The 57,671-nt window shown below is 42.4% G+C and carries 58 protein-coding genes, 2 tRNA genes and 1 pseudogene (2 of these 61 only partly in view); 46 read left to right on the plus strand and 15 right to left on the minus strand.

What is annotated here, in order from left to right; genetic code table 11:
- From NA23_RS00785 to gndA, 9 genes are all read left to right on the plus strand, one after another.
- Positions 1–775, plus strand: partial view of a D-isomer specific 2-hydroxyacid dehydrogenase family protein gene (locus tag NA23_RS00785; protein ID WP_145974431.1) — the 3' portion only. The gene continues 245 nt to the left of window position 1, outside the view; the window shows 775 of its 1,020 coding nt (coding positions 246–1,020); its start codon lies off the left edge, out of view; it ends in the stop codon at positions 773–775.
- Positions 760–2,220 carry a gluconokinase gene (locus NA23_RS00790; RefSeq protein ID WP_052107113.1) on the plus strand — a complete coding sequence of 487 codons (1,461 nt, stop codon included), beginning with the start codon at positions 760–762 and terminating at the stop codon, positions 2,218–2,220. The genes NA23_RS00785 and NA23_RS00790 overlap by 16 nt, the downstream gene beginning before the upstream one ends.
- A 12-nt stretch (positions 2,221–2,232) precedes the next feature.
- A complete protein-coding gene (locus NA23_RS00795) occupies positions 2,233–2,988 on the plus strand; it encodes a FadR/GntR family transcriptional regulator (RefSeq protein WP_014450758.1) in 756 nt (251 codons plus the stop codon).
- A gap of 13 nt (positions 2,989–3,001) precedes the next feature.
- Positions 3,002–3,622, plus strand: a complete 621-nt coding sequence (locus NA23_RS00800) for a bifunctional 4-hydroxy-2-oxoglutarate aldolase/2-dehydro-3-deoxy-phosphogluconate aldolase (protein WP_014450759.1) — start codon at positions 3,002–3,004, stop codon at positions 3,620–3,622.
- 33 nt (positions 3,623–3,655) lie between these two features.
- Entirely contained in the window at positions 3,656–5,206 is a 1,551-nt protein-coding gene (locus NA23_RS00805) for a gluconokinase (RefSeq protein WP_014450760.1), read from the plus strand.
- Positions 5,207–5,224: 18 nt separating this feature from the next.
- Positions 5,225–6,739: a tripartite tricarboxylate transporter permease gene (locus NA23_RS00810; protein WP_033191460.1), complete on the plus strand. Its 1,515-nt coding sequence runs from the start codon at positions 5,225–5,227 to the stop codon at positions 6,737–6,739.
- Positions 6,740–6,771: 32 nt separating this feature from the next.
- Positions 6,772–7,725: a tripartite tricarboxylate transporter substrate binding protein gene (locus NA23_RS00815; protein ID WP_033191459.1), complete on the plus strand. Its 954-nt coding sequence runs from the start codon at positions 6,772–6,774 to the stop codon at positions 7,723–7,725.
- Positions 7,726–7,793: 68 nt separating this feature from the next.
- Positions 7,794–8,291 carry a tripartite tricarboxylate transporter TctB family protein gene (locus tag NA23_RS00820; protein ID WP_033191458.1) on the plus strand — a complete coding sequence of 166 codons (498 nt, stop codon included), beginning with the start codon at positions 7,794–7,796 and terminating at the stop codon, positions 8,289–8,291.
- A 46-nt stretch (positions 8,292–8,337) separates the two neighbouring features.
- Positions 8,338–9,762, plus strand: coding sequence for an NADP-dependent phosphogluconate dehydrogenase (gene gndA, locus NA23_RS00825; protein ID WP_033191457.1), 1,425 nt, complete (start codon positions 8,338–8,340; stop codon positions 9,760–9,762).
- Positions 9,763–10,046: 284 nt separating this feature from the next.
- Here gndA and NA23_RS00830 read toward each other — a convergent pair whose 3' ends face one another.
- Complete coding sequence (locus NA23_RS00830; protein ID WP_249477100.1) at positions 10,047–10,682, minus strand: glycosyltransferase family protein; 636 nt, start codon at positions 10,680–10,682, stop codon at positions 10,047–10,049.
- On the opposite strand from NA23_RS00830, the pseudogene NA23_RS00835 reads away from it, so the two are divergent.
- Positions 10,635–11,291, plus strand: a pseudogene (locus NA23_RS00835) (UDP-N-acetyl glucosamine 2-epimerase); the annotation flags it as partial. The gene NA23_RS00830 and the pseudogene NA23_RS00835 sit on opposite strands and share 48 nt — an antisense overlap.
- Before the next feature lie 258 nt (positions 11,292–11,549).
- Here NA23_RS00835 and NA23_RS00840 read toward each other — a convergent pair.
- From NA23_RS00840 to NA23_RS00860, 5 genes are all read right to left on the minus strand, one after another.
- On the minus strand, positions 11,550–12,647 hold the full coding sequence (locus NA23_RS00840; protein ID WP_033191456.1) for an ABC transporter ATP-binding protein: 1,098 nt from the start codon (positions 12,645–12,647) through the stop codon (positions 11,550–11,552).
- A gap of 4 nt (positions 12,648–12,651) precedes the next feature.
- Entirely contained in the window at positions 12,652–14,343 is a 1,692-nt protein-coding gene (locus NA23_RS00845; protein ID WP_033191455.1) for an ABC transporter permease, read from the minus strand.
- A gap of 85 nt (positions 14,344–14,428) precedes the next feature.
- Positions 14,429–15,421: an ABC transporter substrate-binding protein gene (locus NA23_RS00850; RefSeq protein WP_203225724.1), complete on the minus strand. Its 993-nt coding sequence runs from the start codon at positions 15,419–15,421 to the stop codon at positions 14,429–14,431.
- A gap of 164 nt (positions 15,422–15,585) precedes the next feature.
- Positions 15,586–16,557 (minus strand): LCP family protein, encoded by a 972-nt coding sequence (locus NA23_RS00855; protein WP_052107112.1) that lies wholly within the window; start codon positions 16,555–16,557, stop codon positions 15,586–15,588.
- A gap of 17 nt (positions 16,558–16,574) precedes the next feature.
- Positions 16,575–17,579 carry a glycosyltransferase family 2 protein gene (locus NA23_RS00860; protein WP_033191454.1) on the minus strand — a complete coding sequence of 335 codons (1,005 nt, stop codon included), beginning with the start codon at positions 17,577–17,579 and terminating at the stop codon, positions 16,575–16,577.
- A gap of 110 nt (positions 17,580–17,689) precedes the next feature.
- Here NA23_RS00860 and NA23_RS00865 point away from each other — a divergent pair, with 110 nt between their 5' ends.
- Genes NA23_RS00865 through NA23_RS00875 form a run of 3 tightly spaced genes read left to right on the plus strand, consistent with a single transcriptional unit; the run spans position 17,690 to position 20,130 of the window.
- On the plus strand, positions 17,690–18,376 hold the full coding sequence (locus NA23_RS00865; RefSeq protein ID WP_249477103.1) for an HAD family hydrolase: 687 nt from the start codon (positions 17,690–17,692) through the stop codon (positions 18,374–18,376).
- Positions 18,377–18,414: 38 nt separating this feature from the next.
- Positions 18,415–19,338, plus strand: coding sequence for an acetamidase/formamidase family protein (locus NA23_RS00870; RefSeq protein WP_033191452.1), 924 nt, complete (start codon positions 18,415–18,417; stop codon positions 19,336–19,338).
- 42 nt (positions 19,339–19,380) lie between these two features.
- A complete protein-coding gene (locus tag NA23_RS00875) occupies positions 19,381–20,130 on the plus strand; it encodes an acyltransferase (RefSeq protein WP_033191451.1) in 750 nt (249 codons plus the stop codon).
- On the opposite strand, the gene rbsK is transcribed toward NA23_RS00875, so the two are convergent.
- The 6 genes from rbsK to rbsD all read right to left on the minus strand — a co-directional run bounded on the left by rbsK (position 20,118) and on the right by rbsD (position 25,784).
- On the minus strand, positions 20,118–21,032 hold the full coding sequence (gene rbsK / locus NA23_RS00880; RefSeq protein ID WP_033191450.1) for a ribokinase: 915 nt from the start codon (positions 21,030–21,032) through the stop codon (positions 20,118–20,120). The two genes, NA23_RS00875 and rbsK, sit on opposite strands and share 13 nt — an antisense overlap.
- A gap of 3 nt (positions 21,033–21,035) precedes the next feature.
- On the minus strand, positions 21,036–22,031 hold the full coding sequence (locus tag NA23_RS00885) for a LacI family DNA-binding transcriptional regulator (RefSeq protein WP_033191449.1): 996 nt from the start codon (positions 22,029–22,031) through the stop codon (positions 21,036–21,038).
- A gap of 68 nt (positions 22,032–22,099) precedes the next feature.
- Positions 22,100–22,966, minus strand: a complete 867-nt coding sequence (locus NA23_RS00890; RefSeq protein WP_033191448.1) for a D-ribose ABC transporter substrate-binding protein — start codon at positions 22,964–22,966, stop codon at positions 22,100–22,102.
- Between the two features lie 23 nt (positions 22,967–22,989).
- Positions 22,990–23,919: an ABC transporter permease gene (locus NA23_RS00895; protein WP_033191447.1), complete on the minus strand. Its 930-nt coding sequence runs from the start codon at positions 23,917–23,919 to the stop codon at positions 22,990–22,992.
- Complete coding sequence (locus tag NA23_RS00900) at positions 23,919–25,397, minus strand: sugar ABC transporter ATP-binding protein (protein ID WP_033191446.1); 1,479 nt, start codon at positions 25,395–25,397, stop codon at positions 23,919–23,921. The genes NA23_RS00895 and NA23_RS00900 overlap by 1 nt, the downstream gene beginning before the upstream one ends.
- Complete coding sequence (gene rbsD, locus NA23_RS00905) at positions 25,398–25,784, minus strand: D-ribose pyranase (RefSeq protein WP_033191445.1); 387 nt, start codon at positions 25,782–25,784, stop codon at positions 25,398–25,400.
- A gap of 396 nt (positions 25,785–26,180) precedes the next feature.
- On the opposite strand from rbsD, the gene NA23_RS00910 reads away from it, so the two are divergent.
- The 3 genes from NA23_RS00910 (at position 26,181) to NA23_RS00920 (ending at position 29,545) form a co-directional block, all read left to right on the plus strand.
- A complete protein-coding gene (locus NA23_RS00910) occupies positions 26,181–27,086 on the plus strand; it encodes a radical SAM protein (protein WP_033191444.1) in 906 nt (301 codons plus the stop codon).
- 59 nt (positions 27,087–27,145) lie between these two features.
- Positions 27,146–28,384: an ATPase gene (locus NA23_RS00915; protein WP_236938419.1), complete on the plus strand. Its 1,239-nt coding sequence runs from the start codon at positions 27,146–27,148 to the stop codon at positions 28,382–28,384.
- Between the two features lie 90 nt (positions 28,385–28,474).
- Positions 28,475–29,545: a transglutaminase domain-containing protein gene (locus NA23_RS00920; RefSeq protein ID WP_033191443.1), complete on the plus strand. Its 1,071-nt coding sequence runs from the start codon at positions 28,475–28,477 to the stop codon at positions 29,543–29,545.
- A 74-nt stretch (positions 29,546–29,619) separates the two neighbouring features.
- On the opposite strand, the gene NA23_RS00925 is transcribed toward NA23_RS00920, so the two are convergent.
- Positions 29,620–30,003, minus strand: coding sequence for a hypothetical protein (locus NA23_RS00925; protein WP_236938423.1), 384 nt, complete (start codon positions 30,001–30,003; stop codon positions 29,620–29,622).
- Between the two features lie 75 nt (positions 30,004–30,078).
- Positions 30,079–30,477, minus strand: a complete 399-nt coding sequence (locus NA23_RS00930) for an AAA family ATPase (RefSeq protein ID WP_052107109.1) — start codon at positions 30,475–30,477, stop codon at positions 30,079–30,081.
- A 549-nt stretch (positions 30,478–31,026) separates the two neighbouring features.
- Between NA23_RS00930 and NA23_RS00935 the strand changes: the two genes are divergently transcribed.
- The 18 genes from NA23_RS00935 (at position 31,027) to NA23_RS01020 (ending at position 48,267) form a co-directional block, all read left to right on the plus strand.
- The gene (locus tag NA23_RS00935; protein ID WP_052107108.1) at positions 31,027–31,758 is read left to right on the plus strand and encodes a M48 family metallopeptidase; all 732 of its coding nucleotides are present in this window, start codon (positions 31,027–31,029) and stop codon (positions 31,756–31,758) included.
- Between the two features lie 42 nt (positions 31,759–31,800).
- Positions 31,801–31,876: transfer RNA gene (locus tag NA23_RS00940), tRNA-Met, on the plus strand.
- 25 nt (positions 31,877–31,901) lie between these two features.
- Positions 31,902–31,977: transfer RNA gene (locus NA23_RS00945), tRNA-Thr, on the plus strand.
- 116 nt (positions 31,978–32,093) lie between these two features.
- Positions 32,094–33,410 (plus strand): GTPase ObgE, encoded by a 1,317-nt coding sequence (gene obgE, locus NA23_RS00950; RefSeq protein ID WP_033191442.1) that lies wholly within the window; start codon positions 32,094–32,096, stop codon positions 33,408–33,410.
- Positions 33,379–34,017: a nicotinate (nicotinamide) nucleotide adenylyltransferase gene (nadD, locus tag NA23_RS00955; protein WP_249477105.1), complete on the plus strand. Its 639-nt coding sequence runs from the start codon at positions 33,379–33,381 to the stop codon at positions 34,015–34,017. Before obgE ends, nadD begins: the two co-directional genes overlap by 32 nt.
- Positions 34,018–34,947: a tRNA dihydrouridine synthase gene (locus tag NA23_RS00960; RefSeq protein ID WP_033191440.1), complete on the plus strand. Its 930-nt coding sequence runs from the start codon at positions 34,018–34,020 to the stop codon at positions 34,945–34,947.
- Between the two features lie 31 nt (positions 34,948–34,978).
- Positions 34,979–35,593, plus strand: coding sequence for a histidine phosphatase family protein (locus NA23_RS00965; RefSeq protein ID WP_033191439.1), 615 nt, complete (start codon positions 34,979–34,981; stop codon positions 35,591–35,593).
- 23 nt (positions 35,594–35,616) lie between these two features.
- Positions 35,617–35,832 (plus strand): hypothetical protein, encoded by a 216-nt coding sequence (locus NA23_RS00970; protein ID WP_033191438.1) that lies wholly within the window; start codon positions 35,617–35,619, stop codon positions 35,830–35,832.
- Between the two features lie 34 nt (positions 35,833–35,866).
- The gene (locus NA23_RS00975; RefSeq protein WP_033191437.1) at positions 35,867–36,982 is read left to right on the plus strand and encodes an ABC transporter ATP-binding protein; all 1,116 of its coding nucleotides are present in this window, start codon (positions 35,867–35,869) and stop codon (positions 36,980–36,982) included.
- A gap of 56 nt (positions 36,983–37,038) precedes the next feature.
- Positions 37,039–37,869, plus strand: a complete 831-nt coding sequence (locus tag NA23_RS00980) for an ABC transporter permease (RefSeq protein ID WP_033192521.1) — start codon at positions 37,039–37,041, stop codon at positions 37,867–37,869.
- Positions 37,856–38,626 (plus strand): ABC transporter permease, encoded by a 771-nt coding sequence (locus tag NA23_RS00985; protein ID WP_033191436.1) that lies wholly within the window; start codon positions 37,856–37,858, stop codon positions 38,624–38,626. The genes NA23_RS00980 and NA23_RS00985 overlap by 14 nt, the downstream gene beginning before the upstream one ends.
- A 55-nt stretch (positions 38,627–38,681) precedes the next feature.
- Positions 38,682–39,515, plus strand: a complete 834-nt coding sequence (locus NA23_RS00990; RefSeq protein ID WP_033191435.1) for a purine-nucleoside phosphorylase — start codon at positions 38,682–38,684, stop codon at positions 39,513–39,515.
- A gap of 25 nt (positions 39,516–39,540) precedes the next feature.
- Positions 39,541–41,829, plus strand: coding sequence for a methyl-accepting chemotaxis protein (locus NA23_RS00995; protein WP_033191434.1), 2,289 nt, complete (start codon positions 39,541–39,543; stop codon positions 41,827–41,829).
- A gap of 155 nt (positions 41,830–41,984) precedes the next feature.
- A complete protein-coding gene (gene mnmE, locus NA23_RS01000; RefSeq protein ID WP_033192520.1) occupies positions 41,985–43,346 on the plus strand; it encodes a tRNA uridine-5-carboxymethylaminomethyl(34) synthesis GTPase MnmE in 1,362 nt (453 codons plus the stop codon).
- Between the two features lie 419 nt (positions 43,347–43,765).
- Positions 43,766–45,781 carry a flagellar biosynthesis protein FlhA gene (flhA, locus tag NA23_RS01005; protein ID WP_052107265.1) on the plus strand — a complete coding sequence of 672 codons (2,016 nt, stop codon included), beginning with the start codon at positions 43,766–43,768 and terminating at the stop codon, positions 45,779–45,781.
- On the plus strand, positions 45,778–46,896 hold the full coding sequence (flhF, locus tag NA23_RS01010) for a flagellar biosynthesis GTPase FlhF (protein WP_033191431.1): 1,119 nt from the start codon (positions 45,778–45,780) through the stop codon (positions 46,894–46,896). Before flhA ends, flhF begins: the two co-directional genes overlap by 4 nt.
- Positions 46,877–47,713 (plus strand): P-loop NTPase, encoded by an 837-nt coding sequence (locus NA23_RS01015; protein WP_033191430.1) that lies wholly within the window; start codon positions 46,877–46,879, stop codon positions 47,711–47,713. The genes flhF and NA23_RS01015 overlap by 20 nt, the downstream gene beginning before the upstream one ends.
- Complete coding sequence (locus NA23_RS01020; RefSeq protein WP_033191429.1) at positions 47,710–48,267, plus strand: PilZ domain-containing protein; 558 nt, start codon at positions 47,710–47,712, stop codon at positions 48,265–48,267. The genes NA23_RS01015 and NA23_RS01020 overlap by 4 nt, the downstream gene beginning before the upstream one ends.
- Here NA23_RS01020 and NA23_RS01025 read toward each other — a convergent pair.
- Positions 48,257–49,186 (minus strand): DDE-type integrase/transposase/recombinase, encoded by a 930-nt coding sequence (locus NA23_RS01025; RefSeq protein ID WP_033191365.1) that lies wholly within the window; start codon positions 49,184–49,186, stop codon positions 48,257–48,259. The genes NA23_RS01020 and NA23_RS01025 overlap by 11 nt on opposite strands.
- 129 nt (positions 49,187–49,315) lie before the next feature.
- Here NA23_RS01025 and NA23_RS01030 point away from each other — a divergent pair, with 129 nt between their 5' ends.
- The 12 genes from NA23_RS01030 to NA23_RS01085 all read left to right on the plus strand — a co-directional run.
- The gene (locus tag NA23_RS01030) at positions 49,316–49,984 is read left to right on the plus strand and encodes a flagellar brake protein (protein WP_033191428.1); all 669 of its coding nucleotides are present in this window, start codon (positions 49,316–49,318) and stop codon (positions 49,982–49,984) included.
- Positions 49,985–50,012: 28 nt separating this feature from the next.
- On the plus strand, positions 50,013–50,627 hold the full coding sequence (gene cheC / locus NA23_RS01035; protein ID WP_033191427.1) for a CheY-P phosphatase CheC: 615 nt from the start codon (positions 50,013–50,015) through the stop codon (positions 50,625–50,627).
- A gap of 4 nt (positions 50,628–50,631) precedes the next feature.
- Complete coding sequence (gene cheD / locus NA23_RS01040) at positions 50,632–51,111, plus strand: chemoreceptor glutamine deamidase/glutamate methylesterase CheD (RefSeq protein WP_033191426.1); 480 nt, start codon at positions 50,632–50,634, stop codon at positions 51,109–51,111.
- Positions 51,108–51,854: a FliA/WhiG family RNA polymerase sigma factor gene (locus NA23_RS01045; RefSeq protein ID WP_236938428.1), complete on the plus strand. Its 747-nt coding sequence runs from the start codon at positions 51,108–51,110 to the stop codon at positions 51,852–51,854. The genes cheD and NA23_RS01045 overlap by 4 nt, the downstream gene beginning before the upstream one ends.
- A 33-nt stretch (positions 51,855–51,887) precedes the next feature.
- Positions 51,888–52,208 carry a hypothetical protein gene (locus tag NA23_RS01050; protein WP_033191425.1) on the plus strand — a complete coding sequence of 107 codons (321 nt, stop codon included), beginning with the start codon at positions 51,888–51,890 and terminating at the stop codon, positions 52,206–52,208.
- Positions 52,205–52,693: a hypothetical protein gene (locus NA23_RS01055; protein ID WP_052107106.1), complete on the plus strand. Its 489-nt coding sequence runs from the start codon at positions 52,205–52,207 to the stop codon at positions 52,691–52,693. The genes NA23_RS01050 and NA23_RS01055 overlap by 4 nt, the downstream gene beginning before the upstream one ends.
- Positions 52,672–53,493: a hypothetical protein gene (locus tag NA23_RS01060; protein WP_033191424.1), complete on the plus strand. Its 822-nt coding sequence runs from the start codon at positions 52,672–52,674 to the stop codon at positions 53,491–53,493. Before NA23_RS01055 ends, NA23_RS01060 begins: the two co-directional genes overlap by 22 nt.
- Positions 53,494–53,663: 170 nt before the next feature.
- On the plus strand, positions 53,664–54,971 hold the full coding sequence (rsxC, locus tag NA23_RS01065) for an electron transport complex subunit RsxC (RefSeq protein ID WP_033191423.1): 1,308 nt from the start codon (positions 53,664–53,666) through the stop codon (positions 54,969–54,971).
- The gene (locus tag NA23_RS01070; protein ID WP_033191422.1) at positions 54,968–55,951 is read left to right on the plus strand and encodes an RnfABCDGE type electron transport complex subunit D; all 984 of its coding nucleotides are present in this window, start codon (positions 54,968–54,970) and stop codon (positions 55,949–55,951) included. Before rsxC ends, NA23_RS01070 begins: the two co-directional genes overlap by 4 nt.
- On the plus strand, positions 55,948–56,649 hold the full coding sequence (locus NA23_RS01075) for an RnfABCDGE type electron transport complex subunit G (protein ID WP_033191421.1): 702 nt from the start codon (positions 55,948–55,950) through the stop codon (positions 56,647–56,649). The genes NA23_RS01070 and NA23_RS01075 overlap by 4 nt, the downstream gene beginning before the upstream one ends.
- Positions 56,649–57,305, plus strand: coding sequence for an electron transport complex subunit RsxE (rsxE, locus tag NA23_RS01080; RefSeq protein ID WP_145974433.1), 657 nt, complete (start codon positions 56,649–56,651; stop codon positions 57,303–57,305). Before NA23_RS01075 ends, rsxE begins: the two co-directional genes overlap by 1 nt.
- Positions 57,302–57,671, plus strand: partial view of an electron transport complex protein RnfA gene (locus NA23_RS01085; RefSeq protein ID WP_033191420.1) — the 5' portion only. It continues 203 nt past the right edge of the window; only the first 370 of its 573 coding nucleotides appear in the window; its start codon is at positions 57,302–57,304; its stop codon lies beyond the right edge, outside the window. Before rsxE ends, NA23_RS01085 begins: the two co-directional genes overlap by 4 nt.

The raw sequence follows: 57,671 nt of genomic DNA on the forward strand, positions 1-57,671 counted from the left end.
GTATGACAACATCGATATAGGTAAAGCAACGGAGAAGGGAGTTATAGTAACCAAGGTTCGTGGAGGTGCTGAACGCGAGGCGGTTGCAGAACATGCTATAGCCCTCTGTATGTCAGTTTTGAGGAAAGTTCCTCAGTCGTATAGCAAGGTGTTGCAATCAAAGTGGTCGGAACGACAAAAGTTCTTCGGAATTGAGTTGAAAGGTAAGACAGTGGGAATAATTGGATTTGGGAATATTGGAAGCCGTGTTGCAGAAATCGTGCACTTTGGTTTCAATGCAGATGTTGTTGTATATGACCCATTTGTGGCTGAAGAAAATATGAGTTACGTTAATGCAAGAAAAGTAGAACTTAACGAGCTCGTTAAGTTGTCCGATGTAATATTTATCTGCGCGAAGTACACAAAGGAAAATTACCATATTCTGTCTACAAACGAATTCGAGATGATGAAAGAAGGCGTGTACATAGTAAATACTTCGAGAGGGGAACTAATTGATCAAGAAGCGCTTATTCAAGCGTTAGAATCCGGCAAGGTTGCTGGTGTAGGGCTCGACGTTGTTGAGGGTGAGCCGATAAACGGGGAGCATCCTCTTTTGAGATTTGATAATGTCGTGGTCACACCTCATATTGCGGCGTACACTTTTGAAAGTATAAAGGCTATGGGTGACAAAGTGGTCAGTGACGTTCTTCGAGCTGAAGAAAGAATAATACCGGAGGAAGTAGTGAATGTTGCAGTAATAAAGAAACTGGAGGAAGAAGGATGGAAAAAGATTTGATTCTTGCTGTGGACGTTGGAACGACTTACTTGAAAGCGGGATTGGTTGATGCAGAAGGTAATATCCTGAGGTCTTGTAGAAACAAGATTAGGATGGATGTTGACCCGTCCGGAAAAGCTGAACATAATGTTAAAGACCTCTCAAGACTTTTGCAGAAAACGATGAAGAAAGTAGTTGATGGATTTGAAAAGCGTGTAGCCGCTATTGTTCCATCCACATATATTTTTGGTTTGATGTTGCTTGATTCGAATAATGTTCCACATTCGAATATGATTACCTTAGCAGATACACGAATCAGAGAAGTTATGTGCGACTTTAAGAGCTATTTCGATAGAGACTTCATTTACTCAAGAACAGGTATGCCTCCAACGTTTCATACCGCGCTTGCAAAGGTTTTTTGGAGCCTAAGAAGGCTTCAAATTGAGGATCTAAGGAAAGTGAAGTTCGTGTCGTGTAAGGATTACATCGTTCTTCTTTTGACCTCCAAGCTTGCGACTGAACCAAGTACGGCTTCGTCAACAGGGTACTTCAATACGTTTACCTTGGACTGGGATGATGATATTTTAAGCTTTTTGGGAATAAGTAGAAATAACCTGCCTGAGATACTTTCACCTTACACGGTGATTCCGTTGAAAAAGGAAATTTCTGAGTATCTCGAGTTGCCAAGAGATGTTGGAGTGGTAATGGGTTTGTACGACGGTGGGGCTGTAGCTCTTGCTAGTGGTGTTTTTGGGAATAAAAGAAGAGCTGTAGTAAACCTCGGAACCACAGGGATGGTTCGAGTTATCTCAGAGCGGCCTTTCATATCTTCCACCCCCATGCTTAAGACTCAGACTTTGTATCTGTGCAACGGTAGATGGTTCCCTGGAGGTTCCGTGAATAACGCAGGTTCTGTAATTGAATGGCTGAGCAAAGTTTTAAGGATAAACCTTGATAAATTTCGTTCACATGAAGTTAAACCGGTCAAAGGATTGCTATTCCATCCTTACATAACTGGTGAGAGGGGACTGGAGTTCGGTAGCGAAGCAAAAGGGATGATTCAAGGGCTTGAATATAACATTTCTGCTGAAGATATACTCACAGCAGCTTTGGAAGGTATTTCATTCACGTTGCGAATGATGGTAGAACCCCTTATAGAAAAAGGCATTGGTTTTGAGAGAGTGACTGTGTCTGGTGGAGGAACAAAGTTGAAGCAATGGCTTTACATACTTGCGAATGTTCTTAAGAAGGAAGTTGAGGTCTCACGGTTTGAAGAACCCGCTCTCGTTGGATCTACGATGTTGGGAGGTGTTTCATTAGGCTGGTTTGATTCGTTGAATGACGCTACAAATCGTATTGTGAAGGAAGGAATGATCGTGACACCGGACCAAGAGTTAGTTGAAACGTACGATGAGAAGTTTGATGCTTTTTTGGGTTCTCTTAAACGTATGTACATTGAAAAGTGAGGGGTGAACTCCTTGTTTGAGGAGATTGATAAGACCCAAACCTCCGAAAAGATTGTTGAGGAAATCGTTAAATTAATATCGAGTGGTAAACTTAAACCGGGACAGGCGTTACCACCGGAGCGAGAGTTGGCTTCACGACTGGGTGTCAGTCGAGTGGCCTTAAGAGAAGCGATAACGTCTCTTGCAATGCTGGGAATTGTTGAGAAGCGCTGGGGGAAGGGTAATTTTATCTCGGAACAGCTGAATTTGTCAATTGTTCAGAGGTTTACGAAACATTTAATAATTTCAAAGCAACTGGAAATATTTGAGGTTATGGAGGCAAGACTTGCAATTGAAAGTGAGTTGGCTGCTTTCGCTGCCCTTAGACGAACTGAAGAAGATATCGAAAGGATTCAAAAGGCGCTTGACAAATACTTGAACACAAGTCGAAAGAGCATCAAGAGAGTTGAGTATGACAAGGAGCTTCATTTTGCAATTGCGAAGGCCGCTAAAAACAGTATTCTGGAAAGCCTCCAGAATGCCGTGATGAATAAGGCTTTTGAGGTTATTAAGATCACGACGAAGGTAGGTATTGCGTACAAAAATACGGAAGAAGAACACAAGAGAATTGTTACCGCGATCATCAGTGGGAATCCCGAATTGTCGAGAATAGAAATGACCAAACATTTATTGATGGCAACGGAAAGGGTTTTCTCCTCAGAGAAAGTTTTGGATAAAGCGGTTTCTGAAAGATTACAGTGCTTAATAAAAGGTTTACTAACGAAGTAGGAGGGATTTTAGGATGCACAAAGACGAAGTAGCTGCTTTGATCGAAAAGGAACGGTTTATAGCAATTTTGCGTACCAGCAGTACGGAAGATGCAGTAGAAAAAGGTGTTACCCTGAGCGAAGAAGGTGTCAAGTTGATTGAAGTAACCTTTACAGTTCCAAACGCAACGGAGGTCATAAAAGAACTTAAAGAAAGGTGTCCGGATGCTGTTATAGGCGCTGGTACCGTCATTAATTTGGACATGTGTGTTGAAGCGCTGGAAGCCGGTGCTGAATACATAATCTCACCAAACTTTGATCCGGAAGTTTCAAAGTTTTGTGCAGAGAGAGATATTTGCTACATTCCCGGAGTTATGACACCAACTGAAATTGTGAATGCCTATCTGGCTGGTAACACTATTCTCAAGCTTTTTCCTGGAGATATTCTAGGACCAGCGTTCATCAAGGCTATGAAGGGGCCATTCCCGAACGTGAATTTTATTGTCACAGGCGGAGTTTCACCAGACAACGTTTTAGAGTGGCTCAAAACAGGTGCCTTTGGTGTTGGTATGGGTGGTTCTCTGGTAAGTGGATCAAAAGAAGAGGTCAGGGAAAGAATTAGGAATGTATTGAAGAAGATAAGGGAACTTTCTTAATGTACTTCAATTTATGGACGGTGGTGTTGTGGGGTGAAGCGTTACTATATTGGAGTAGACGTTGGAACTTCGAGTACTAAGGCTGTTGTCTTCGATGAAGAGGCACTTGAAGTTAGGTACAAAGCTGTTGAGAACTACGCGTATAGTTTCGATGAAAAGATCGGCATTACTATAAGACCGAAAGATATTGAAGCGGCTCTGGAAAGATGTCTAAGAGATGCAGCGAATTTCTTGAGAGAGCTTTCTTCGGATAGGAAAGAAATATATTTGGTCGTAGATACTATGTTGCACTCGTTACTTTTCTTAGACAGCGATATGAAACCTGTTGCCAACATCATCCCATGGACCAATGATTTGGGAACAACAGAAGCGATCAAAATCCTCAAGAACGAATCGGTAGCGACGCTCTTACATAGCAGAACAGGTTGTCCTGTTGCGCCAACGTATCCATTCTACAAGTTAATATGGTTTTCAAAAAATGAGCAAGATTTTCTGAAACAAGTGACTAAGATTGCGTCTGTGAAGGACTATATAATCCATCTCCTTACGGATTCACATTTCGTTGATAAATCAATCGCAAGTGGTTCGGGCTGCTACGATATTAGAGCTGATAGATGGGCAGATGACTTGCTGAGAGATTTTGCTAAGGTTGATTCATCAAAATTTCCAAGTGCAGTTTCAGGAAATACGGTGCTAAAACCCAGTAAATTCTTGACGAGCTTATTCGATGAAAAAAATTTCGATTTAAGGGTCATTGTTGGAACCTCTGATGGAGCTGCATCGAGTATGGGGACAACGTTCGGCGATAGTAGTTTGATTACGATATCGATGGGAACAAGTGCTGCGATCAGAAGAATCACCAGTAAGATCCCTGATGTTGAAGATATGCCTGGGTTTGGCCCGTGGTGCTATATATTCGATGATAACAACTATATAGTCGGAAGCGCTACAAATAATTGCGGCAATGTTTTGAACTGGTGGAAAGATAACTATCTGAAGTCAAGTGATTACACTCCATACGAACAGACTCTTAACCGGATTTTGAACGATGAAGCAAGGATTCAAAAACCTAATAACTATAGGGTACTTTTTAAGCCAACTGTTTTTGGAATGCGCTCGATCAGGTGGATACCGTATCAGAAAGGAGAGTTTTATAATTTATCACCACATACAAGTGTTGATGACTTAACAGCCGCAGTTATCGAAGGGTTGGTGTTTAAGTTTAGAAGAGCCGTCAATGTGGTCGAGGAAGTCACACGCAAACTATTAGGAGACGTTACTGGGTTTGTGGCTTCAGGAGGGTTGTTGGAAATACCGGGGTTCGGGAACTTGCTCTCAACCGTATTGAACCGAGGCATTTTTTACAGGAGTAATAGGTACGACGCTGTGCTTGGAACCGTTCTTTTTGCTCTAAGATTAGTCAACAAAGCCCAGTTCGAAAAGTTTGTGAATACCAACAAGGAAACGAAAATCATATCGCCGACATTGAAATTTGTGGGCTTTTACGAAGGTCTGTATCAGGCATGGACTGAAAAAATAGAGGAAAGTGAAAAGCGCACTCTTGATGAAATTCTAAAGAGCTAAACCTTTGGGGGTGTTATTATGGAGGCTTTCTTGAAAACGTTCCAGGTAGGTATACCCATAGTGCTAAACCCGCAAAATCTTTTAATAATAGTTATTGGTACAGTCTGGGGGCTGATATTTGGTGCGGTCCCAGGGCTCACAGCAACGATGGGTGTCGCTCTGGCGTTGCCCCTAACGTATGGTCTAAATCCATATAGCGCGTTGGCTCTGTTAAGTGCAATTTACGTTGGCGCTATATCGGGTGGATTTATCTCAGCGGGGTTGATAAATATTCCGGGAACTCCTTCATCTATTGCAACAACATTTGATGCTCATCCCATGGTGAAAAAAGGACAGGCACCACTTGCGATGGGAATTTCTCTTATGAGTTCGTTCTTCGGTGGGCTCATAGCGGTATTCGCGATGATAATAGCTACCTATTCATTGGCCCAAGTGGCCTTGAAGTTCGGCCCGTTTGAGTATTTTGCACTTGGTATCCTCGCATTTGCTGGTTGTATTGGAATGTTTGAAGGGGGAATAGTGAAGAATACCCTCTCAATACTTCTCGGACTTCTTATTGCTGCAGTCGGAGCAGACCCACTAACAGGCGTTAAGAGGTTAACATTTGGAATTGAGGACCTTATTGCAGGAATAGATATTCTGCCACTTCTAATAGGATTGTTTGGTTTGAGTGAGGTATTTGTAGCCATAGAGCAGCGTTCGAAGTTTGTTGTTCCGCCAGAAACTAAAAAGATGAGGATGGGTTTCAAGCTGGTCCTTGAGTCGACGAAAGTGATATTCAGCCAGCCGATTAATTTCATCAGGTCGTTGATTATCGGTTTTATTATAGGGGTGTTTCCAGGCGTTGGTGGGGCAACCTCCAGCGTTGTAGCTTATGGACTTGCCAAATCGTATTCCAAACATCCGGAAAAGTTCGGAACTGGAATCCCAGATGGAGTAATAGCTTCAGAAACCGCTAACAATGCTACTATCGCCGGAGCACTGGTTCCTCTGTTGTCGCTTGGAATACCTGGTGATTCAGTCACTGCGATGATGATTGGTGGGTTTATGATACACGGAATGATCCCGGGACCGATGCTGTTTGCGGAGCATGCTGACGCTGTTTATACAGTGTTCGCATCTCAGATCCTTGCTAACATAACGATGGTTATACTTGGGCTCGTACTGATGCGGTTTATTATATCTGCCTTAAGCGTCAAGTCATATTTCCTCTACCCGGTTATAACCATCGCGATGGTTGTTGGTGCTTATGGACTCTACAACAGGGTCTTTGACATCTGGGTGGCACTCTTCTTCGGGTTTGTTGGGTACGTCTTAAGGAAAGCAAACTTTCCTCTTGTACCTCTTATAACTGCTTTCATACTCGGTCCTATTGTTGAAAAAGGGCTCAGACAAGCTCTCGCATTGTCAGATGGTAGTTTAATGCCACTATTCACAAGACCTATTTCGCTAACTCTAATAATACTTGCGGTATTTCTCTTTGTTCTTGGGCTATACATCAACGCGCGCGTTGCAAAGAAACAAAGTGCTTAAACTTATCCTTATACCAGGAGGTGTGGTGTGTTATGACAAGAAGGTTAGTGTTTTTGGTTCTTAGCGTTTTGCTGACATTACTTTTGGTCACACTTAGCTTCGCCGCTTATCCGGAAAGACCGGTAACTGTTGTTGTTCCGTATTCAGCAGGTGGTGCAAGTGATATAACAGCAAGGCTCATAGCAGATTTTTGGAAGAAGTACACTGGCAAAGAAATGATAGTAACCAATGTTGTCGGAGCAGAAGGAGCGGTTGCAGCCAGACAAGTGCTTCAGACAAAACCAGATGGTTATACCGTACTTTGGTACCACCAGGCCGTACTGGGAAACTACTACCTTGGCGTAGCGGATATAAAGTGGTCGAGCTTTACACCGGCGTGTATCGTAACAAAGACCTCGAGAATAACTGCGGCACGGGCAGATGCTCCCTGGAATAATTTGAAAGAAGCTATTGAAGATGCAAAGAAAAATCCGAAGAAGTACGTGTACGGAGCCGGTGCAGGTGGAATAGCTTATTTGGAATACGCTCCGATCGAGATGGCAGCTCCAGGTGCATTCAGAGTGGTTCCTAACGAGGGTGGAGATGCGCAAAGAATTGCTGCCTTACTTGGTGGCCACGTCGATATTGTTCCATTAGCTCTTGTCTCAGCCGTTCAGTATATCAAGAACGGGCAAATCAAGGTTTTGGCTGTGCACGATGATCAACCAGATCCGTTCATACCCAATGCGCCAACGGCAGCTTCTCAGGGACTTAGGAGTCTGAAGTTCCCGATGACAAACACGTTCTTCTTCCCTCCAAGAACTCCGGCTAACATAGTGAACGAGTTCAACAAGATTATTGAAAAGATAGTAGCCGACTCAGAATTTCAAAAGAAGTTGGCCGAAGTTGCATACGCAGTCCCGTTCTTTAAGACTGGAAACGATCTGTTGAATTTCTGGAGAGAACAGGAAGCAGTTTACATGAAAGCAGCTCAAGCAGTTAAATGAGAAATACAACAGTGGGGGGCAACGTGCCCCTCACATATTAAAACTAAAAGCTGGGGAGGAATCATCATATGAAAAAACTGACTAACATACTAAAGAACCTAATATTCCCAATAATATTTATTGTCGTATCGATAGTAAGCTATATACAAGCTGTATTAATTCGAACCCTTCGATTTGGCGGCTCACTTGGTGGAGATTTCTTTCCAAAACTGATTTCTCTACTTACATTACTGTTCTCCATTTTGTGGCTGGTAATGGAAATCCGAAGTCTGAAGAAGAAGTCTCAGGTTGCAGAATCTTCAAATGATGCAGGTCATAATGTTGGATTTCGCAATTCTCTACTGTTTTTGATAATCTTCGCTGCTGCGGTATGGCTCATGAAATACGTGGGTTTCCTGCTTTCCGCGTTCTTGATAGTTTTCTTTAACTACATTTTCTTGAAAGATGAGATGAAATTGAAAGATCTGCCGTTAGCTATCGCATATACGGCGGTTGTTTCTTTTGGAATCTGGTATCTCTTTGAGAAAGTCTTTGAATTGGTTTTTCCGAGAGGCATTTTCTGGTAAGTTGGGTTGTTCTAAATTCTTTAAAATGATTTAGAGGGTGATAGATGTGGACGGAAAGAGTGACGTTGGAATAATTGGGCTTGGTACCATGGGTAAGAATTTATCACTCAATTTTGCACAGAAAGGTTTACGTGTTAGTGTTTACGACAAAGAATACGGAGTAACTAAGCAGTTCTTATCAAGCATTCCTTTCTCCTATAGCATTCGAGGCTTCCAAGGTATCGATGCTCTTGTTGAATCTCTCAGTAGACCAAGGGTGATTATCTTACTCATCACGGCTGGGAATCCGGTAGATGAGGTCATTAATTCGCTTCTTCCATTTCTGGAAGTAGGAGATATAGTAATAGACTCCGGAAATTCGCACTTTAAAGACACCGAAAGACGCTATAGGTTCCTCACTGAAAAAGGCTTCCGCTTTTTAGGGATGGGCCTTTCCGGTGGTTCTGAAGGAGCTTTAAAAGGGCCCTCTCTGATGCCCGGTGGGGATTATCAAGCGTATAAACAGGTCGAAGAAATGCTGAAGAAAATCGCAGCTAAGAGTAGATATGGTGAGTGTGTGAATTACATGGGTGAGCGCTCAGCAGGGCACTTTGTTAAAATGGTGCACAATGGCATTGAATATGGGATAATAGCTGGCATCTCTGAAGTTTATCAAGTAATGCGTGAAGTCTTATTGCTACGAACAGATGAAATCGCAACTATTTTTGAAGAATGGAACGAGTTGCTGTTTGATTCATTTCTGCTCAGGGTTGCAAGTATCGTCTTGAGGCAGGTCGACGAACTTACAGGTGCTCCTTATATAGATGTGATCCTTGACGTTGCAGAGCAGAAGGGGACAGGTCTGTGGTTTACTCAAACTGCGTTAGAGTTAGGAATTCCTGCAATCACGATAGCAGCTTCAGTGAACAGCAGAATGATTTCAGTGTTCAAAGAACTTAGAATGAGGATTTCTAAGAACTCTCAAATAAAGAGGCGTTCACTGGAACAGGAAAGTTTAGGTTTAGACTTGATAAGTTTACTCAAGGATGCCCTTATGTTTGTCAACTACATTGCTTTTAGTGAGGGACTGTGGTTGTTAACGCGAGCCTCGAATGAATTTGGCTACAACGTCCAGTTAGATAATGTGTTAAAAGTTTGGAGAAAAGGAAGTATCCTCGAGTCAAATTTCATAGATTACTTACTGTTGGAAGATCTTGGAGGTTTGGGATGCTTAATTGAGAAAGAGAATATCATAAAGAATTTGAACCTTTTGTACGAAAATGTTATCCAGGTTAGCAGTATAGCCAAAAGATACAATATCCCAATTCCTGTTATTGATTCCGCTATTAATTTCTATCTCTCTATTGTTTCTGAAAAGCTGCCTGCAAATCTTGTTCAGGCGATAAGGGATTGGTTTGGTTATCATGGGTTTTACAAGGTCGATAAGCCGAATCAAGTATTCCACTTTGAAAAAGGAGAAGCTGATAGCTAAACACATAACTTCAAGAAATTCACGGCTGCCCTTCCTTAAGGATAAAATAGTTTCTTACGTCTCGTATCTGGTCTTTCACTCTTAAATCAGGGAGTGGAAGACTTTTTGTTTTCGTTTAAAAAGAGTCAAAAGTCAAATTTGTGAAACCGTTGCTATGGATTTGGATTTAATGATTGTTTTCATCAAATTGATTTTGATTCGGACAGATAAGAACTCTGCTAACACAACTACTATTGGAACTTTTTTATAATAACTAAGATATATGGATAGAAAACATTTTTAGATTATGCCTTTTTGACAAGTCCAACAAGTGAACCTGTCCCGTACGATATGTGCAAAATCAAGAATGAAGTTAACGTATAGAAAAATATGCTATTGTCGTTGTGTTTGGTGCTTACAGATGCTGAGAATATGGTAACCATTGCTAAGTAAAGTGAAAAAGGAACCAAGCCAAGTAGTTTAAAGAAAGTTGGGATGACCGGAATTGAGAGGGTTACAGCCAAAATGAGTAGATAAATGACAAAAAACAAAGGAATTAAGTGCCTTAGCTTGTATGCTTTTTTCACGTACTTTCGGCTGTAGGTAACCCAAAATCCGTTTGAAAAGTTGTTTTGCCAAAGTCCTTTGAATGTATCTCTGGCAAAGTAGTACACTTTTGCTTGCGGAACAAGCATGATTCTATATCCCGCATCTTTGAGCCTTATGTTGAATTCTATATCCTGATTTCTTATTAGTCTTTCATCGAACAGTCCGACCTTTTCAAAGATTTCTTTTTTGTAAATTCCATAAGCTACCGTGTCGACGTATTCATTCTTCTGAGCGCCTGTTCTGTACTTTGCGCCACCAACTCCGAATGGATGTTTCAATACCTCAGAGTGCTCACAGATAGAGTTTCTAAGTACCTGTTCTGTCCAAGCCAACTGGCTGTTGAGAATTTGAAAAAGGAAGGCATTGAGCAAGGTGTTTATTTTGTTGGTGATGTGATGTACGATTTGTTTTTGATGATGAAACCGTTGTTTAAGTACGACGTATATGAGGCGGCAGGGCTTGAGGAAGGAAAGTACATAGTTATGACCCTTCACAGGGATTTTAATGTGGACAACAAGGAGAAGTTCGAAAAGATTTTGAAGGAAGTTGCCAAGGTTGCCGAAAAAGTTAAAGTTGTGTTTCCGGTTCATCCAAGGACAAGGAAGAGAATCTCAGAATTTGGACTCGATGAATATTTGAAGGACATCTTGGTTATAGAACCTATCGATTATCTGAATTTGATGGGCTTAGTTGAAAAGTCGTGGAAAGTGATAACTGACAGCGGTGGGTTGCAAAAGGAGGCGTATTTTGCTGGTAAGCGTGCAGTAGTTGTGATGCCAGACTCTGGATGGCGTGAACTGGTGGAAACAGGATGGAACATATTAGCTGATGGTGAAGGGATATACGATGCGGTGTTTAGCACGGAAGAAAAGCCATATCCAACAGAAGTATATGGAAATGGCGATGCAGGCAAGAGGATAGTGGAGATTTTGGCGAGGTAAGTAATATGTGATTTCGAAATGTTTGGCTGGAATGTCAACACCAAGAATTGGAAGACACCTAAAAAAGCAATCTAATTGAAGTTTAACACTTTAACACCTCCCACCCCTGAGTAGTAGGGGGTGTTTCACCTCACCATAAGTTTATTTAGTACCCTCCGACACTTTTGTTACTAATGAAAACGAGAGTTTTGATTTACCGTGCTCGAACATCAAAGCGACAAGAAACTTGTCGATAAGACTGCTTTCAAGAGTCCATATTTAATTAGCTTCAGGAATGACCCAAAGACTCTTGTTGGAGAAATATAACTTTAGTTCAGAACCTGGTTGCGGTATACCACTCTCAACTGGGTTAGAAATTGTCGTCTTAAAAACTGTTCCATCCGATGCTACCATCTCGCATTCAACAGCAGCTCCAACAAAGATTGAAGAAATAATTTTCCCTCGTATGAGATTTATCCTCTCTTCATCTTGGAAAGGTACGAGTTTGAAAGCTTCAGGTCTCAGGACAATTTTAACTTTTTGCCCCGGAGTGAGTGAAAAAATGTTCGGTACCGAGATACGCTTATTTTCAAATACACTGCAGAAAATATCGGCAATTTCATTGTTTGCGTTATCGACAGAACCGTCAAACAAATTTACCTTACCGATAAAGTCTGCAACGAACTCATTTTTTGGTTTTGAGTATATCTCAAACGGATTGCCGATTTGCATTATTCTTCCGCCATTCATGACTACAACTAGGTCTGACATGCTCATTGCTTCGATTTGATCATGTGTAACATACACAGTGGTTATATCAAGCTCTTTCTGGATTCTCTTTATCTCGATTCTCATCTGTTCTCTGAGCTTAGCATCAAGATTTGAAAGAGGTTCGTCCAAAAGTAATACGCTCGGTTCTACAACTAGGCTTCTTGCCAATGCAACCCGCTGCTGCTGTCCACCTGAGAGTTGTTCAGGCCTCCGCTTTTCAAGACCAATTAATCCTACTATTTCCATTATCCATTTGACTTTCTGCTTTACTTCAAAGTTTGGCAATTTTTTTATCCTGAGTCCAAAGGCTATATTCTCTTCGACCGTCATATGAGGAAAAAGGGCGTAACTTTGAAACACCATGGAGATATTTCGCTTATTAGGTGGTTCATTTGTGACGTCAGCACCGTCGAGTATGATTTTTCCAGAAGTGGGTATCTCGAAACCCGCAATCATCCTCAAAGTTGTAGTTTTACCACAGCCTGATGGACCCAGCAGAGTAACAAATTGTCCCTTTTCAACTCTTAAATCAAACGCTTCAACCGCTACAGTTTCAGTTCCATAATTTCTGAATACCTTTGTTAATCCTTTTAATTCAAGACTCATTTTCTCAACCCCTTACCGAAGTATAGTTACTTATGCTAACTTTATTCTTCAAGAATATTTTCAAAACGCCGATAAAAACCATTATAATTAAGGTAAGCAAGGTGGAGAAGGCACAAGCCTCTGAAAGTCTGCCCGATTCGGTTTGACTTAGAATTTGGACGGTGATAAGATTCCACCGACTCGAAACCAAAAATATTGCAGCACTTATCGCAGTCATTGCTCTCACAAATGCAAAGACAAGAGCTGAGAAGAAAGCAGGGGTTATCAATGGCAAGGTAATCTTCGCAAATACTTGCCTGTTGTTTGCCCGCAATGTAAATGCTGCTTCCTCAATTGAAGGATCAACTTGGTTGAGCAAGGCGATACCTGATTGAATTCCAACAGGCATATAACGAAATACGAAATTCAGAACCAAGATAGTCAACGTGCCTGTTAGAAGTAAAGGTGGCTTATTGAAAGCCAAAATGTACCCAATTCCAATGACTGTACCCGGTACTGCAAAACTAAGAAGTGATATGAACTCCATAACTCTCTTGCCTGGAAAGATTTTTCGGACAACTAAGAATGCTATTACCATACCAAAAACAGCTGAAATGGGTGTCGAAATCGATGCAATGGTAAGAGTTCCCCTAATCGCACTTCGCCCGACATCGAAGATGTATTTGAAATTGTCAAGTGTGAATTGATTGTTTGCACCCCAGGCTTTTGTAAACGCCCCCCAAAATATGATTCCGTAAACCAAAAGTATAAACAGTACGATAAACAAACATATGCTGAAAAGTATCCATTTTACAGGTTCGCTCACACTCTTGAGTACAGAGATAGTCGGCTTTCCAGTTACTGTGTAGTACTTTTTCTTCTCAAGAAAGTACTTTTGAATTATAAAAGCCAGCAGCGATGGAATTAATAACCAAACGGATAATGTTGCACCACTTCTTAGGTCGTACATCCCTGTTATTTGAAGATAGGCCTGGACAGAAAGTATTGGGAACTTGCTTCCTGCAAGTATCAACGGATTACCAAAATCCGCAAGAGACTCAATGAAGAGCACAAGCATAGTGCTTGCGATACCAGGAACAGATAGAGGCAAAACGACTTTGTAGAAAACTTGCCATCGGCTAGCTCCTAGGTTGAAAGCTGCATCTTCTAAAGTCGGGCTTATTGTTGAAAGTACACCATCAAGGGTTATAAAAGCAACAGGGAAAAAACAAAGTACTTGCGCTAACATCAGACCGGGTAGGCCATAAATGTAGATGTTTGAGAATCCAAGCAATTTTGATGTTATGAGGCCATTTGCACCAAAGAGCATAATGAGTGAGAGTGCACCCACAAATGGAGGAAAAATGACTGGCATTATGGCAATTGTTCTAAAGAATGATTTGAACGGAATGTCTGTTCTGTTAATCGTGTATGCAAACAAATAACCAACAGCTGTGCCGAGTAAAGCAGTGAGAAACGCTACTAAGAGACTATTTACAAAACCGCGTCTGAAGTAGTTGTTTTGTAAAGCGTTTTTGTAGACTTCCAACGTGAAGTTACCATTGCTATCGGTCAGGCTTATCTGGAAGATTTTATACAGTGGGAATATTATGAAAATTACCAAAAGTGCAAAAACGACAAATATTGTTGTAAGCAATGCAGGTTCTTTCAAAAGTTTAAGCAGGTACGATTTTAATTCACCCTTAGAGTAGTTCATTACGATCACCTCACAACAAGCTTTGTGCAAGTCAAGTAACAGAAAAAGGGGCACATGGCCCCTTTTTCTTCAATTGGGGAAGAGCTTAATAGGGTAAAACCTCGTTTATCCACCTGTTCACAATTCTTGTTTTATTGTCGGCAGCCCACTTCGGATCTACGTGAATGAGTTTTATCGATGAGAGTGAAGGGAGATTTCCAAAATCAACATCTGTTCGAATCGGATAGAAGTATGTTTTTTGGTTGATAATTTCCTGCTGTCCCTTTTTTGAAATGACCCACTCAACAAGTTTTTGAGCTTCTTCAATATTTTTCGCACCCTTTATAATCGACATACACGCAACTTCGTACGGTACTCCTTCTTTCGGGAAAACAATCTTCACATTGTAACCTTGATCCATGAATTGGAAGAACGCAGGTGTGAACTGGATTCCAAAGACTGCTTCGCCAATTGCTACTGCCTTGGAAGGAGCTGTACCGCTCTGTGTATACGTTTGGACGTTTGGAGCCATTAATTTCAGAAATTTCATAGCAGCATCCTCACCCAAGATTTTTATTAGGCCAGTTACGAAAGTATACCCGGTACCGGAAGACTGTGGGTTAGGATACTGTATTGTTTTTTTATACACACTCTTCAGCAGGTCGTTCCAGCTCTGAGGTAGTGGGAGCTTGAGCTTCTCCAGCATTGTCATATTTACACCTATACCGAGCGGGTTCATGTATATCGGATAGTAGTATCCTTCCTTGTCGTAAAATCTTGTCGATATCTCTTTGGGAACTGTTATCTTGAATGGTTGTGTTAATCCTCTTTCTTTGGCAATAATGTGGTTTTCCATTGGAGCACCAAACCAGACATCTGCTTGCGGATTTTGCTTCTCTGCCTCGATTCGAGCTAAAGCAGGACCTGAAGAAAGGAAGACAAAATCAACATCTATTCCAGTGTCTTTGGTAAATGCACTAAGTATTTTTCGTGCGTTTGCTTCATCAACACTTGAATAGACAATTAACTTCTTCGAAAATGCCACGTTGGTAACAAGGAGAGACAATACAAGTAATACAAACAGTAACTTTTTCAACATTCTTTCACCTCCAGTTATTTTGGTATGAAGGTATTTTAATATAAAGAACTTTGTGAACAAAATTGAAAAATCACGCGAATACAAGCGTATAATAGGCTTAAGATTAAAAATCCAAGGTTATCTTAACGCTGCTCACAGAAGCACTGCCAGAGAGTATAACCTCTTCAGGGGTTTGAAGGCAGACCAGTCTCAAAGAACTCATGTAAGGCCTGGATGTTCTTTTCAATATCAGTGTCAAATATCCATTGCTTCACACCATCGATAACAGTGTATCCTTCTCGGAAAGAACCGTTGATTGGTATTCTGATGCGTTCAAGTGTATATTTTGAGTAATTTTTTGTTGCAAGTGAAATTATTTCGCTTCGTGTTAAGTTTGTTTCGATATACGGCAACACCATGTCAATTATACGCAGCTTTGTGGAAATGGAAGCGTTCTTTAGCTTTTCGAATACTTGTTCGAGAACCCGCTGTTGTCGTTGGACTCTTTCATAGTCTCCATTGCCTACGTACCTTATTCTTACATAACCGAGAGCTTGTCTACCATTAAGTCGTTGTAACCCGGGGCGTTTTACTTCAGGTACATCACCGCCTATGAGGTTTTTAACTTCTCGCATGTTTATGTTTATATGCTCCAGTTCATAGTACTTAACGTCTATATCAACCCCACCAACCGCATCGATTATCTTTTCAAATCCACGGAAATCGACGGTAGCATACTTTGTTAGCGAGAGCTTGAAGGTTCGGTTTAGTGTTGAAAGTGCCAATTTAGGTCCTCCAAGTTCGTACGCACTGTTGATTTTCCGCTTGCCGTAGGTTGGAACATATACATAAAGGTCACGCATTATCGAAGCAAGTTTGATTTTCTTCTTTGCGTGGTCAATTAGTAGTATCATGATCGTATCACTGCGGGCACGTTCTCCTTCTTGTCTTGCATCTAATCCGAAGAGTGCGATTGCGAATTTCGATGATGTTGACTTTTCAGTTTGGCCCTCAGTATGAGCATTAACCTCTTCAGGTTTGAATTCTGCCGTGAAAGTAATATGCGAGATTTTTGTCTCGAAATATATCCACAGGATGAATCCGGTGATTGATATTGTGAGTAGAATCGCCAAGAGAGTTTTTAAAAACGAGCCCAACGGTGATGCCTCCCTTTCTATTCTGCCTTTTTGACAAGTCCAACAAGTGAACCTGTTCCGTACGATATGTGCAAAATCAAGAATGAAGTTAACGTATAGAAAAATATGCTATTGTCGTTGTGTTTGGTGCTTACAGATGCCGAGAATATGGTAACCATTGCTAAGTAAAGTGAAAGAGGAACCAAGCCAAGTAGTTTAAAGAAAGTTGGGATGACCAGAATTGAGAGGGTTACAGCCAAAATGAGTAGATAAATGACAAAAAACAAAGGAATTAAGTGCCTTAGCTTGTATGCTTTTTTCACGTGCTTTCGGCTGTGGGTAACCCAAAATCCGTTTGAAAAGTTGTTTTGCCAAAGTCCTTTGAATGTATCTCTGGCAAAGTAGTACACTTTTGCTTGTGGAACGAGCATGATTCTATATCCCGCATCTTTGAGCCTTATGTTGAATTCTATATCCTGATTTCTTGTCAATCTTTCATCGAACAGTCCGACCTTTTCAAAGATTTCTTTTTTGTAAATTCCATAAGCTACCGTGTCGACGTATTCATTCTTCTGAGCGCCTGTTCTGTACTTTGCCCCACCAACTCCGAATGGATGTTTCAATACCTCAGCTATTGCAATAGCTTTTGGAGTGTTGCTTCTTGGAAGTGTCTCCATAAGTCCGCCAGCTACATCGCACATGTTCTGCTCAAGCACATTCACGCAAGTAGATATGTAATTACTTGAGTACGTGGCATGTCCGCTTGCTATCATGATGTATTCACCAGATGCGTTCTGAATACCGATGTTTAGCCCAGCTGGTGTGTGGCGTTTAGGGTTTTCAAGGAGTTTTATTTTTCCTGGATGTTTTTCGATGTATCGTTCAACTATCTGCCTTGTTTTGTCTGTGCTCATTCCATCAACGACAATTATTTCGATATTTTCATATTCGTTTTCAAGAAGGCTTTCGATGGTTTTAGAAACGGTCTTTTCTTCGTTTCGAACGGGGAGAACTACTGAAACGAGTGGTTCATTTTGGCTCATTAGACTACCTCCACATGGATTTGTTTTCTTATCTTGCACTGATAGTATAACTCAAAGTTTTGTGTTTTTGAATACGTTCAGCCATCACTTATTAACAATTTAAAACTGTGGTGGTAAAATCTTGGTGGAGTGCTGAACTGAGAAAACTTTTGAAAGGGAGTGATTACATGCAAGGAAGTGCTCAAAGAGAAATAGACACCGTGGTCTTCGATTTGGGGAGAGTGCTCATACACTGGGACCCATATGGGTATATGGTTGAGAAGTTTGGCGAGGATGTAGCAAAACGGTTGATGGAAAGGGTTTTCAATGTCCCGGAATGGAATTTGATGGATAAGGGTGAGATTTCTGAAGCACAGCTTTGGAGGATCATGGAGGAAAGGTATCCTGAAGATGCTCAGTACATCAGGCACATGAAAAATGCAGTGTTGAGCTTGCTAAAACCGATTGAAGAGAATGTGAGCCTGTTGCCTTCTTTGAAAGTGCACGGATACAGGTTGTGCGTGCTTTCGAATTTCAGTTATAAATCTTTTGAATACGTGTATAACACGTTTGAGTTTTTCAAATACTTCGACTGCATGGTGATTTCAAGCCATGTGAAGAAGATTAAGCCAAACGAGGACATCTTCTACGAGCTGATGGAACGATGCGGTGTGAAACCCTCGACTTCATTGTTCATCGATGATAGGGCGGATAACATTGAAACAGCCATCAGGCTCGGGTTCAATGTGATTCATTTGACGGAATATGGTAAGCTCAAGGAAAAACTGGAAGAGGTTTTGAAGATGGAACTTTACTGAAATGCTGAAAATCTTACGATAGTGTTGGGGGGATGGGCATGGGGAATGCGAGACATCGTATATCGGCTGAACACAGGATTTATGCGTTTTGCTCAGATGTTAAGCCTGCTTTGTTTGTAGAGAGCGGTGATGAGGTAGAGTTCGAAACACTGGATTGTTTTTCCAACCAGATTAGAAGCTGCGAAGATAAGCTGGAAAATTTGAATTGGTCTGAAGTTAATCCGGCAACGGGACCTGTTTTTGTCAATGGCTCAATGCCTGGGGATGTCTTGGAAATTGAAATAATCGACATTGAAGTGGCTGAAAGAGGGGTAATGGTCACTGGCAAGGGCTTGGGCCCACTAGGAGAGAGGTTTGAAGAGTATTTCACTAAGATTGTGGAAATAAAAGATGGAAAGGCGATTTTTAACGGATTAAAGTTACCCATAGAACCTATGATCGGCGTCATTGGTGTTGCACCAAAAGAGGGCTGTGTCAACTGCGGAACGCCGGGATACCACGGTGGTAACCTCGACACAAAGTACATTAAGAAAGGTGCGAAAGTGCTGTTGCCTGTTTCTGTCGAAGGTGCGCTGCTTGCACTTGGAGATTTGCACGCACTGATGGGTGATGGGGAAATCTGCGGGACTGGCATTGAAGTGCCCGGAAAGGTAGTTGCTAAGGTGAGAGTGAGAAAGGGTTTAAAGTTGAAAAATCCAATGGTGATTTGTGAAGAAGGTGTGTTTGCACTCGCATCAGCTCAGAGTTTGGACGAGGCGGTCAAGTGTGCAGTGGAAAATATGGCGGAGGTTATAACAAGCTATTCTGAGATCCCGCTGGAAGAACTCGTGATGCTGATGAGCATCGTTGGAGATACTCAAATTTCACAAATCGTTGATCCACTTGTGACAGCAAGGTTCAGAATGCCAGTGAATGTGCTTAGACAGTTGGGGATTGATGTTTTTTTAGATCTGCTTGGTTAGGAATATCAAAACGTGTGTTAAATGATTTCAAGGAGGGGTTCTATGATTTCACCAAGTGCTAAGATTGGTAAAAACGTAATGTTCGGTGAGAATGTTGTGATTGAGGGGAACGTTGTGATAGGTGATAATGTTGTTATCGGGCACAACGTAGTGATACGAAAAGATACTGTAATCGGTGAAGGGAGCGTTATTGGGGATAATACCGTTCTGGGGAAAAAACCGTTCAAGGCATCGGCATCGGCAACCACCGATGAGAAAGAACTTGAGCCTCTTGTAATTGGTAAATACGTTACCATCGGTGCTGGGTGTGTGGTGTACAGAGGAGCTGTGTTGCACGATTTCGTATTCGTCGGGGATTTGGCGAGCATTAGGGAAGATGTAGAGATTGGGGAGTATACGATAATCGGTAGAGGGGTGGCTGTTGAGAATAAGACGAAGATAGGCAAGTATGTGAAGATAGAGACGAATGCGTACATAACTGCGATTTCGACGATAGAAGATTACTGTTTCGTCGCACCGAACGTGACTTTCACAAATGATAACTTCTTGGGAAGAACGGAAGAAAGAAAGAAGTACTTCAAAGGACCTACACTGAAGAAAGGTGCAAGGATTGGTGCGAATTCGACAATACTGCCGGGTGTAGTCATAGCTGAAGATACTCTGGTTGCCGCTGGTTCTGTTGTGACTAAAGACACGATGCCAAGGAAAATATACCTCGGCGTGCCAGCAAAGGAATTCAAAGATGTCCCATCTGAGCAATTGTTGGAGAATCAGGTGTATTACAAGGGGTAAGTGTTTTTAAAATCTTCGACCTCATGTCTTGTGGGAATTGAAGGTTGAGCACCTTTCCTTGTAACAGATATGGCTGCAGAAATGTTGGCAAACTTTATAGCTTCAAGGATATCTTTGCCTTCACTTAATGAAACAGCCAGCGCACCGTTAAAAACATCGCCGGCCGCCGTTGTGTCAACGGCGGTTACTTTTATTGTTGGTACATGATGAATCATGCTGGAATCGATGTATGTTGCACCTTTATCTCCCAACTTGACGATCATAGCTTTTAGACTCAATTCTTTCATCCTCTTGAAGCTTTCTTCTATTGAATGAAAAGAACCGAATAATTGTTCGCTTATACTTTTGAGTTCCTCTTCGTTTGGTGTTAGGTAATCAACATAGTTAAAGATCTCAGGTTGAATACTCTGAGCAGGTGCGGGGTCGAAGATAACAGTTTTTCCCGCCTCTTTGAATAATCTGGCGGCTGCAAGAGTGGTCTCGTACGGTACTTCGTTTTGGATAAGCAGAATATCACCCTTCAGCAGTTCATCTTTCGCATTTAGTACCATTTCTTTCGATAAGGTATCGTTTGCGCCAGGATTGATTATTATCCTGTTCTCACCAGAGATGGTAACTTCGATGAACGCCATACCTGTTGAAACTCCACTGACAACCCTGTATCCGTGTATTTTCTCACGTTCGTAGTTCTCAATCAAGGTTTTACCATATTGGTCGTCACCTACGGCCGTAAGAAAGTACACAGGCTGCTGGGATAAACGCGCAACTGCAACAGCTTGGTTTGCTCCTTTTCCACCAGGAAAATACTCAAGTTTAATCAATTTCTGCGTCTCACCCGGCTTTGTAAAGTGCTCCACTGTAAGCACTATGTCCATATTTGAACTGCCAACAACGGTAATCAATTTTCATATCCTCCTTTTCGTAGATTCACGAACTACCAGCTCAGGTTCTAAAATGATGCCCTCGGTTGTCATCAGTTGCTCCTTTATCATTTTTAATAGTAATTCACAAGCTTTTTGACCCATTTCGTACATCGGCTGACGTACAGTAGTCAGGGCGGGCTTGTAGTGTCTGCTGAACGGTATATCGTCGAAGCCTGTTACACTTACCTGTTCTGGAACACGTATTCCTCTGTCTTCGAGAGCATCTATGACTCCAAAGGCAATCAGATCATTTCCGCACAGTATCGCGTCAAATTCCACAGGATTACTTAACTGCGAAGCGAATTTGTAACCCGCTTCGTACGAAAAGCTTGTGAAATGATGTTCGTACTTGTACTTTCCCGATTTCATTCTCTGCAAAAACGCTTCGTAACGTTGTTTTGCGCTGAATGTGTTTTTATCGCCGTTGATGAAAAGAAAACTCTTGTGGCCATCATCTAATAGATGATCAACCAAAAGACTTATTCCCCTTTTGTTATCGACAATGACGTACGAGGAATTCACACCGCGAATGATTCTATCAAGAAAGACCACTTTTAATCCTTGTTCAATTTTGCGAAGCAGTTTGGGATTTGAATCTCCAGAGCCTGTGAAAAGCAAGCCGTCGATATGTTTGGAGAGTAAAGCTTCAAGTATGTGGTTCTCTTCATTTTTGTCTTGATCGGAACTTCCAAATATGAGAGTGTAACCATGCTGTCTGAGGTAGTCTTCAGCACCTCGAACGATGTTTGCGAAGAACGGGTTCGTTATATCCGGAAGTATGAAACCAATCGTCTTTGTAGCTCCGTTTCTCAAACTACGTGCTATGCTACTGGGGGAATACCCTAGCTCTTGTACAGCTTGGATAACCTTTTCCCTTAGTTCTTCCGAGACTGGGGCAGAGTTTGTTAGCACCCTTGAGACCGTAGAGATCGAAACACCAGCTTTCTTTGCAACATCTTTAATGCTTATTTTTTTCATTTGTGTCCTCCCCGTTTGCGAAATTCAAAGCCCAGGGGATTTCCCCCGGGCGCCAGAATAATTTTACCTTATTTCTTCACAAGTTCCAACTCAACTGGTATGAATATCGTCTTTGTTTTCAGATATTCGTAAGCCTTTTGGACAGCGAGCTGTCCCATGAGATATGGTTGCTGTGCTACTGTGGCTGCCATTTCTCCCTTCTTAACTGCCTCAAGTGCGTCTGGGATCGCATCGAAACCAACTACGATTATCTTTCCAAGTTTCTTAGCGGCTCTAATCGCTTCGATTGCACCAAGTGCCATTTCATCGTTCTGAGCGAAAACGGCATCGATGTCTGGATAAGCCTGGAGGATATTTTCCATAACCCTCATACCTTCTGCTCTGTTGAAGTTAGCAACCTGCTCGGCCACCAGTTGTATGCCTGGGTATTTCTTTAACTCTGTCTTGAAACCTGTGCCCCTGTCCCTGGCTGCTGATGTTCCCGGAATTCCTACAAGCATAACGACTTTTCCTTTACCTTTCAGTTGTTCGGCGATGAATTTAGCTGCCATGGCACCACCAGCGACGTTATCTGATGCTATGTGGACGACAACTTGACCACCCGCAGCTGCTCGGTCAACTGTTATCACCGGAATCTTTGCTTTGTTTGCGGCCTCGATAGCTGGAACAATCGCCGCACTGTCCGTTGGGTTGATTATTATGAGATCAACTTTTTTTTGTATTAGGTCTTCAATGTCGTTGAGTTGTTTGGCTGGTTTATCTTGAGCGTCGACAACTAACAATGTGATGCCGAGCTCTTTAGCAGCTGCCATAGCTCCGTCCCTAAGTGTGACGAAGAATGGGTTGTTAAGTGTCGAGAGCGAAAGACCTACTTTGAAGCTAAACGCATAGACCGCCAAAAGCACTACCGCGAGAACGAGAACCAACCTTTTCATACCCTTCACCTCCCAAAAGTGTGCTACCCTTCACGTTCGACCAGTACGGCCGTGAGAATAACGATGCCCTTCACTGCGTCTTGGTAAAATGGAGAGACGTTTAGAATGTTCATTCCATTGTTGAGAATGCCCATGATCAAAGCTCCGAAAAATGTCCCTAACACAGAGCCCTTGCCTCCAGATAAACTTGCTCCGCCGAGTACAACCGCTGCTATTGCATCAAGCTCGTACCCTACACCGAAAGTTGGTTGTGCGCTGTTCAACCTTGAAGTCAAGATAACAGCACTCACGGCCGTTAGCACGCCGCTCAAGATGTAAAAACTGATTTTGTATAGGTCTACTTTCACACCGCTGAGCTTTGAAGCAAGCTCGTTTCCGCCGATTGAATACGCATAGAGGCCGAACTTGGTGTATCTAGTTAGATAAAACATGAGAAGGAGTAAAGAGAACATTATAATCACGGGAACGGGTATGCCGAGTATATCCCCTGCACCAATAAAGCGGAAAGAACTTGGGAAGCCCGTTATGGGCATACCTTCCATGTACGCTAACGTTAAGCTCCTGGCTATCGCCATCGTTGCGAGTGTAACAATGAACGGTTGGAGCCTTCCCTTCGCTATTACAAATCCATTGAAAAATCCAAACCCAGCACCGACCAAAAGAGCAGCGAGAATTCCCAGTAATATGGAGCCACCTTTTGCGATGGTGGACGCCAGAATCGCTGCAGATAGTGCAAAGACCGAACCTACCGATAGGTCGATACCTCCGGAGATTATTACAACGGTCATTCCAAAAGCAATAATCGCTTGCATAGAAACTTGCCTTAGCACGTTCACAAAATTCGATAGCGTGAAGAATCTGTCCGATAGAAGGCTGAATAGCACAACCACTCCTACAAGACCAACCACAGCAGGGTATTCCCGTAGCTTGGCAGTAATTTTTCTCCAACTCATCAGTCGTCAACCCCCGTAGCAAGTTTTATGATTCTTTCTTCCGATAGTTCGTGACGGTCGAGTATACCCATAGAGCGGCCCCTGTGCATCACAAGGACCCTGTCGCAAAGTCCAAGTATTTCGGGAAGTTCTGAGGATATAAATATCACTCCGACACCTTCGTTTGCCAACCTGTTGACGATGTTGTAGACCTCAACCTTCGTTGCGACGTCTATCCCTCTTGTTGGTTCAACAAGCATGACCAATCTGGGAGTTTTTCTCAGTACTTTGGCCAAAACAACCTTTTGCTGGTTACCTCCCGAAAGTGTCTTGACTTTCTGATATATGCTAGTTACCTTGATGGAGTACTTCTTAACTTCCTCAGAAGCTAAAACCTTGGCCTTTTTCCAAGAAATATGCAGACCTCTGGAGACCTCGTTCGTGTTTTGCAGAACGATGTTTTTTGTTACGTCTAATTCAAGAACCAATCCCATCTTTTTCCTATCTTCGGGAACTAAAGCTATTCCATGCTCGAGCATGTTTTTTGATGGCTGGAGCTCGTTGTTGTTCAACACCATCTTTGACCAATTCGCTGGTAAATGCCCGAAAATCCCCAATGCGATTTCCGATTTTCCTGATCCGACCAAACCCGCTATACCGAATATCTCACCTTTCCGAACATCAAACGTTACGTTTTTTACGAAGGTCCCTACTGAAAGGTTTTCTACGGCGAATATAGTCTCTTTTTCGGGACGGTTGAACTTGGGGTACATCTCTTCGATTTTTCTACCAACCATCATTCTTATCAGTTCTTCGCGGTCAACCTCGGTTATATGCTTGACTCCGATAAGTTCGCCGTCCCGAAGAACCGCTACTCGATCCGCAATCTGATAGATCTCCTCAAGCCTGTGCGATATAAAGATTACAGAAACCCCTTTGGCTTTTAGGCCCTTTACGATTTCGAAAAGCCTCTCGGCTTCATATTCTGTGATTGTTGCCGTGGGTTCGTCCATGATTATTATGCGGGCATTCAAGAATAAAGCTTTTGCGATAGATACCAACTGCTTTTCTGATGTATTTAGATTTTTCACCTTCTCATCCGCTCTTATGTTGAATTTAAGGCTGTCAAGTAATTCACTGACGACCTTAAACGCCTTTTTCTTTGAAAAAGAAAATCCTTTCACGTTTCCAACGAAGATGTTTTCAGCCACGGTGAGTTCTTCGAAAAGGTTCAATTCTTGGTGTATAGTGGAGATTCCGGAAGCGATTGCCTCGGTTGGATCTTTGAAGTTGACCTTCTTGCCTAGGTAGTATATTTCTCCTGAGTCGGCTTTGTGCACACCACTTATGATTTTTATGAGCGTACTCTTGCCAGCACCGTTCTCTCCGACAAGTGCAAGGACCTCTTTTTCGTGAACGTCCAAGCTGACATCTTTCAGCGCCTGGACACCGGGAAATGTCTTGCTAACGTTTCTTACTTCAAGTATCTTCTCAGACATTCAAAAGATCACCCCAGATACAAGTATCGCGTTAGAGTACGGTGTTGTGTCTCCAGTTCTGATGACAGCTTTGCATCTCTTCGTTATTTCTTTCAGTTCTTCGTGTGTGACCTTTTGTATTTCTACTCCAGGCAGCTTTTCTTGGAGGTCGGCTATAAAAGATTCTTTCGACTCACTGGCTATGATTATTTTTTCGACTTGAAGCTCTTTCAAAACAACTTCCAAGGTTTCTGAAAACAGGGGTTTTCCGTAATCCAAGACAATATCTATTCTTTCAACGCTATCAGGTATTGGAAAACCCAAGTCAACAACGGCTATCATGTCCTTGTGCCCCATTGAAGCTATAACCTTCGCGATTTGAGAATTGAAAATACCTGCCTTCTTCAAATGTTTCACCTCCTACAACAATGATGGGTTGACCAACTTTGAAAACTCTTGCCTTGTTCTTTCTTCTGAAAACGTTTTCGAAAACGTTTTCAAGGGTATATTATCACACACCAATGATAATACCAAGTATAGAAACTTCAAGAATAACGACATCTCGTTAATCAATCAAAAGAATTTGGCTTTTCAAACATCCTGAAGTAAGAAAATAGAGATTTTTTCTGGAAATAAGGGACAGTCGCGAAAAAGTAAAATAGCGCAAATGAGAATCCTCCATGAAAGATGGACAATAAATAAGTTCATCGTGTGATACAATTTTTATTAGGCAATCTACACAGCTAGGTGGAACAAGACATGTCTAGACCTGCGGAGATTTTCCAGCGGAGGCGTGAATGATTGATGACACCGGGCTATGCGGAAAAACTCCCAGACGGTTCGTTAGAACTCAGGGCAAAAGAACTCATGAGCCATCTTGAAGAGTGTGATTTGTGTCCTCATATGTGCAAGGTGAATAGATTTGAGGGCAAACTGGGGTTTTGCAGAGCGAGTGCGGATGTTGAAATTGCAAGTTTTGGTCCTCACTTTGGGGAAGAGTCCGTGCTCGTTGGTAGGAACGGTTCTGGGACCATCTTCTTCACGCACTGCAATATGCGGTGTGTGTTTTGCCAAAACTACCACATAAGCCAGCTTGGAGAGGGAAGAAGGGTTAGCGTTGAAGAACTTGCAGAAATTATGTTAACACTTCAAAAAATGGGTTGCCACAACATCAACCTCGTCACTCCTACGCATTACATCCCGCAGATTGTGTCTGCTTTGGTGATTGCTGCTGAGAATGGATTGAATATCCCTTTGGTCTACAACTGCGGTGGGTATGAAAGGAGAGAGATTATAGCCCTGCTTGATGGTATAGTGGATATATACATGCCCGATTTTAAGTACGGTGATAATGAGAGAGCAAAGTGCTATTCTATGGTTGTAAATTACGCAAAACATGCCAAAGAATCGCTTATCGAAATGCAAAGGCAGGTTGGAGATTTGGTTGTCGATGAGCGTGGGATAGCCATGAGAGGTTTGATAATCAGGCATTTGGTGATGCCCAACAACGTCGCAGAAAGCAAAAAGGTGCTGGAGTTCGTAGCAAAGGAAGTATCACCAAAAGCGTATTTGAATATCATGGCTCAGTATTATCCAACGTTCAAAGCACACATATATCCAGAAATCGCAAGGAGAATAACTTACAAAGAATACGAAGAAGTCCTTGAGATTGCCAAGTCGATAAGTTCTGAGTTTAGGTTCGCTGATTAGTTGGTTCGTTAGTTTGTGCATCTGTCGAGCCTGTCCGAAATTTGTCGAGCTTGTCGACGGTGTCGAGCGAAACAAGTTTAGTGTATGGTATAATTGAGCTGGGAGAACTTGGAAATGGATTTTCTAAGAATTGGGGTGAAATAGTGCGAGAGAACGTTTCTGTTCTTATTCCACTTTTGGTTGATAGACCTTTGGATGAGACAGGCTCCATTTGGTTGGTGAACAGGGAAAGGGAGATCGGGTACCTCAGCAACGTTGCATTGCACTTTCCTTTTGGTGTGTTCGGGGTAGCTGGCGAGACTGGTATTGGGAAGACAACAGTGCTCAACTTTGTGAAACCGAAAGGTGTCTACGCTGAGATGGTCAACATTTCGCTCAGGGATACGATGGAAAGTATACTGTACGATTTGCTCTATTCGTTGGCTTCGAAGTTGGAGAATGACGACGACGTCAGCGATGTTGCAAGGGAGTGCAAAGAATGGATTACAAAAGAAGTATCCACATTGAAGGGATTTTCACTCGCAATTACGTTGCTTGGAACTGCTGAAGCAAAGTTCGAAAAAGCGAAAGCCCCACGCTTTAATTTTTTCGGTGCACGTGAACGGCTCGGGATGCTTCTGGAGAAAACTATCAAAGCGAAAGGTAAGTTCTTGCTGATAATCGATGAATTGGACAAGGAAAGAAAGGAAGACGTACTGAAGGTCATTGATGCCCTGAAAAATCAGATGCTTCTTGATAACTTGGTGGTCATATTCTCTTTGCCGTTTGCTATATACAGAGAGTACCTAACCGATAGGATGCGTTGGAACGAAGCGGGCAATTTGGAGAATGTTTTTAAAGATATTGTCTTCTTGGAGCCCCTAAAGGCTTTGGATATCAAAGAAATGGTCGCTAAGAGGTTGAAAGAGCATTTGGACCTTCTTGAACCAGAGGTGTTAGATGTCGTTGCCGACTTTACGGATGGAAATCCAAGGGACGGGTTGTGGATATTGTCCAAAAGTATCTACGATAACATTGGCGAATCTAAACTTAAGAAAGAGCACGTGGTGAGAACGATAAATAGGTTCGTTAAAGAATATGTTTCAATTGCAGGCTTAACGGAGAACCAGAGGAGAGCAATTAGTTTATTGAAAGATTATTTCGGCCCCAGAGATGGAATACTGGAAATACTCCAAAAGAGCGGTTTTAAACGAACAACCGCATATTCTGTTCTTGATCAGCTGATTGAGAAGAGATTTTTAATAATCCGCGAAGGTAATTACAGGATCTCTGGAAAATTCAAGTTCGTTGACTTCTGAATGCTGTCGAGCCTGTCCGAAATTTGTCGAGCTTGTCGACGGTGTCGAGCGGGTGAGAGGTAATATCGGCTTTGAAAGGGGATAGTTGTTATGAAAAGAACTTCAATCCTCACATTGATTGTTCTATCGCTACTTTGCACCATGGCCTTTGCCAAGGTGTACCAGGTCTATTCAGCTGATGATGTTGAGAGAGCAATCGTCAGTGATATTCACAGCTATGAACAAAAGACAGTTCTAAAAGCAAATGGGACAAACAACGCGACGATGCTTAAGTTGGTGGGGACGATTATTGAAATTATCCCTGAGCAGTTGTTTATACAAAGATGGAGCGCTGATTCAATCGAGCAGGCAGGAAGTGTTGAAACAACGATAACGTACGTGTATTTAGAATCCGAGGCAGAGCGCAAGGCGGTTGATGAGTTCATATCAAAGAATTTGCCTTCGATTCTTAAGAATGCACGTACGGATTTAGAAAAGGTCTACGCGCTTAACGAATGGATAAAATCATACATTCAGTACGATGAGTCTTATTCCCACAAGAATGTTTATTCAACTTTGAAAGACAGAAAAGGTGTATGCCAAGGGTATGCGCTCTTGTTTTATAGACTTGCGAAAGCAGCAGGGATAGATGTGCTACTTGTCAGTGGTGAGGCAAAGTCTCCATACGAATCAGCAGAAAAACTTGTCCCACATGCGTGGAACATTGTGAAGATAGCGGGAAACTGGTACTACATCGATACAACATGGAACGACAGTCTAGGTATGAACACTTACTTTCTCTTTGGTAAAAATCAAGCAAGGTATTCGCACTATGCAAAGACGAAAATTCCAGTTACCATATCGACTAAAGGTTTTGCAGAAAAGTTGTATGAAGAAATACTCAGTGGAAATAAACAGTCAGCGGGCCTTTTTAACTCGCTGTACGGTAATTTGGCAGATAAATACGATGATTTGGTCGCTTATTTGACAAAGGGACTAAGAGATAGAAGCGAGGTTGTTTTTGTCGGACATACTAATTTTGTTTCAAAGTATTTGTCAAAAGCAGTTGAAGAAGCGCTGTACAACGCGAATGTGAAAAGCGTAAGCTACGACTATTCGCATTTTTATCTTTTCACGTATGGCGATAAGGATTTCTACGTATGGCAGGTTAGGTTTAAGTGACCTTACCAGCCCATCCCGAGCGCCCACATTGGGATGGCGTTTCTCACAGGTACGTCGATATCGTCTCTAATCACTTATTGAGAGTCCTTCTTTTTCTTGTTCTCACCACCTATCTCCAAACTAATATCATCGAATAGAAAATCTCCTTTCGGTTCATCTTTTTGTACTAACAACCTTCCTCTGTCTTTGAGAGCAAAAACAACAAACGCCTCGCGAAAGTTTCCTATCTCCCCTTCCAACACACTGTAGAGCGTGGGGTCGAAAAAGAATATCTTTCCGCCTTTAGAATACGGCCTTTCGATAAGTGATTTTTGAACTATATTTACCAATCCCACTTCTTTCAATGCGTTGAGCAGTTCAAAGAGTTTCTCCTTGCCAATTCCCCAATCTCTACACATGGCCTCTACGTTTATCGTGGGAATTTTCGAGTAAGCCAAATGGCTAACGATGGCTTTCATGACTGCGAGGTGATTTACGCTCAGCGAATTGACAGACATCAAAGTGGGTTGGATAATTACAAACCTGGGCGAAAGTTAGGCCCTACTTTTATGCAGCGCTATCGAGCCACTGTCGCTAATCCAAATTTTTTTGTTTGGAAAGGAATCGTATAGTGATTTGATTTGTAGTCCCCAGTCTTTGAGGAAATGTACTTCATCGACTATGAGTCCGTTGTATGATAAAAGGACGAGTTGGGCTAATTCTAAAAAAGGCACGGCATTTATTAAAGGATCATCAGCTGAGACATAGAACATCTCCTCGCTTTCCGCTGTGGAAAGAAGGAAAGTCGTTTTCCCGCTTCCCCTCGGTCCGAACAGTAAAATTCCTCTACTCGTCGACCTCCCTTTTAGCTTCTCAAAGTACAGTCTCTGCTTTTCGGGTAAGAAAGAAATAGCCCTCTTTGTTCTTAATTCAAGAGCCCTATCGACCGTCATTCCGCACACATCCCTCTTCTAATATATTCTGTTACACAACGATTATGCAACAGAAACGTTCTAATATGGAACGAAAACTAAGTCTTTTTTAAAAAATCGTTCTATTATAGAACGATTTATGGCTGAAATCGTTCTCACCCAGAACGATTTGACAGGTTATTGGGTGGAAATGTTGTGTAATTGTTCGAACTAGGGCTTGCTTATTTAAAGAAACTGAACATTAACTTCTGCATATGGTAGAATATTTATGATTCGTTGTTGTTCCAGATTTGAAGTTGTTGTGGTTTCTAATTTGAACTAAACTGTACAGACAATTGCTAATATGTAACCATCTGTCCGGTTTCTGGTATTTGGCACGAAACAGGACAGAAGAGAAAAGATGCAAAATTTGGTGTTAATAATATTGTTCGAGCGCTATCGAGAAATGGAACTTGGAAAAGCAGGACAATTTTTCGAGGTGAGAATATGAATAATATTTTAATCACAAAAGAGTGGTTGTATATAATCATAAGGTAAAATCCAAATTCGATAATGCGGGAGCATGAATATATGGCACATTCGGATAGGAATACAAACATTTTCGGTTTTTCAGTAGCGGGTGTTAATTTCAAAGTTGAAAGGAGCAGGCGAAGAAAGAGAACGGTTCAGCTGCATTTTGAAGATGAAAACACGATTGTCTTAATCGCTCCGTGGCATTTTGATAAAGAGAGAGCACTGGAGTTTGCGACAAGAAATATCGATAAAATTCGCTTGCTTCTTGATAAACATCGCTCACGAAGTCTGGAGAATGGGAAAGATGTGATTTTGTATTTTGGGAAACCTTTTAAAGTCGTGCTCAGTAGCAAAATTGTCGTTCCCATACTTTTCGACACCGAGCATTTTGTCGTTAATGAAAGATACGCCAAAGATATCGATATTTTGGCAAAGCACTGGCTCCGAAAACGGGCAGAAGAGTACCTTCCAAAAAGGTTGAAGGAAATTTCCAATGTCATGGGGATAAGCTACAAGAAGGTGCAGATAAGGGATGTTAAAACGCGGTGGGGAAGCTGTTCGTCTAAGGGGACGATTTCTTTGAACTGGAGGTTGATAATGGCGCCGGCTGAAGTGATAGACTACGTTTTGATCCACGAGCTTGCGCATATTGTTCATCCAAACCATAGCAGAAATTTTTGGGCGTTTGTGGGAAGGTTCTGTCCAAACTATAAGGTTCACAGAAATTGGCTGAAAAGGAATGGTTTTTTGTTGCTTAACTGGGCGACAAAGGATACCTTGACACACTAAAAAGTGTATGGTAAAATCATACCGCTGTTTGAGAAAAAGTGTGGCGGCGTAGCTCAGTGGCTAGAGCAGATGATTCATAATCATCGTGTCGAGGGTTCGAGTCCCTCCGCCGCCACCAGTTTTTTTAAGTTTTCAGGCTTCGAGCCAGCGTAGCTCAACCGGTAGAGCGACGCATTCGTAATGCGCAGGTTGAGGGTTCGAGTCCCTCCGCTGGCTCCAAAAAATTGAAAATAAAAAACTCAAGGGCGGACTCCGAGGGGAGTCCATATTTTTTTGTATTTTGAGTGTATAATATTCTCAGAAAAGTTTAAGATAGAGGAAGAGGTGTTAAAGGTATGGAAAAGGTAGGATTCGTCGATGTTGTGGATTTTTATGTAAAAGCAGGTAATGGCGGAAATGGTGCAGCAACGTTTAGGCGAGAAAAGTATGTGCCGTTCGGAGGACCAGACGGCGGAGATGGTGGAGATGGTGGGTACGTTTTTCTTGTTGCAGACCCAACTATCTCCACGCTTTATCCATTGACTGAGAAGAGAAAGTACTTCGCAGAGAATGGAGAAAACGGAAGAAGGAAAAAGCAGCACGGCAAGAACGGTAAGGATTTGATTTTACGAGTTCCTGTTGGTACTATCGTGCGTGATTACGATACAGGCGAGATTATAGCAGACCTTGACGAGCCTGGGAAATATTGCTGTGTGGCGCGCGGTGGTAAGGGCGGAAGGGGTAATACGCACTTCAAATCCTCTACAAACCAGGCACCTAAGCTTGCAGAAAAGGGCGCACCCGGTGAAGAGAGACACATACTCTTGGAATTGAAGCTGCTTGCCGATGCAGGCTTGGTTGGATATCCAAATGTTGGCAAGAGTTCGATAATCTCGCGCATAAGTAATTCTAAGCCGAAGATAGCCAACTACCATTTCACAACACTGGTTCCGAACCTTGGAGTAGTTGTTGTTGATAAGCCAGAGAATTCATTTGTGATAGCTGATATTCCCGGACTGATAAAAGGAGCAAGTCAGGGTAAAGGGCTTGGAAACGTCTTTTTGAGGCACGTTGAGAGGTGTAATTTGATTGTACACGTAGTGGATATAGCAGGCAGTGAAGGAAGAGATCCTATCCAAGATTACTACGATATACGCAAAGAGCTTGAGTTCTTCAGCCCTGAACTGGCAAGTAAGGAAGAAATCGTTGTTGGGAATAAGTCTGATTTGCTTTCGGAAGACGAGCTGAAATTCAACATCGAGCGGTTCAAAGAGCAGACAGGTAAGGATGTGCTACCGATTTCAGCTGTAACGGGCTACAACCTCGATACGCTGAAGTACACGGTTTGGGAACGCATAAAGGAAAGTAGAAAGTTGCTTGCCGAGAAGATAGATATCGACAAAATCGAGTTCGTCAAGCCTGAACCTGTGAAGATATTGCTGCCTGAGAAAGTGGATATTACGATAACACGTAACGATAAGGGTGAGTTTGAAGTGCACAGCGAGTATATCTCGACTTATCTTGAAAAGTACAAGAAGGAAGCAAAGTACATGCTTGAAGATATAATCGAAATTCTTGAGAAGAACGGCCTTGATGAGAAGTTGAGAAAGGCTGGTGCGAAAGATGGAGATACTGTATGGGTTGAAGGAGTTGATTTCATTTTCAAAGAGTGACACGGCGGTTGTTTTTGGCAGTTCTTTTAATCCACCACACATCGGGCATATCGTGATTTTCAACTACGCACTGAATTATTTTGATGCGGACTTTTATATCGTCCCTACGAACGTACCGCCGCACAAACAGATTGCCGTACCGTTTGAAAAGCGCTTTGATTGGGCGGTGCGAACTTACGAAGTGTTTGATGGTGTGGATAAAGCAATATATATCACCGATATGGAAAGGCATATAGAGGGAATAAATTATGCTATCTACAATGTTGAGTATTTTTTGAAATACTACAAGAACGTGATTTTGCTTGTTGGAGAAGATGCACTGGGGAATATTGAAAGATGGTACAAGTACGATGAACTTTTGAGAAAGTGCATCTTGGCGGTTTATCCAAGAACACGCGACGGAAGTCTTTACAAAAGGGGACGCGAAGTGCTTGGTGCATTGTACGAGAGAGTCTTGGAGTTGAATTTCCCGATTGTTGAGGTTTCTTCTTCGGAAATTAGAAGGTTTGTTAGGGAAGGCAAGACGATAGCAGGGTTGGTACCAAAGCAGTTAGAGAATGATGTAAGGCAGACTTATATCAACCTCGAAGAAGGGGAAAGATGGTAGATGGCTGTCAAGGAGAATTTCTTACCAGGAAAAGTCGGGTTGGCTCCCATGGCGGGGGTTACGGATTATCCGTTTAGAAAGATATGCTTTGAGCATGGTGCACAGTTTGGTTTTACCGAGATGATCAGTGCCAAGAGCGTGCTGTTGAATATTTCTGTGAATGAAGTCTACTTCCCAAGAGAAGATGAAAAGTACTTGGTAGGTGTGCAGCTTTTCGGTGCGGATCCTGTTGAATTAGCCGAAGCTGCTGCTTTGGTGCAGGAAAGAGGGCTTTGGGTGGATCTAAACGCAGGCTGCCCCGTGGCTAAGGTTGTGAAGCGCGGTGCAGGAAGTGCACTTTTAAAAGATATCGGACATTTGAAGATGGTTGTCAGGGAAATGAGGAAGGTTGTCAAAAGGCTGAGTGTTAAGACAAGGATAGGTTGGGAAAAAGATGAGTTTGAGAAGATTTACGATGCACTTGTAAGCGAGGGTGTTGATGTGATTTTTGTGCACGGAAGGACGGCAAAGCAGATGTATTCAGGCAAAGCGAAGTGGGATATCTACAATCCGGGCGTTGTGCCATTTTATATAAGTGGGGACATTTATTCGAAAGATGATATAAGACGTGCTATGGAGCTTTCAAACGTAGACGGTGTAATCGTCGCAAGAGGTGCCATCGGTAATCCGTGGATATTTTCAGATAGTCAGCCATCTATTGAAGAAAGACTGAAGGTTATTTTAAAACATATCGATTTGCTCTATCAAGAATACGGCAAGCACGGGGTTGTGGAATTCAGAAAGTTCGTTGCTGGATACACGAAAGACATGCCACATGCAAGGGAATTTAGAAACAAGGTGATGAAGATAACGGATGTAGCTGAATTGAAAGCTGCATTTGTTGAGTATTTTAAGAATATATCAGCTCAGCATAAGCAAGAAGTTGTTTAGGTAATTGTTTTGAAAGGGGTTGAACTTGTAAATGGGTTGCGTATACCTTGTTAGACACGGTAGTACGGAGTGGAATGAAAGGCAGTTGTGGCAAGGGGTTGTGGATACAGAGCTTTCCGAAAAAGGTCGCATCCAAGCAAAGATGGTTGCGCAGTTTTTGAAAGGCAAGAACGTCTCTAAAATTTTTTCAAGTCCGATGAAGCGTGCGTATGAGACAGCAAAGATAATAGCAAATGCGATAGGGTACGAAGGGGAGATTGTTACAGATTATAGGCTGCGTGAATGTGAGATTAGGCTTTGGAACGGGAAGAATTTCGAGCAAGTGCTTTCAGACCACCACGAAGCGTTCAATGAATGGAGGACGAACCTGTTTTCTAACGTGGAAGGTGCAGAATCACTTGGAAGTGTTCAGGAAAGGATGTACGGATTTTTGAAAGAAATGGTAGTGCATTATCCAAACGAAAATGTTATAATTGTTTCGCACGCGATAGCACTGAGGATGTTGATTGCCAAAGTGCTTGGATTGATGCCGCCTGCACACCTGAATTTCAATTTGGATAACGCGTCTTTGAGCTGTTTGATTGCTAAGGATGGTAGCTTTAGAGTGAAGTTCTTAAACGTCACTGCCGAGGACCTTTCTTTCTGAATTTCATAAAAGGGGGATAATCGATGAAGCTTGTCCTGATTATACTTGGCTTTCTGTTTCTTGCGTATATTGCTGTGAAAGTGTTACCGCTGAAGTTGAGGTATGCGAATGTCTTTTTTGCGCTTAGTTTGATATTCCATATTTTTGCTGCGTTTACTTGGTCTTATGGATTCATCATATTGTCGTTTGTGCTTATAATAATATTCTTCCTCGTGCTACTTTACCTTTTTGGTTTGTGAATAGTTTGAAAAAACTGACAGGAGTGATGAAGAGTTGCCCGGAAGTAGCGTGAGTATCGTTAATGTGGATAAGTACTTTGGGGATTTCCACGTGCTGAAGAACATAAACCTCGAGATTAGAGCAAACGAGTTCTTCTCAATTCTTGGGCCTTCCGGTTGTGGAAAGACGACACTGCTACGCATTATCGCAGGACTTGAAGATGTCGATGATGGCGATGTGCTACTCGATGATAAAAGTATCATCAATCTTCCTCCTAATAAAAGACCTGTCAATACGATATTTCAAAATTACGCACTATTTCCTCATCTGAATGTCTACGAGAATATCGCTTTCCCATTGAGACTTAAGAAACTTTCCGAGGGTGAGATAAGAGAAAAAGTTCAGTGGTTGTTATCACTCACAAGGCTTGAAGAACATGCGAAAAAGAAACCTGCCCAGTTGTCTGGTGGGCAAAAGCAGAGGGTATCGCTGGCCAGGGCACTTGCGAATGAACCAAAAGTGCTCCTTTTAGATGAACCTGTTAGTGCACTCGATGCGAAGCTCAGACAAGAGCTTCTAATCGAGCTGGACAATTTGCATGATAAGGTTGGTATCACGTTCATATACGTTACACACGACCAGGCTGAAGCGATAAGCGTTTCGGATCACGTCGCGGTGATGAACAATGGGGAGGTTGTCCAGTACGGCACGCCATACGAGATCTACGAAAGCCCTGCCGATGCGTTTGTCGCTACGTTCATAGGCGAGAGTAATTTGATGAAAGGGACTGTGAAAAGGTTGATTTCGGAAAGTTACGTGCTTGTCGAATTTCCTACACTTGGTGAGATCGTGTGTTACCGGGATAAACCGGTTGATGTGAACGATGACGTGTTAGTCACGCTTAGACCTGAAAAGATTAGAATCACTCACTCAAGACCTCAAGTGCCTGAGGATTCGTTTACGAATATTTTGCACGGCGTTGTTGACGAGACGATATACATGGGTTACCAGACGAAGTATTTTGTTAGAACGGATGGTGGGTACATACTCAGAGTCTACAAACAGCACGCAAGTTACCTGCTCGATGAGAAAATCATCCAGTGGAAAGACGAGGTTTTCCTTTACTGGAACCCGGACGATAGTTTCATCGTGGAGGTCGACAAAGGGTGAGTAAAAAAGAACAATTAGAGAAGTTTGATAAAGATAGAGCAAATGTATCAAAATGGATGAGAAGAGGCTACGACGGCTACGGGCTTGTTTATCTTTTTTGGCTCGCTGTGTTCTTCTTAGTTCCTGTTATAGTAATACTGGCTTACAGCTTTTTTGAAAGGGATTACCAAGGCGGTGTAATTTTCAAATTCTCACTGGAAGGCTACAGAGATATTCTCAATCCTAACTATCTTCTTGTCTTCCTCCGAACAGTTTGGATTTCGCTAATTTCCTCGATTGTATCCATTGTTATAGCTGTACCTGTAGCTTATTATATTGCATTTAGCAAATGGAAGAACCTACTGTTGCTGCTCGTTATTGTGCCGTTTTGGACGAACTCTTTGATAAGGATTTACGCGTGGATATTCATCCTTGGAAACAACGGGATTGTCAATCAGTTTCTAATAAGGATGGGATTCACTGAGTCTTACGTCCAATTTATATACAACAACTTCGCGGTTGTTCTTGTGCTTGTTTACACCTACCTACCGTTTGCAATATTGCCATTGTATTCATCTATAGAGAGACTTGAGAAGCATATATTCGAAGCGGCGATGGACCTAGGTTGCACGAAAAGGCAAGTTTTTTTCAAGGTGCTTTTACCTAATATAAGGCAGGGGATAGTTTCATCTTTTGTATTTGTGTTTATCCCCGCGATAGGGACGTACGCGGTTCCCGAGTTGGTCGGTGGGAAGAATTCCAGGTTGATTGGAAATGAAATTGCAAGGCTGCTTACTACGGCGAGAAACTGGCCTGCTGCAGCTGCGATATCTTCCGTGCTACTTGCAATCACGATAATTGCCGTAATCGTGTTTATATTCGGTGGTGAGAAACGTGAAGCCAGGTAAATTCGCGCTCGTAGTGACTTTGATTGTGCTGCTCTTTTTCTATGTTCCCATATTCATCGTTGTGCTCTTTTCGTTCAATTCATCTAAATCACCGGAATGGACGGGTTTCAGTTTGAAATGGTACGAAAAGCTCTTCACCTCATCTGCACATATCTGGCGCACGTTTATGAATTCCATCATCGTTGGTATCAGTTCAAGTTTTGTAGGGGTGATATTGGGGACGTTCGGTGCGGTTGCGATGTACATGGGTTCTAAGAAGTTTAAAAAGCTCATGTGGACAACCACCTACATTCCGTTCATTATTCCAGACATCATCATCGGTGTTTCTCTGCTAGTGTTTTTCACCACGATTCATCTGAGGCTCAGTTTGTTTACGATATTCATAGCGCATGTGACGTTCTCGATTCCATACACGATGATGATCATCCTTACGAGGCTTCAGGATTTTGATAAGTCGATAATTGAGGCAGCTTACGATTTAGGAGCTACGCGCGCTATCGCTCTTTGGAAGGTTATTATTCCAATAGCGCTCCCGGGAATTGTTGCCGCGTTTTTTATGGCGTTTACGCTTTCTATAGACGATTTCGTGATTACGTTCTTCGTTGCTGGCCCAAGCTCAACAACGCTGCCTTTGCAGATATTCTCGATGGTGAGGTTTGGCATCTCACCAGTGATTAACGCAATTTCAACGCTTTTGCTTGCTGGAACGATTTTCATAAGCGTTTTGCTAAGAAAGTACGTGAGGTATATAATATAAGTGGTCTTTTTACCAAGCTCGAAAATATCTAACACTACGGCGGAGGTGTGAAGAGATGGTTCAGGATATTAAGACTTACGTTGAAAGAGTCAAGAAGGCAGCAGAGTTCATTAAATCTAAAGTTGCTGAGACTCCGGAAGTTTGTATCGTGCTTGGCTCTGGTCTGCATGGCATTGCAGATATAGTTGAAAACCCGATTAGGATACCATACAAAGAGATTCCCGAATTCCCAGTTTCAACTGCTCCGGGCCACAAAGGAGAGTTGATCTTCGGAAAGATCTCCGGTAAGTACGTAGCACTGATGAATGGAAGGTTCCACTACTACGAAGGCTACCACATGAGGGATGTTACCTTCGGTGTAAGGGTCATGCAGGAACTAGGCGTTAAATACTTGTTCTTAACGAACGCAGCCGGCGGTCTTAATCCAGATTTTGAGGTTGGCAGACCGATGATAATCAGCGACCATATAAATATGATGGGCGATAATCCGCTTATAGGTCCGAACGTTGAGGAATGGGGTCCAAGGTTTCCGGATATGTCAAATGCGTACGACAAAGAGCTCAGGACAATTGCTAAAAAAGTTGCAGAAGAGCTCAACATCCCGGTCTACGAAGGCGTTTACGTTGCCGTGGCAGGTCCAAATTTCGAAACACCTGCTGAACTGAGGATGCTCAGGTGGATGGGCGCTGATGCAGTTGGTATGTCGACGGTTCCTGAAGTCATCGCAGCAGCGCACAGAGGTACAAAGGTACTTGCCATTTCTGCTATCACAGATAGAGCAGTTCCGGACGATTTAAAACCACTTACAGCAGAAGAGGTTCTCGAAGTTGCACACAGGACTGGACAGCTGATAGCGAAGATAATGATTAAAGTTTTGGAAAGAATATAAGTTTACAGTATAGCTGGTGAGAGTTATGTCGATTCGAACTCGACTTCTTTTGTTAGCGATCTTGCTGGTATCGGTTCCATTAACGATTTCTGTTTTGTTCACTGTTGTTAATCTGTCCAGAGAGAGTGCGAGAATAGAGAACGAAGTCAGAAAGCAGTTAGGAGATCCAAAGGTCATTTTCAAAGATTTCTTCGACACGTTCTCAAAACAATTGGAGGAACACATCAATGCGTACAACGAGAAATTAGTTGCCGCTGTTGAGAAGCAAAAAGAGAGCGTTCAGAAGGCTTTTGAAGCAGTCTACCTCGGAGCACTTGAGAAAGAAGCGAATTCAATAAAGAACGTTGTTGAAAACCTGATAAAAGAGAAAGTGAGCACGATAGAAAACCTTTCTAAAGTGGCTGCAAGTTCAAAAGAAGTCGTCAATGCGGCATCTGAGAAGAATTTAGGGCTGGCAGAGAAAAGAAGCCTTCTGAACAATTATGTGGAACGCGCGTTGTTTGACTACATTTCGCTATGGACGATTGAATCATCCGAGCCGAAGTTGAAGACAAGGCCGTTTGTGAACCTAGGTGAAAGGTATCTTGTTGAGTACGCTTATTCGCTTGCACCTGGTGTTGAGGCAACGACGTATAAGGATTTAGAGTTCGCAAATGAAATCGTTGACAGGGTAAAAAAGATTCTGAGTTCACCATCTGTGTATTCGGAATCTTTTGTATTTAAAGGCAACAAGGGGATTTATTTCATCGCACTCAACCCGGTGATGCACCCGCAGTTGGGCAATACAGTTACGGGGTTTGTTATTGCAACAGGAAGGCTCGCAGATAATTTCCTGGACGATATCAAAAGACTCACAAGTGCTGAGTTAACGATTTACATTGATGGTAAGGCGTACGCAACAACAAAAGTTGATGAAAATGGCGAACGAACTTTGGGCGTAGATGAGCCGAGTGAAGATAAGTACACGTTCAAAGTAGGCACTGAAGAATACCTTGCGATTAAGAGCGACTTAAACGTTGCGGGTGAAACGTTGGGCAAGTTCGAGGTAGCGGTCAGAAAAGAGACCGTGAGTGCGCAAATCGAAATACCACAGCCGGAGAAATTCCAGATGCCTGAAATTAAGATGCCTGAAGTTAAGGTTAGTATTGATTTGAATCTTGCAAGGTTGGTTGTAATCAATTTGATTGTAGGAATTGCCATCCTTGCGATAGCACTTGTCGTTTCTGTACCTATGATCAATAGCATCTCAAAAGAAATTGTTAGGTCTTCTGAAATTATCGAAAAATTCTCTAACGGTGAGCTTGTATCGTTCAATGTAAAGACGTTTGGTGAATTTGAACGGGTTATTAATTCGCTTAAACGACTTTCAGAGAATTTGCGTGAGTACGCAAGGGATATGAAAGAAAGTTCAAAAGAACTGACAAGCGAAATCGAGCAAGTCACAGCGATTAAGGAGACTTTGGAAAACTCAGTTTCAAGGTTCAGTGAGTTTGTTGAAAGATACATAACGGATGTTGAGGATGTCAAATCGAAGATTATGATGCTCCAGCAAACCGTTGAAACGTCGATGGAAAGCAACGAGAACCTTTCACAGCAACTATCTGAGCTTTTGAGAGATATAGAACACGCTCAGGCGGAGATTTTGCGAAACGTAGCTTTGATAGAGGAGATGAATGAATCGGTCAATGCAAATGTTGAAGTCTTTGAGAAATTCAGTACCACTGTGCGAAGAACGATAGAAAAATTTGCATCTATTAAGGACTCTATTGCAAAGATTCAAAATGTCGCCTCACAGACAAACCTGCTTGCTCTGAACGCGGCAATTGAAGCTGCAAGAGCCGGGGAAGCGGGTAGAGGATTTGCGGTTGTTGCCGATGAGGTTATGAAGCTCTCTGTGGAAATCAACAACCTTTCGAAAAACCTTGTAAGAGAAGTTGATACTTACACGAACGACCTCAAGGAACTGGACAGACTCTACGAAACCTCTGGTGAGAAGTTCAGAAGGTTACAGCAAGCAAAGGAGGAATTCTCATCAAATTACTACACTGTTATCGAGAAAGTCCAAGAGATCGGCACTCTCAGTGCGCAAGTTGGGGTTCAAATCCAGGAAAATAACGCTACGTTCTCACAGATAGAATCCCTCATGGACGATGTGTCGAACTCGGTTATATCTTCTTCAGAACAGTTGCGCAGGTTCAACAAAGAGTTCAGAGAAATCACGGTGGTCTTCGAGCAGTTGGGTGAAAGTACAGAGAAATTGAGAGAGATAGCAAGAAAGATGGAGAACATCTCGCAGTGGTTCAAAGTCGATTAAAATAGCTGAGAAAAGTAACTTATCGGTGGCTCGAAAGAGCCACCTTTTTCGTAAAACGGTTTCGTGGTATAATTGGAAATAGCTTTGTGTATTATAGGCCTATCAACTTTAGGAGTGATAAATCGAAAATGGTAGAATTGGAAAAGCTGCAAGAGATGGAAATTTTGGAGAATAATGACGATACACGCGATACAATTGTCGCAATAGCAACACCACCTGGTGTTGGTGCTATTGGTATTGTAAGAGCTTCCGGACCTCATTCGTGGCGTATTTTGGAAGACTGCGTTCGAAAAAGTATCGAAGCTGAAAGAAGAGTCGTTTACGGTAATTTCTACGATAGCGATGGAAATATCGTAGATGAGGTGCTCTTTGTCGGTTTCAAAGGACCGCGCAGTTATACAGGGGAAGATATGGTAGAGGTCTTCTGCCACGGCGGTATACTGGTTACGCAGAAGATTTTAGAAGAATTCATTAAAAGGGGAGCAAGGCTTGCTAAGAACGGTGAGTTCACAAGAAGGGCATTCTTAAACGGAAAGATAGATTTAATCAAGGCGGAAGCGATTCTGCAGATAATAGAAGCCAAAAGCGAAGAGAGTCTGAAATTGGCCGTAGAGAACTTGAAAGGCAAGTTGTCGGGAGAAGTATCGGCGATACGAAAGATGCTGATAGATGCACTTTCGAAAATAGAAGTGACGATAGATTACGGTGACGACATCGAGATTCCAAGAGAAGAGATAGCACAGGATGTGGAAAACATCGTTAAGTTTTTGTCTGAAAAGCTTGCACACGCAGACAAAGGCATCCACGTATCCACAGGTGTTACGCTTGCAATTGTTGGAAAACCGAACGTTGGAAAGAGCACGCTGCTCAACAGGCTACTTGTCGAAGATAGGGCGATTGTGACGGACATTCCCGGTACCACAAGGGATGTGATAAGAGGGGAAATAAAGATACGGGGTATCCATTTTGTCATTTCCGATACCGCTGGGATAAGGGAGACAAATGACGTTGTAGAAAAGATAGGAATCGATAGGGCGATACGAGAGGCAAGTCAGTCCGATGTGGTGTTGTTTGTGCTTGACGCGACGACCGGTTTTACGAAAGATGATGAATATATAATGAATATAATCCAAGACAGCAACTTCATTGCTGTGTGGAATAAAACGGATATCGGAAATAAGATTTCGAAGGTCTCTAAAGATGGTGATGATATTTACATAAGCGCATCAACGGGCGAAGGGTTAAGAGCTCTTGAAGATAAGATCGTTGAACGGGTAAAACCGTTGGTAGAGGATGGACACCTGTCACACGTGACAACAAAAAGGCAGCTTGAGCATTTAAAAATAGTCCAACAGCACTTGAAAAAGGCTTTGGAAGCGATCAAGAGCGGGTACCCTGTAGATATCGTTTCGATCGATATCCGGAATGCGCTCTCCGAGCTTGATAGGCTCCTTGGAACTAACTTCACAGATGATCTACTCGACAATATATTTGCGAACTTCTGTGTCGGTAAGTAAATAAAAAAAAGCGGGCCTTTTCTGCCCGCATAAAGCCGTGGGGGGTGTATCTCAAGGGGGATAGGGGGTTCTCTGGGAAAAGTCTACCACAAGTTGAAAAAATTTGTGTTAAGCTATTGAGCACGTTTGTTATAATATTGCCGAACAAAGTTGTTACGAAATACTTTCCAATAACTCGACCTTTTTTCTTTGCCCTCTATTATATTAGACCACCAAAGTCTGAAAATCGTTCAAAAGTTTTTTGGAATTTTTTAGAAAATTTAAGAAATAGTTTTGAATAGTGTATTTTTGAAACTTGCCAACACATATGACAAAGGAAATTTTTGGCGTCCCAAATTTTAAGTGTATTTTGTTCTTGAGGTGAGAGTGTGAAAGCGGACGTTGGTGTAGCGTTGCTCGTTGTTGCGATAGTGCTCTTGATGATCATACCGATTCCGGACTTTTTACTGGATTTTTTCCAATTGCTGAATATCTCAATTTCTTTGGTTATACTCTTCTCAACGATGTACATCACTCACGCGCTTGAGCTCGCTTCGTTCCCGACGATGCTGTTGATAGTTACGATATTTCGTCTGGCTTTGAACGTTGCTTCAACAAGGGCGATTTTGCTTGAAGGACCGAAGTTCGGTGGAAAGGTCATTCAGACGTTTGGTAATTTCGTAGTTGGCGGAAACTACGTTGTCGGTATTGTTGTATTCTTAATACTTGTTATAATCCAATTCATCGTGATAACGCGCGGTTCTGAGAGGATCGCAGAGGTTGCGGCAAGGTTCACGCTCGATGCGATGCCAGGAAAACAGATGAGTGTCGATGCGGATTTGAACGCAGGTTTGATAACGGAAGATGAAGCCAGAAGACGTAGAGAAGAAATCAGACGCGAAGCCGATTTTTATGGTGCGATGGATGGTGCTTCAAAATTCGTCCGCGGAGATGCGATAGCAAGTATAATCATCACGCTGGTTAACAGCATAGGTGGTATAATAATCGGTGTATTGATGCACAGGCTGGGCTTTGCTGATGCTGCAAAGACGTTTCTACTCTACACCGTTGGAGATGGATTGGTATCCCAAATACCAGCGCTGATGGTATCGACGGCAACGGGCATCATCGTTTCAAGAAGTGCGACTAAGGATAACCTTGGAACTGAGTTGATAAGGGAACTATCGGGAGAGAAGAAGGTTATAATACTAACCGGAGTGGTGATAATCCTCCTTGGATTGTTCACACCTCTGCCTACGTTCACAAGCTTACTCATCGGTGGATTGTTTTTGACCGTCGGTATCATGATAAAAGAAGAAGCTAGGCCAGAGGTCCAACCTGGCATAGCTGGAGTTCCCGGTGTTGGAGGTGCACCTCCTGGAGCGGCAGGTGTACCAGCAGGACCTGTGCTGTCAACACCTGAAGAAGTTGCCGAGGTTTTGCAATCTGACACTGTGGAAATCAACATTGGATACGGTCTTCTACCGCTTGCTGACCTTTCGCAAGGTGGAGATATGTTGGAACGCTTGACGATGATACGTAGGCAGCTTGCCCAAGAGCTGGGGCTTGTGCTTTCACCTATAAGGGTAAGGGATAGCGTGTTATTGAAACCAAACGAGTACGCTATCTTTATACGTGGTGCAGAGGTTGCCAGGTACGAGCTATTCCCGAACAGGCTGCTTGCGATTAATCCGGGGTTTGTTACTGAGCGCATAGCTGGTATAGAGGTAAAAGAACCCGCGTTTGGACTTCAAGCGTTTTGGATAGACGAATCGAAAAGGGATGAGGCTATTCAAAAAGGTTTTACCGTTGTTGATCCTCCAACGGTTTTCGCTACGCATGTGACGGAGATTTTGAGAAGGTACGCACCAGAGTTGCTTGGTAACAGAGAGTTTCAGCTTTTGGTTGATGGTTTGAGAAGCAAATTCGATAGATTGGTTGACGAAGTATTCAATGTTGTAAAGCCAACAGTAGTGAAGAAGGTTTTGCAAGAATTATTGAGAGAGGGCGTTTCGATAAGGAATCTGCCGTTCATATTTGAACTCATTCTTGACAACGCGGAAAGGGCAAGAGATGTAGAAAGTCTGGTAGAATATGTTAGAAGGGGATTGAAGAGGCAGATCGCGAGTAAATTGTTAAGTCAAGACAAGCAAATCCACGCAGTTGCGCTTGATAGCGAATTAGAAAGGATGCTTACCGAGTCGATTTCAGAGAGTGATGAGGGCAGATATCTGAGTGTTAATCCACAGATTATGAGAGAAGTAATAGAGAGAATCTCTCAGGAATTGGAAAAGCTCATGAGGAAAGGCTATTCGCCGATTCTTATAGTCTCGGGAACGATACGACCTTATCTTGCAAAGATGGTTCTGAGGTTTATCCCTGGAGTTACGGTCATTGCATTTGAGGAAGTTCCAGAAGATGTCAATCTTTCAATCGAGGGTGTGGTGAGGATATGATTGTAAAAAAGTACCTCGTAACCGATATCAAGGAGGCTTTTGAAAAGATAAGGGGTGAGCTTGGAAAAGACGCGGTTATATTAAGTACCAGGAAGGTTAAAAAAGGTGGATTCCTTGGTATAGGTGCGAAAACATACCTGGAAGTTACAGCGGCGGTTGAAGAAAAGAAGACCCCTCAAACGGAAGAAAAAGGCCAGATTTATAAACTCCAGGAAATACTTTCGAAAACGAAGCAGCCTCAGCAGTCTACTGAGGATTTAACAGAGCTGAAGAGGATGATGCTTGAATTAAAATCGATGGTGGCATCTCAACGGGCGAATGAGCCACAGTGGGTGCAAGATTTAAGAAAGGCTTTGGAAAAGCAGGATGTGGACGAGGAAATCACCGAGAAGGTGATAGAATACGCTAAGGTTAAATACCAAGAGCTTGATTTTGGCAACGAAAATACAAGACTAATACTCTCTGAGATGTTCCTTCCTTTCATGAATACGTCTATACCTGAAATGAAAGGGAAGGTGCTTTTTGTTGGGCCAACGGGCGTTGGGAAGACAACGACTTTGGCGAAGTTGGCTGCAAAGTTGAAGCTGAACGACCACAAGCGTGTGGGAATTATCACACTTGATACTTATCGCATTGCTGCTGTTGACCAATTGAAAACGTACGCGATGCTCCTTGATGTCCCAATTAGAGTTGCGTACACACCTAAGGAAGCGAAGTTGGAGGTCGAAGCCTTATCCGATTACGATGTGATTCTAATAGACTCAGCAGGTAGGAGTCAGAAGAATGAACTCCATATGACTGAAATCAAGGCGATGGCCGAGGTTGTCGATCCAGACCTTGTGTTTTTAATTATAGGCATGCAGTACAGAGCAGAGGATGTTAGAGAGATAGCCGATAGATTTTCGATAGTATCGCCTACACACGTTGTGCTCTCCAAAATGGATGAAACTTCTTCGTACGGACATTTCGTAAACGTGCCCACGTTCTTAAATGTTCCCATCGCCTATGTAACGAATGGGCAAAGAGTACCAGATGATATAATGGAGGCAAACAGCAGAGAATTGGCGGTTCTTCTTGCACGCGAGGTGTTGAAAAATGCGAGATCAGGCAAGTAGCCTCAAAAGCAGTGAAATCATCGCGGTTATAAGTGGAAAAGGAGGTGTTGGGAAAACACTTGTTGCCACGAACTTGGCTGCAGTTGTTGCGGAAAATGAGAAAAAGGTCTTGCTGCTTGATGCAGATGTAGGGTTTACCAATGCCGATATATTACTCGGAGTTTATCCAAAGCACAGCATAAAAGATTTTGTGAATCACAAGTGCGACATAACAGATTTAATAACACCTACGAGTTACGGTATAGACCTCATATCTTTAGGCGGTGATGTCTCAGACCTACTTGCCACGAATGAGTTGGTGTTAAAAGACTTCGCAACTAATTTTTTGAAGCTACTTGAAAACTACGACGTTGTCATTATGGACATGCCTCCAGGATTTTCAAATTCGTACATGCCATTTTTGGCGTTGGTTGATAAATTTATCATATTGACCACACCGGAGCCGACCTCTGTGGTTAACACGTACACGATGATAAAGTTGCTCAGTATAAAGGGGATAAAAGGGGACGACATCCATATTGTGGCGAACATGGTTCAGAATATAAAAGAGGCGACGAGCCTTATGGAGCGATTTTCGGAGGTTGTTGAAAAGTTTGTGGGTAACAAAGTATCTTCAGTCACAATGATAAAGGAACACCCGCTTGTTGTCAAGAGCATTAACGACCGACAGCTTTTCGTGTTGAAATACAGGAGTATACAACCATCGTTCTCAATCATGCGCATAGCATCTTATGTACTTAGAAGTGAGATAAAAAAGATCGAGGAAGATACGTTAATCCAAAGGTTTTTAAGGTTCTTCAGAGGTGAGAACAAGTGACATTGGAAGAATACGTGAATGCTAACCTCTCTGGGGCTGTGCTGAGAGGATTTTCAAAAGATGGTGAGCTACTCGTAAGATTAAGAGAGCTTCATGGTAGGAATCTTAAAATTTCTTTTCTTTCTTTTGCCTCCGTCCCTGAGATTCTGAGGGTGGATATACCTATAGAAGGCTTTGTCCTGTCAGTTATTGGTAAATTGACCGCTCATCAGGAAGGTATTTACGAGTATACAGCCTTGGATAAAGCAGGAATCCTACAACGACGTGCGAAACCGCGGTATGCGGCTTTTGAACCGTGCTCGATATACGGCTTTCATTCGATAATTATCGATGTTTCCGAAAATGGATGCCAAGTGATTTCCGAATTCAAACCAAGGGTCAAGGAATCGGTTGAAATGAGACTTAGGAATAACACTGAAGAGATAATTGATGGGACTGTGATGTGGTCTGTTGAAGAGGAAGAATGCTATCGATACGGGGTTTATATCCCAAATCCAAGTAGTTCTTGGATGAAGCTTGTGGAAAAGTATAAAAACGATGCTGTTAACTTGTAGTGATGGAAGACAATAGAACACAGATAACACGCGCAATATCATTGTTGTTCAGTTTCAAGAGATTTCTCACTACACAAAAGCTGTTCACGTACATTGGAAGATTGTCAATATTCTTAAATCCACGCTTGGCTCGTACAAAGTCTTGGAATAACGAAAACTTCGATTCACATTGATTGTTTTGCCCAAGTCTCACAACAATATGATTGATATTCTTGTATAGTATCTTCACTGCACCATATGCACCAAGTCCATCTGTAATTAGTTCGATTGTTCTTTCGTTGTTACCAAAGAACTTCTCTAACAATATCTTCACTTGACCCATATCGCGATATTTGGATACATGCCAAGCAACAATAAGATTCGAATCGTGCTCAACTAAGAACCAAACGTAGTACTTTTTGGATTTAAACAAAACGACAGTTTCATCACCATGGACTTTGAAAGCATCTACAGGAACGAGGATGGAAAAGAAACAAGACAACTTAAGGATCCACTTGTAGATAGCGACATGAGAGACTTTGATATTAAGTGAGTCTCTGATGGAACGCAAGGACACAGCTTTGAAATAAAGGACGAAGGCTTTAAGGACAATAAAGATAGGGAAACGGAAGAACTTGAAAGAGTCGAAAGGAAGAGGGACAAATTGAGGTAAGTTAGTTGGGATTTCGTCTCTGGTATGGCAAGAACGGCAACGGAACTTAACGAAGGCTTTTTTGATTTTGTGGATTTGCATAGTTTTTCCACAGACAGGGCATTTAGGATAAGGGAAAGAGAAGAGCTTGTGTTTTTTTGAATGAACAAGTCTGAAAGTGCGCTTACAGTCTTTGCAAAAGTATTGTTGGTTACCGTACTTATCATGACCGTTTTTGTAGATGTTGGTAGAGCCGCATTTGGGGCAAGAGACTACAGAATTTTGCATAGTGGAGTACCTCCTTTTTGTGAGAATTGATGGTGGGGGGTGTTCCACTAATAAGAAGATAATACGGTTTTTGGAAATTTTCAATACTTTTAGTTAACAGCATCATAAAAACATAGGAGAGGTTATTTGATGGCGTACGTTGAGCTTATTGAAGCTGAAAAGGCGCTAAAGATAGGGTTGCCAGCGTTGATAAGGATAACTCTGGTGAAAGAATTAGAAGGGGAATACAAGAGCAATGTGGTTGATATAGATACGGCAAGACGCATTCTTTTTCTTTCCATTCCTTCTTATAAGGGTAGGTTTGTCCCTATTCCAAAGGGTGTCAGAATGACTGTGAATTTGTTCGATAGGTCTTCAATCTATGAGTTTGATACGGTCTCGCTTGGCGTTATCAAACGTGATAATATGTACGCCATTCCTGTGCCATTCCCAGAAAATGTGCGAAAAACAGAACGCAGAAAGTTTGTTCGAATACCTCTTTACTTAGAGGGAAGATTTTACCTTTCAAATGAACCCGATGCTGAGTCCTATGCATTCACTACCAGGAACTTCAGTGCTGGTGGGTTACTGATGGTAACGAAAAAATATTTGAGCGTCGGTGATATAATATACATCGATTTGAAACTCGACAATGAGCTTTCGTTAAATAAACAGAAATCCAAAGTAGTGCGTCAAGATGAACCGACAGACGAAGGCTTCATGTATGGTGTTCAATTCATTGATCTATCACCCGCGTTGGAAAAAGCGCTTGTGAGATTCGTTTTCCAGAAAGAGATTAAGATGAAGGCGATTAAATAGCAATTTGGATTTGAAGGGAGGAAGAGTGATGTTGGAAAAATTAACTGAGACACAGTTGGATGCAATCAAAGAGGTAGGAAATATAGGTACAGGTAATGCTGCAACCGCATTATCAATGATGCTGGATAAAAAGGTTGAAATATCTGTCCCGCAAGTAAAGGTTATACCGATATCGAAGATTCCGTTCCTTTTCGAAAATCCTGAGGAAGTGGTTTGCTCTGTAAAAATGGAACTGAAAGAAGACATGACCGGAGAGATTCTGCTGATCTTCGACCCAAAAACTGTGAGAACTTTAGCTAGAGTGTTAACGGGAATGGAAATAAATGATATTACGGAAATGGACGAATTTACATCCTCGATGATGAAAGAGATTGGTAATATCATGTGCGGATCCTATATAACAGCACTTGCAGGATTCACTAATCTTTTCATAAATCCAGAGCCTCCGGAATTGCTTGTTGATATGATAAGTGCCATCATCTCGGAAATTTCATTACCGCTTGCACTGGCAGGTGAGGAAAACATAATGCTTGTTGAAACTCTCATAGAGATAGAGGGCCTGGAAGAAACACTTCGTGGGTACTTATTGTTAGTTCCTTCTGTGGACTCTCTGGAGAAACTTCTGAGGGCTTTGGGGATGTGATAGCATGAAAAAAAAGGTAATAATAGGCATCGGAGAATGGGCGGTTGAAAAAAACCCCGCAATATTAGTAACTTTAGGGCTCGGGTCTTGCGTAGGCGTCTGTATCCGAGACCCGGTGGCTAAAGTCGGTGGTATGGTCCACGTGATGCTCCCTGACAGTGGCGGACGTCCAACAAATACACCGGGTAAATTCGCAGACACGGGTGTTAATCTTGTGGTCGAAGAACTGATGAAGATGGGAGCGTCGCGTTCGAGGTTAGAAGCAAAGATCGCCGGCGGCGCATCTATGTTCCAGTCGGCAATGGATATAGGTGCAAGGAATGTAGAAGCGGTCAAAACTGCTCTGCAAAGAAACGGGATTAGGTTGTTGGCAGAAGATACAGGTGGAAATAAAGCAAGAAGTATAGAATATGATATAGAGACTGGTAAGCTCTTGATTCGAAAAGTAAAAACTGGTGACTCTGTGGAGGTTGTTGAGATTTGATTCTCAACAAAGAAGCTATTGTCAAAGAATACCTTCCTCTTGTCACGCGTCTGGCAAGGGATTTAAAGGTGAATTTGCCGCATAATGTTGAAATAGATGACCTCATACAAGAAGGTGTTATAGCTCTACTTCAAGCTGTAGACAAATACGACCCACGACAGGGTGCGACTTTCAAAACATACGTTTATTCACGCATTAAGGGTGCGATGATAGATTATTTGAGAAAGCTGGATTACTTACCAAAAAACGTACGGCAGGATATCAAAAGGCTCGATAAAGAGATTGCCGATTTTTATGCCAAAAACCAGCGACTACCTACATTTGAAGAGTTGGCTGAGATTCTGGGAATGACTGTCGGAGAAGTTCAGCAAGTTTATAACGAGTTGTTGTTAAAACAATATGTGAATTTGGATGAGTACCTGTTTGGTTCGGACGAAGAAGGTACCGATTATTCCAACTATTACGAAGTACCGAGTGAAGAGGACGTTAAGGAGAAAGCTTGGAAATCCATACTTTACGAACAGCTTGTTGAGTCGATAAATAAATTGGACGAAAAAGAACAACTTATCCTTTCCTTGAGGTTTGAGCATGAGTTGTCACTAAAAGAAATCGCAGAGGTACTAAATGTAAGTGAATCGAGAGTTTCTCAGATCATCGGTGCAATTATCTCAAAGCTCAGAATGATGCTCAAATTGCAACATGTAAAACAACCCACAGAGGCTGAGAACAAAGGCAAAAAATGAAATTTCATTGAAAAGAGCTCAGAGGTGAGCACGATGGCAGAACCAATCAGTGGAATTCAAAACCAAACGATTATCCTAAGGGTCAGTCATGACAGTTCACACATGCTCAGTATCCAGCAGTACGCTGCGCAAGCAGCTACAATGAACAGTGCACAGAGTGTTGAAAGAAAGTCTCAAGCACAACTGCGTAGCACGACCAATGTTCAAAATACAGAACAAAAGAACGTTAAAACGGCAACCGACGGTAGGAGTCAAGGGGAATACTTCCAAAGTGCGAACAAAAGGAAGTCAGAAAGACATGATGAGAAGATCGTCAAACAAGACGGAGCCCACATGTTGGATGTGAGAGTGTGATAGGGTATTTAAGTGTGATGAACATAGATGGAAAGCACCTCGGTGGTGTGCTTGTTGTGAACGATGTTGGTATTCCTGTCGAATTCAAATATTCCGAACCTGTTACTCCAACAAAGCTTCAAGAAATCATCTACGGTAATTCTCTGGAGTACTACCTGCACACGGAGATTATAGCAAAGGGGTTGGTCCAGCGCTTGGAAAATAAGCCTGAGTTGATTCTGGTCCAAGACCCGGCTCTTTTGTTCGATAAGAACACGGCTATGGTTACGATGCTACCGCAAAGTCTTCCGGAGAAGAAGGAAGGTAATGAAGCGATCGTTAATTTCAACAACAAAAGCATCAGGATAACGTTCCCTGAAAATAGTAAGGTTGATGATACGATAGTACAAAAGATACTGGAATACGCATCAAAAATAGATATCTTGGAACCTTTCGACAGGATTGAAAGGGCCCTGGCTTACATATGCGAATCGCAAGAGAAATAATAGAAACACTAAAGATGGAACTTGGATTTTTGAAATATAAAAGTCCAAACATATCCTTAGAAGCAGCGTTTGAAGAACTCAAAGTGTCTTTTCCTGCTCGTGTAGAAGGATTCAAACTTGATGCGCCTGACGTTCACAGTTTACACTCTGTACTGAGTGTTTCGTTCCGTGGGTACTTCTTCATAGGCGAAAGCAAAGACCTCGTTGTTAAAGATATAGTCGACTCTGTCCATCCGAGTTTTAAGAGCCTGTCTCTGAATAAAGACGATTTCAAGGTAAACGCACTGCAAATCTTTAATACCTTCGTAATCAATTTCAAGGCACCCGCCTTGCATTTTATGTCCGAAGGCCTTAAAGTTATCGCTGGCGAACTACTCAACGTACCAGATGGTATAGTGATTATCAAAAACACCGAGGTTTTGGGAAGTACTATAAAGTTTAGGAAAATCGAGATGAAGAGTTTAAGTAAACTTTTTGAAGCAGAATTCCGAAAGTCACAAGAATTGCCCCCCATCCTTAGTTCCATCGATTATTTGCCCGCCCAATACGTCGAAAAGTCTGTCATACTTGAAGCCGTTAGGTCACTCAGTGCAAAGTACAACATATCGCTCTTGAAATTTCATGGTTATTATCGCGATATCCCTTTAGAAGCTGTGGCCAGCCTGAAGATCCTACCGAACAAAAATCTGAGAGTGTACTTTGACCAGTCAAAGGTTGACCGACTGAAGCGTAAACACCTCATACAAAGAGATTTTATTGTCTTCAAATACGAAGACAAATTTGTTTATCATTTGGTTTGAGAAAATTCACATAAATTAGACAAAAATGCTCTTTTAAAAATACTCAAGAAGGGTATATAATATTTGCAGGGGTGTATATTTGTCTAACCCCAGTTTTTGTTGTTTACTGCCAATCTACAAATACTTAGCAGTCAATCGATTTTTATTTTCTTTACCGGGAGGTGTGGTGAGTGAAGTTGTTGACTTTCAAAGGAGGGGTCCATCCACCTGAAAAGAAGTTTACTGAGCACGAAAAGATTCAAAAGGCTCCACTTCCTGAAAAGGTTGTCGTGCTTATGGCACAACATGCGGGTGCACCAGCAAAGGTAGTGGTTGAAGTTGGGCAACAGGTGAAGACAGGACAGGTTATTGGCGAACCTCAAGGTCCAATCTCTGCTTACGTTCACTCTCCAGTCACAGGTACCGTAACAAGCGTTGCCAAGGTAAATAGCGCGGTTCACGGTATGGCCGTTGAGGCCGTAACGATTCAAAGGACAGGGGAAGATGAGTGGGATTTGCTACCTAAACTGGACTGGACAAACGCATCGAAAGAGGAGCTCATTGAACAGGTCAAGAGAGCCGGCGTTGTGGGGCTCGGAGGTGCGATGTTCCCAACGCATGTGAAACTCAACCCACCTAAGCCTGTTGATACGCTCATCATCAACGGTGCAGAGTGTGAACCTTACCTTACAATTGACCACCGTGTGATGCTCGAGATGGATGAAGAATTACTTGAAGGCATCGAGATCACTAAGAAGATTCTGGGGGTTAAGGAAGTTTACATCGGCATCGAGTACAACAAAAAGGATGCAATTGAGTATCTGCAAAAGAAATGGAACGGGAAAGTAAAGGTTGCGGCGTTGAAGACAAAATATCCACAAGGTGCTGAGAAGCAGTTGATAAAGGCGATCACCGGTAGGGAAGTACCAAGCGGTGGGCTTCCAGCCGATGTTGGCGTGGTTGTCCAAAACGTGAGTACGATGGTTGCGATAAAACAAGCCGTTGTGGATGGTAAACCTTTGGTTGAACGCGGTATGACGTTAACAGGTGAAGGTGTGAATAAAAAGGGCAATTGGTGGATTAGGATAGGGACGCCAATATCTTGGATTATTGAAAATCTCGGTAGCGGATTTACTGAGGGTTACAGTGAATTGAAGGTCTTAATGGGTGGACCAATGATGGGAATTCCTGTTCCAAATTTGGATACGCCTCTTTTAAAGGGAAATAACGGTATAACGGTTATACCTGAGCAAAAGAGGGAAAGCACAAATTGTATTAGGTGTTCTTATTGCGTCTTCGCATGTCCAATGAACCTTCAACCGTACCTGCTCGATTTACTTGCGAGAAAGAAGAAGTATGACGAAGCGGCGGCAATTGGGCTGCTTGATTGCATCGAATGCGGTTCGTGTTCGTATATTTGTCCAGCTAACGTTGACCACGTTAAGTCAATCAAGCTTGCGAAAAAGGTCTACCGAACACTGCGAGGTGGTAAGAAATGAAGAACGTAAAACTGCTCACTTCTCCAGCACCACATGTCAGAACACAGGATTCAACAAGGAAGGTAATGATAGATGTTATCATTGCGCTTGTTCCAGCGGTTATTGCAGGTACGTTCTTCTTTGGACTGTATGCGTTGTTGCTTTCTATTATTGGTATGGTAAGTGCGGAATTGGTTGAGCTTTTCATAATGAGGGTGTTGAGAAAGGACAAGAGCTTTCTTCCAAACGGGAGTGCAGCGGTTACTGGGTTGTTGCTTGCGCTGAATCTCAGTGTTGCGACGCCTTGGTGGGTGTTGATTATAGGTGTTGTCTTTGCTATCGCCATTGTGAAACATGCGTTCGGAGGACTTGGACAGAACATCTTCAACCCTGCGTTAGCAGCAAGGGTGTTTTTGTTGGTTTCGTTCCCAACAGCTATGACAACTTGGTATAGACCAATCGCATCGTTTACAGGTTGGTATACAGATGCCCAAACCACGGCAACACCGCTTGCGATATTGAAATTGCAGGGATTTTCAAAGGTTATGGCAGATACAAACTACCTTGACTTAGCTTTTGGAAACATCGGTGGATGTATCGGTGAGACGAGTGCAGTTCTGCTTTTTATAGGGTTCCTCTATTTGGTCTTCCGAAAGCGTGTAAAAATTGTCATACCTGTTACGTATATCGGCACTGTACTGCTGATAGCATCAATCTTCTACACAGTTAATCCTGAACGATTTGGTTCTCCTCTCTTCCATATGTTGGCCGGAGGTCTCATGCTTGGAGCACTCTTCATGGCTACTGATATGGTTACCAGCCCAATGACCATTAAAGGGCAGTTCATATTTGGTCTTGGGTGTGGTATTGTGACGATGCTCATCAGATACTTTGGCGGGTATCCAGAGGGTGTTTCTCTATCTATTCTTCTCATGAACAGTTTGGTACCTATAATCGATAGACACACCCAGCCAAGGATCTTTGGGAGGCGAAAAGGATGAAAGAAAACAGACGTGAAATGCTTAAAATGAGTATTACGTTGATGATTTATACACTTATTGCGGGAATTGCACTTGGATTGGTTTACACGGTTACAAAAGATAGAATTGCCGAAGCTGAACTTGAAAATGTTATATCTTCGATGGTGAATCTCTTGACTGATGAGAATGGGAATACTATTGTTAATGTTGATGAAATAAAGAAGATCGTTCTTGAAAAGAGAAATGAGATGGGGAACGTACTCTTTGAAGACGGAGTAGGAACCGTGATTTCTCCGGTTTATGAGTTCGAGACAGGGAATGCAAGATACTTTGTGTTGACAGGTCGTGCCGTCGGTTACGGTGGAAATGTTGTTACAATGGCTGCTTTTATGCTCGATAAAAACTCAGGTGAACTCACGCTCAAGGCGATAAAAGTGCTTGATTATTCTCAGGAGACTCCGGGACTTGGAGCGAAAATAGGGGAGTCTAACGTACAGGAGAGGTTCTTCCCAATACCGGAATCAGGCCTCAAAAACGGGTTGAAGGTTGATAAAGACGCCGGTAAACAAAGCGCGGACCCAGAGAAAGTTAAACAAGAAGGTGTCGTAAAGGTTTCAGATGTGATGACCGGTGCAACGATTACGCCAAGGGCAGTGGTAAGTTCATTGAATGCGATGTACAAGTTTCTTAGGGAAAAGTACCTCGGAGGTGAGGAATGATGTCCTCTAAGATGTCAGAGTTCACCAAGGGTATAATAAAGGAAAACCCAACGTACGTGCAGGTTCTTGGAATGTGTCCAACACTGGCAACGACAACAAGTGCAAAAAACGGTTTTGGTATGGGTTTGGCAGCAACAGCTGTTCTTGTCATGTCGAACATAGTTATATCCGCCATCAGGAAAACTGTACCAGAGAAGATAAGGATACCTATCTTCATTACAGTCATCGCTACGTTCGTGACCATCGTGGATTTGTTGATGCATGCGTTCACTTATGACCTATGGAAAACTCTCGGTTTGTTCATCCCGCTCATCGTCGTTAATTGTATCATCATGGGACGAGCGGAAGCTTATGCATCAAAACACGGTGTTGTCGATTCTTTGCTCGATGGCTTGGGTATGGGTGTTGGCTTCACACTCAGTTTGACTTTACTTGGTAGCATCAGAGAACTGCTTGGTAACGGCACGATTTTCGATATCAATGTTTGGGGTAAGGCGTTCAACATGTTCGTTATGATACTCCCGCCTGGTGCTTATCTAACCCTTGGATTACTCGCAGCACTTTTTGCGGCGATTTCAATCAACAGGCAGGAAAAGGCAAAGAAAGCTGCGGAACAGGAAAAACAGGTGCAAAAAAAGGCGGGTGAAGCAGCATGAAGCTCTTCTTAATTCTTTTATCTGCAATGCTTGTTAATAACTACGTGTTTGTCAGATTCTTAGGGATATGTCCATTCTTGGGCGTTTCAAAGAGGACCTCAACAGCTGTAGGAATGGGACTTGCGGTGATATTCGTATTGGTTGTATCTTCCGCTATCTCCTGGGGACTCGATTTGATACTCATAAAATTCCAGCTTGAGTTCCTGAGAACAATCGTTTTCATACTCGTTATAGCTACGTTCGTTCAATTCGTCGAGGCGTTCTTGAAGAAGAATAATCCCGCACTCTATGAAGCGCTTGGTATTTATCTGCCACTGATAACAACCAACTGTATCATCTTGGGTATTGCGATAGTGAATAGTCTAT

This window comes from Fervidobacterium islandicum, from assembly GCF_000767275.3.
GTDB lineage: Bacteria > Thermotogota > Thermotogae > Thermotogales > Fervidobacteriaceae > Fervidobacterium > Fervidobacterium islandicum.

Excerpts from the sequence above, each read along its gene's own strand:
- NA23_RS00790 (WP_052107113.1), top strand. The coding sequence starts at position 760 with ATGGAAAAAGATTTGATTCTTGCTGTGGACGTTGGAACGACTTACTTG.
- NA23_RS00800 (WP_014450759.1), top strand. The coding sequence starts at position 3,002 with ATGCACAAAGACGAAGTAGCTGCTTTGATCGAAAAGGAACGGTTTATA.
- NA23_RS00810 (WP_033191460.1), top strand. The coding sequence starts at position 5,225 with ATGGAGGCTTTCTTGAAAACGTTCCAGGTAGGTATACCCATAGTGCTA.
- NA23_RS00815 (WP_033191459.1), top strand. The coding sequence starts at position 6,772 with ATGACAAGAAGGTTAGTGTTTTTGGTTCTTAGCGTTTTGCTGACATTA.
- NA23_RS00820 (WP_033191458.1), top strand. The coding sequence starts at position 7,794 with ATGAAAAAACTGACTAACATACTAAAGAACCTAATATTCCCAATAATA.
- NA23_RS00840 (WP_033191456.1), bottom strand. The coding sequence starts at position 12,647 with ATGAGTCTTGAATTAAAAGGATTAACAAAGGTATTCAGAAATTATGGA.
- NA23_RS00845 (WP_033191455.1), bottom strand. The coding sequence starts at position 14,343 with ATGAACTACTCTAAGGGTGAATTAAAATCGTACCTGCTTAAACTTTTG.
- NA23_RS00850 (WP_203225724.1), bottom strand. The coding sequence starts at position 15,421 with ATGTTGAAAAAGTTACTGTTTGTATTACTTGTATTGTCTCTCCTTGTT.
- NA23_RS00860 (WP_033191454.1), bottom strand. The coding sequence starts at position 17,579 with ATGAGCCAAAATGAACCACTCGTTTCAGTAGTTCTCCCCGTTCGAAAC.
- NA23_RS00870 (WP_033191452.1), top strand. The coding sequence starts at position 18,415 with ATGGGGAATGCGAGACATCGTATATCGGCTGAACACAGGATTTATGCG.
- NA23_RS00875 (WP_033191451.1), top strand. The coding sequence starts at position 19,381 with ATGATTTCACCAAGTGCTAAGATTGGTAAAAACGTAATGTTCGGTGAG.
- NA23_RS00885 (WP_033191449.1), bottom strand. The coding sequence starts at position 22,031 with ATGAAAAAAATAAGCATTAAAGATGTTGCAAAGAAAGCTGGTGTTTCG.
- NA23_RS00890 (WP_033191448.1), bottom strand. The coding sequence starts at position 22,966 with ATGAAAAGGTTGGTTCTCGTTCTCGCGGTAGTGCTTTTGGCGGTCTAT.
- NA23_RS00895 (WP_033191447.1), bottom strand. The coding sequence starts at position 23,919 with ATGAGTTGGAGAAAAATTACTGCCAAGCTACGGGAATACCCTGCTGTG.
- NA23_RS00900 (WP_033191446.1), bottom strand. The coding sequence starts at position 25,397 with ATGTCTGAGAAGATACTTGAAGTAAGAAACGTTAGCAAGACATTTCCC.
- NA23_RS00910 (WP_033191444.1), top strand. The coding sequence starts at position 26,181 with ATGACACCGGGCTATGCGGAAAAACTCCCAGACGGTTCGTTAGAACTC.
- NA23_RS00920 (WP_033191443.1), top strand. The coding sequence starts at position 28,475 with ATGAAAAGAACTTCAATCCTCACATTGATTGTTCTATCGCTACTTTGC.
- NA23_RS00925 (WP_236938423.1), bottom strand. The coding sequence starts at position 30,003 with ATGAAAGCCATCGTTAGCCATTTGGCTTACTCGAAAATTCCCACGATA.
- NA23_RS00930 (WP_052107109.1), bottom strand. The coding sequence starts at position 30,477 with ATGACGGTCGATAGGGCTCTTGAATTAAGAACAAAGAGGGCTATTTCT.
- NA23_RS00935 (WP_052107108.1), top strand. The coding sequence starts at position 31,027 with ATGGCACATTCGGATAGGAATACAAACATTTTCGGTTTTTCAGTAGCG.
- obgE (WP_033191442.1), top strand. The coding sequence starts at position 32,094 with ATGGAAAAGGTAGGATTCGTCGATGTTGTGGATTTTTATGTAAAAGCA.
- NA23_RS00960 (WP_033191440.1), top strand. The coding sequence starts at position 34,018 with ATGGCTGTCAAGGAGAATTTCTTACCAGGAAAAGTCGGGTTGGCTCCC.
- NA23_RS00965 (WP_033191439.1), top strand. The coding sequence starts at position 34,979 with ATGGGTTGCGTATACCTTGTTAGACACGGTAGTACGGAGTGGAATGAA.
- NA23_RS00970 (WP_033191438.1), top strand. The coding sequence starts at position 35,617 with ATGAAGCTTGTCCTGATTATACTTGGCTTTCTGTTTCTTGCGTATATT.
- NA23_RS00980 (WP_033192521.1), top strand. The coding sequence starts at position 37,039 with ATGAGAAGAGGCTACGACGGCTACGGGCTTGTTTATCTTTTTTGGCTC.
- NA23_RS00990 (WP_033191435.1), top strand. The coding sequence starts at position 38,682 with ATGGTTCAGGATATTAAGACTTACGTTGAAAGAGTCAAGAAGGCAGCA.
- NA23_RS00995 (WP_033191434.1), top strand. The coding sequence starts at position 39,541 with ATGTCGATTCGAACTCGACTTCTTTTGTTAGCGATCTTGCTGGTATCG.
- mnmE (WP_033192520.1), top strand. The coding sequence starts at position 41,985 with ATGGAAATTTTGGAGAATAATGACGATACACGCGATACAATTGTCGCA.
- flhA (WP_052107265.1), top strand. The coding sequence starts at position 43,766 with ATGATCATACCGATTCCGGACTTTTTACTGGATTTTTTCCAATTGCTG.
- flhF (WP_033191431.1), top strand. The coding sequence starts at position 45,778 with ATGATTGTAAAAAAGTACCTCGTAACCGATATCAAGGAGGCTTTTGAA.
- NA23_RS01015 (WP_033191430.1), top strand. The coding sequence starts at position 46,877 with ATGCGAGATCAGGCAAGTAGCCTCAAAAGCAGTGAAATCATCGCGGTT.
- NA23_RS01025 (WP_033191365.1), bottom strand. The coding sequence starts at position 49,186 with ATGCAAAATTCTGTAGTCTCTTGCCCCAAATGCGGCTCTACCAACATC.
- NA23_RS01030 (WP_033191428.1), top strand. The coding sequence starts at position 49,316 with ATGGCGTACGTTGAGCTTATTGAAGCTGAAAAGGCGCTAAAGATAGGG.
- cheC (WP_033191427.1), top strand. The coding sequence starts at position 50,013 with ATGTTGGAAAAATTAACTGAGACACAGTTGGATGCAATCAAAGAGGTA.
- cheD (WP_033191426.1), top strand. The coding sequence starts at position 50,632 with ATGAAAAAAAAGGTAATAATAGGCATCGGAGAATGGGCGGTTGAAAAA.
- NA23_RS01050 (WP_033191425.1), top strand. The coding sequence starts at position 51,888 with ATGGCAGAACCAATCAGTGGAATTCAAAACCAAACGATTATCCTAAGG.
- NA23_RS01060 (WP_033191424.1), top strand. The coding sequence starts at position 52,672 with ATGCGAATCGCAAGAGAAATAATAGAAACACTAAAGATGGAACTTGGA.
- NA23_RS01070 (WP_033191422.1), top strand. The coding sequence starts at position 54,968 with ATGAAGAACGTAAAACTGCTCACTTCTCCAGCACCACATGTCAGAACA.
- NA23_RS01075 (WP_033191421.1), top strand. The coding sequence starts at position 55,948 with ATGAAAGAAAACAGACGTGAAATGCTTAAAATGAGTATTACGTTGATG.
- rsxE (WP_145974433.1), top strand. The coding sequence starts at position 56,649 with ATGTCCTCTAAGATGTCAGAGTTCACCAAGGGTATAATAAAGGAAAAC.